57 protein-coding genes and 1 tRNA gene (2 of these 58 running past the window's edge) are annotated in these 57,671 nt (G+C 45.7%); 40 read left to right on the plus strand and 18 right to left on the minus strand.

What is annotated here, in order from left to right:
* A protein-coding gene (locus KDM90_RS09230) for an efflux RND transporter permease subunit (RefSeq protein WP_212675308.1) crosses the window boundary here: on the plus strand, nt 1-3,057 show its 3' portion. 60 nt of this gene lie to the left of the window's left edge; 3,057 of the gene's 3,117 nt are visible here — the last part of the coding sequence; its start codon lies off the left edge, out of view; its stop codon occupies nt 3,055-3,057.
* A 131-nt stretch (nt 3,058-3,188) separates the two neighbouring features.
* On the opposite strand, the gene KDM90_RS09235 is transcribed toward KDM90_RS09230, so the two are convergent.
* Nucleotides 3,189-3,542: a DUF1428 domain-containing protein gene (locus KDM90_RS09235; RefSeq protein ID WP_212675309.1), complete on the minus strand. Its 354-nt coding sequence runs from the start codon at nt 3,540-3,542 to the stop codon at nt 3,189-3,191.
* Nucleotides 3,543-4,084: 542 nt separating this feature from the next.
* Between KDM90_RS09235 and KDM90_RS09240 the strand changes: the two genes are divergently transcribed.
* Nucleotides 4,085-5,278, plus strand: a complete 1,194-nt coding sequence (locus tag KDM90_RS09240) for an amino acid aminotransferase (protein ID WP_212675310.1) — start codon at nt 4,085-4,087, stop codon at nt 5,276-5,278.
* Between the two features lie 87 nt (nt 5,279-5,365).
* On the opposite strand, the gene KDM90_RS09245 is transcribed toward KDM90_RS09240, so the two are convergent.
* The 4 genes from KDM90_RS09245 to KDM90_RS09260 form a co-directional block, all read right to left on the minus strand.
* The gene (locus KDM90_RS09245; RefSeq protein ID WP_212675311.1) at nt 5,366-5,593 is read right to left on the minus strand and encodes a hypothetical protein; all 228 of its coding nucleotides are present in this window, start codon (nt 5,591-5,593) and stop codon (nt 5,366-5,368) included.
* A gap of 443 nt (nt 5,594-6,036) precedes the next feature.
* Nucleotides 6,037-6,924, minus strand: coding sequence for a glutamate racemase (gene murI, locus KDM90_RS09250; RefSeq protein ID WP_230409705.1), 888 nt, complete (start codon nt 6,922-6,924; stop codon nt 6,037-6,039).
* Nucleotides 6,917-8,434: a fumarate hydratase gene (locus KDM90_RS09255; protein WP_212675313.1), complete on the minus strand. Its 1,518-nt coding sequence runs from the start codon at nt 8,432-8,434 to the stop codon at nt 6,917-6,919. Before KDM90_RS09255 ends, murI begins: the two co-directional genes overlap by 8 nt.
* Before the next feature lie 36 nt (nt 8,435-8,470).
* Complete coding sequence (locus KDM90_RS09260) at nt 8,471-9,109, minus strand: TIGR00645 family protein (protein ID WP_212675314.1); 639 nt, start codon at nt 9,107-9,109, stop codon at nt 8,471-8,473.
* A 392-nt stretch (nt 9,110-9,501) separates the two neighbouring features.
* Here KDM90_RS09260 and acs point away from each other — a divergent pair, with 392 nt between their 5' ends.
* From acs to KDM90_RS09400, 28 genes are all read left to right on the plus strand, one after another.
* Nucleotides 9,502-11,481, plus strand: a complete 1,980-nt coding sequence (gene acs, locus KDM90_RS09265) for an acetate--CoA ligase (protein ID WP_212675315.1) — start codon at nt 9,502-9,504, stop codon at nt 11,479-11,481.
* A 323-nt stretch (nt 11,482-11,804) separates the two neighbouring features.
* Nucleotides 11,805-12,674: a CDP-diacylglycerol--serine O-phosphatidyltransferase gene (gene pssA, locus KDM90_RS09270; RefSeq protein ID WP_212675316.1), complete on the plus strand. Its 870-nt coding sequence runs from the start codon at nt 11,805-11,807 to the stop codon at nt 12,672-12,674.
* 360 nt (nt 12,675-13,034) lie between these two features.
* Nucleotides 13,035-14,573 (plus strand): 2-isopropylmalate synthase, encoded by a 1,539-nt coding sequence (locus KDM90_RS09275; RefSeq protein ID WP_212675317.1) that lies wholly within the window; start codon nt 13,035-13,037, stop codon nt 14,571-14,573.
* Nucleotides 14,574-14,802: 229 nt separating this feature from the next.
* Nucleotides 14,803-15,072: a 30S ribosomal protein S15 gene (gene rpsO / locus KDM90_RS09280; protein WP_212675318.1), complete on the plus strand. Its 270-nt coding sequence runs from the start codon at nt 14,803-14,805 to the stop codon at nt 15,070-15,072.
* Nucleotides 15,073-15,346: 274 nt separating this feature from the next.
* Nucleotides 15,347-17,497 carry a polyribonucleotide nucleotidyltransferase gene (pnp, locus tag KDM90_RS09285; protein WP_212675319.1) on the plus strand — a complete coding sequence of 717 codons (2,151 nt, stop codon included), beginning with the start codon at nt 15,347-15,349 and terminating at the stop codon, nt 17,495-17,497.
* A gap of 198 nt (nt 17,498-17,695) precedes the next feature.
* A complete protein-coding gene (locus KDM90_RS09290) occupies nt 17,696-18,673 on the plus strand; it encodes an NAD(P)H-quinone oxidoreductase (RefSeq protein ID WP_212675320.1) in 978 nt (325 codons plus the stop codon).
* 179 nt (nt 18,674-18,852) lie between these two features.
* Nucleotides 18,853-19,599, plus strand: coding sequence for a triose-phosphate isomerase (gene tpiA / locus KDM90_RS09295; protein ID WP_212675453.1), 747 nt, complete (start codon nt 18,853-18,855; stop codon nt 19,597-19,599).
* A 99-nt stretch (nt 19,600-19,698) separates the two neighbouring features.
* Nucleotides 19,699-20,082: a preprotein translocase subunit SecG gene (secG, locus tag KDM90_RS09300; RefSeq protein WP_212675321.1), complete on the plus strand. Its 384-nt coding sequence runs from the start codon at nt 19,699-19,701 to the stop codon at nt 20,080-20,082.
* A 95-nt stretch (nt 20,083-20,177) separates the two neighbouring features.
* A tRNA-Leu gene (locus tag KDM90_RS09305) sits at nt 20,178-20,262 on the plus strand.
* 127 nt (nt 20,263-20,389) lie between these two features.
* The gene (locus tag KDM90_RS09310) at nt 20,390-20,749 is read left to right on the plus strand and encodes an NADH-quinone oxidoreductase subunit A (RefSeq protein ID WP_212675322.1); all 360 of its coding nucleotides are present in this window, start codon (nt 20,390-20,392) and stop codon (nt 20,747-20,749) included.
* 17 nt (nt 20,750-20,766) lie between these two features.
* Nucleotides 20,767-21,243, plus strand: a complete 477-nt coding sequence (locus KDM90_RS09315; protein WP_186923149.1) for a NuoB/complex I 20 kDa subunit family protein — start codon at nt 20,767-20,769, stop codon at nt 21,241-21,243.
* A 35-nt stretch (nt 21,244-21,278) separates the two neighbouring features.
* On the plus strand, nt 21,279-21,878 hold the full coding sequence (locus tag KDM90_RS09320) for an NADH-quinone oxidoreductase subunit C (protein ID WP_212675323.1): 600 nt from the start codon (nt 21,279-21,281) through the stop codon (nt 21,876-21,878).
* A gap of 9 nt (nt 21,879-21,887) precedes the next feature.
* Nucleotides 21,888-23,141, plus strand: coding sequence for an NADH-quinone oxidoreductase subunit D (locus KDM90_RS09325; protein WP_212675324.1), 1,254 nt, complete (start codon nt 21,888-21,890; stop codon nt 23,139-23,141).
* Between the two features lie 88 nt (nt 23,142-23,229).
* Nucleotides 23,230-23,727: an NADH-quinone oxidoreductase subunit NuoE gene (gene nuoE, locus KDM90_RS09330; RefSeq protein WP_212675325.1), complete on the plus strand. Its 498-nt coding sequence runs from the start codon at nt 23,230-23,232 to the stop codon at nt 23,725-23,727.
* Nucleotides 23,727-25,022 (plus strand): NADH-quinone oxidoreductase subunit NuoF, encoded by a 1,296-nt coding sequence (gene nuoF, locus KDM90_RS09335; protein WP_212675326.1) that lies wholly within the window; start codon nt 23,727-23,729, stop codon nt 25,020-25,022. The genes nuoE and nuoF overlap by 1 nt, the downstream gene beginning before the upstream one ends.
* 80 nt (nt 25,023-25,102) lie before the next feature.
* Nucleotides 25,103-27,433: an NADH-quinone oxidoreductase subunit NuoG gene (gene nuoG / locus KDM90_RS09340; RefSeq protein ID WP_212675327.1), complete on the plus strand. Its 2,331-nt coding sequence runs from the start codon at nt 25,103-25,105 to the stop codon at nt 27,431-27,433.
* The gene (gene nuoH / locus KDM90_RS09345) at nt 27,433-28,518 is read left to right on the plus strand and encodes an NADH-quinone oxidoreductase subunit NuoH (protein WP_212675328.1); all 1,086 of its coding nucleotides are present in this window, start codon (nt 27,433-27,435) and stop codon (nt 28,516-28,518) included. Before nuoG ends, nuoH begins: the two co-directional genes overlap by 1 nt.
* A gap of 28 nt (nt 28,519-28,546) precedes the next feature.
* Entirely contained in the window at nt 28,547-29,035 is a 489-nt protein-coding gene (gene nuoI / locus KDM90_RS09350; protein ID WP_186889854.1) for an NADH-quinone oxidoreductase subunit NuoI, read from the plus strand.
* 18 nt (nt 29,036-29,053) lie between these two features.
* The gene (locus tag KDM90_RS09355) at nt 29,054-29,701 is read left to right on the plus strand and encodes an NADH-quinone oxidoreductase subunit J (protein WP_212675329.1); all 648 of its coding nucleotides are present in this window, start codon (nt 29,054-29,056) and stop codon (nt 29,699-29,701) included.
* Entirely contained in the window at nt 29,702-30,010 is a 309-nt protein-coding gene (gene nuoK, locus KDM90_RS09360) for an NADH-quinone oxidoreductase subunit NuoK (RefSeq protein ID WP_212675330.1), read from the plus strand.
* A 107-nt stretch (nt 30,011-30,117) separates the two neighbouring features.
* Entirely contained in the window at nt 30,118-32,154 is a 2,037-nt protein-coding gene (nuoL, locus tag KDM90_RS09365; protein WP_212675331.1) for an NADH-quinone oxidoreductase subunit L, read from the plus strand.
* A 21-nt stretch (nt 32,155-32,175) separates the two neighbouring features.
* Nucleotides 32,176-33,669 (plus strand): NADH-quinone oxidoreductase subunit M, encoded by a 1,494-nt coding sequence (locus KDM90_RS09370; RefSeq protein ID WP_212675332.1) that lies wholly within the window; start codon nt 32,176-32,178, stop codon nt 33,667-33,669.
* Nucleotides 33,670-33,697: 28 nt separating this feature from the next.
* A complete protein-coding gene (gene nuoN / locus KDM90_RS09375; protein ID WP_230409706.1) occupies nt 33,698-35,176 on the plus strand; it encodes an NADH-quinone oxidoreductase subunit NuoN in 1,479 nt (492 codons plus the stop codon).
* Nucleotides 35,177-35,204: 28 nt separating this feature from the next.
* Nucleotides 35,205-35,510, plus strand: a complete 306-nt coding sequence (locus tag KDM90_RS09380; RefSeq protein ID WP_212675333.1) for a DUF2818 family protein — start codon at nt 35,205-35,207, stop codon at nt 35,508-35,510.
* Nucleotides 35,511-35,519: 9 nt separating this feature from the next.
* A complete protein-coding gene (locus KDM90_RS09385) occupies nt 35,520-36,101 on the plus strand; it encodes an NUDIX domain-containing protein (protein WP_212675334.1) in 582 nt (193 codons plus the stop codon).
* Between the two features lie 282 nt (nt 36,102-36,383).
* On the plus strand, nt 36,384-37,052 hold the full coding sequence (gene can / locus KDM90_RS09390; protein WP_212675335.1) for a carbonate dehydratase: 669 nt from the start codon (nt 36,384-36,386) through the stop codon (nt 37,050-37,052).
* Nucleotides 37,053-37,170: 118 nt separating this feature from the next.
* On the plus strand, nt 37,171-38,280 hold the full coding sequence (locus KDM90_RS09395) for an acyltransferase family protein (protein WP_212675336.1): 1,110 nt from the start codon (nt 37,171-37,173) through the stop codon (nt 38,278-38,280).
* Between the two features lie 105 nt (nt 38,281-38,385).
* The gene (locus KDM90_RS09400) at nt 38,386-40,008 is read left to right on the plus strand and encodes an FAD-binding domain-containing protein (RefSeq protein WP_212675337.1); all 1,623 of its coding nucleotides are present in this window, start codon (nt 38,386-38,388) and stop codon (nt 40,006-40,008) included.
* 37 nt (nt 40,009-40,045) lie between these two features.
* Here KDM90_RS09400 and KDM90_RS09405 read toward each other — a convergent pair whose 3' ends face one another.
* The 3 genes from KDM90_RS09405 to KDM90_RS09415 form a co-directional block, all read right to left on the minus strand.
* Nucleotides 40,046-40,336, minus strand: coding sequence for a TIGR03643 family protein (locus KDM90_RS09405; RefSeq protein ID WP_268977739.1), 291 nt, complete (start codon nt 40,334-40,336; stop codon nt 40,046-40,048).
* A 3-nt stretch (nt 40,337-40,339) separates the two neighbouring features.
* Nucleotides 40,340-40,651 carry a high-potential iron-sulfur protein gene (locus KDM90_RS09410; protein ID WP_212675338.1) on the minus strand — a complete coding sequence of 104 codons (312 nt, stop codon included), beginning with the start codon at nt 40,649-40,651 and terminating at the stop codon, nt 40,340-40,342.
* Nucleotides 40,652-40,714: 63 nt separating this feature from the next.
* Nucleotides 40,715-41,146 (minus strand): thiol-disulfide oxidoreductase DCC family protein, encoded by a 432-nt coding sequence (locus KDM90_RS09415; protein WP_212675339.1) that lies wholly within the window; start codon nt 41,144-41,146, stop codon nt 40,715-40,717.
* A 220-nt stretch (nt 41,147-41,366) separates the two neighbouring features.
* Between KDM90_RS09415 and KDM90_RS09420 the strand changes: the two genes are divergently transcribed.
* The 7 genes from KDM90_RS09420 (at nt 41,367) to KDM90_RS09450 (ending at nt 47,622) form a co-directional block, all read left to right on the plus strand.
* Entirely contained in the window at nt 41,367-42,410 is a 1,044-nt protein-coding gene (locus tag KDM90_RS09420) for a MerR family transcriptional regulator (protein WP_212675340.1), read from the plus strand.
* 33 nt (nt 42,411-42,443) lie between these two features.
* On the plus strand, nt 42,444-42,635 hold the full coding sequence (locus KDM90_RS09425; protein WP_369123430.1) for a DUF2256 domain-containing protein: 192 nt from the start codon (nt 42,444-42,446) through the stop codon (nt 42,633-42,635).
* A complete protein-coding gene (locus KDM90_RS09430) occupies nt 42,632-44,020 on the plus strand; it encodes a DASH family cryptochrome (RefSeq protein ID WP_212675342.1) in 1,389 nt (462 codons plus the stop codon). The genes KDM90_RS09425 and KDM90_RS09430 overlap by 4 nt, the downstream gene beginning before the upstream one ends.
* A gap of 8 nt (nt 44,021-44,028) precedes the next feature.
* Nucleotides 44,029-45,576, plus strand: coding sequence for a cryptochrome/photolyase family protein (locus KDM90_RS09435; protein WP_212675343.1), 1,548 nt, complete (start codon nt 44,029-44,031; stop codon nt 45,574-45,576).
* 79 nt (nt 45,577-45,655) lie between these two features.
* Nucleotides 45,656-45,847 carry a TIGR02450 family Trp-rich protein gene (locus KDM90_RS09440; protein ID WP_329605314.1) on the plus strand — a complete coding sequence of 64 codons (192 nt, stop codon included), beginning with the start codon at nt 45,656-45,658 and terminating at the stop codon, nt 45,845-45,847.
* A 133-nt stretch (nt 45,848-45,980) separates the two neighbouring features.
* The gene (locus tag KDM90_RS09445) at nt 45,981-46,682 is read left to right on the plus strand and encodes an SDR family NAD(P)-dependent oxidoreductase (RefSeq protein WP_212675345.1); all 702 of its coding nucleotides are present in this window, start codon (nt 45,981-45,983) and stop codon (nt 46,680-46,682) included.
* A gap of 55 nt (nt 46,683-46,737) precedes the next feature.
* Nucleotides 46,738-47,622 (plus strand): sulfotransferase, encoded by an 885-nt coding sequence (locus tag KDM90_RS09450; protein WP_212675346.1) that lies wholly within the window; start codon nt 46,738-46,740, stop codon nt 47,620-47,622.
* Here the strand turns inward: KDM90_RS09450 and KDM90_RS09455 are convergent.
* The 3 genes from KDM90_RS09455 to KDM90_RS09465 form a co-directional block, all read right to left on the minus strand.
* Entirely contained in the window at nt 47,619-48,581 is a 963-nt protein-coding gene (locus KDM90_RS09455) for a carbon-nitrogen hydrolase family protein (protein WP_212675347.1), read from the minus strand. The two genes, KDM90_RS09450 and KDM90_RS09455, sit on opposite strands and share 4 nt — an antisense overlap.
* A 61-nt stretch (nt 48,582-48,642) precedes the next feature.
* Nucleotides 48,643-48,936 (minus strand): type II toxin-antitoxin system RelE/ParE family toxin, encoded by a 294-nt coding sequence (locus KDM90_RS09460; RefSeq protein ID WP_212675348.1) that lies wholly within the window; start codon nt 48,934-48,936, stop codon nt 48,643-48,645.
* Nucleotides 48,924-49,238, minus strand: coding sequence for a hypothetical protein (locus KDM90_RS09465; protein WP_212675349.1), 315 nt, complete (start codon nt 49,236-49,238; stop codon nt 48,924-48,926). Before KDM90_RS09465 ends, KDM90_RS09460 begins: the two co-directional genes overlap by 13 nt.
* Before the next feature lie 398 nt (nt 49,239-49,636).
* Between KDM90_RS09465 and KDM90_RS09470 the strand changes: the two genes are divergently transcribed.
* Nucleotides 49,637-50,206, plus strand: a complete 570-nt coding sequence (locus KDM90_RS09470) for a hypothetical protein (protein WP_212675350.1) — start codon at nt 49,637-49,639, stop codon at nt 50,204-50,206.
* Nucleotides 50,207-50,382: 176 nt separating this feature from the next.
* The gene (locus KDM90_RS09475) at nt 50,383-50,661 is read left to right on the plus strand and encodes a hypothetical protein (RefSeq protein ID WP_212675351.1); all 279 of its coding nucleotides are present in this window, start codon (nt 50,383-50,385) and stop codon (nt 50,659-50,661) included.
* A 567-nt stretch (nt 50,662-51,228) separates the two neighbouring features.
* On the opposite strand, the gene panB is transcribed toward KDM90_RS09475, so the two are convergent.
* The 7 genes from panB to KDM90_RS09510 form a co-directional block, all read right to left on the minus strand.
* On the minus strand, nt 51,229-52,041 hold the full coding sequence (gene panB, locus KDM90_RS09480; protein ID WP_212675352.1) for a 3-methyl-2-oxobutanoate hydroxymethyltransferase: 813 nt from the start codon (nt 52,039-52,041) through the stop codon (nt 51,229-51,231).
* A 351-nt stretch (nt 52,042-52,392) separates the two neighbouring features.
* Nucleotides 52,393-52,740: a DMT family protein gene (locus tag KDM90_RS09485; RefSeq protein WP_189346574.1), complete on the minus strand. Its 348-nt coding sequence runs from the start codon at nt 52,738-52,740 to the stop codon at nt 52,393-52,395.
* 28 nt (nt 52,741-52,768) lie between these two features.
* Nucleotides 52,769-53,245 carry a 2-amino-4-hydroxy-6-hydroxymethyldihydropteridine diphosphokinase gene (folK, locus tag KDM90_RS09490; RefSeq protein WP_212675353.1) on the minus strand — a complete coding sequence of 159 codons (477 nt, stop codon included), beginning with the start codon at nt 53,243-53,245 and terminating at the stop codon, nt 52,769-52,771.
* A gap of 28 nt (nt 53,246-53,273) precedes the next feature.
* On the minus strand, nt 53,274-54,671 hold the full coding sequence (gene pcnB / locus KDM90_RS09495) for a polynucleotide adenylyltransferase PcnB (RefSeq protein ID WP_212675354.1): 1,398 nt from the start codon (nt 54,669-54,671) through the stop codon (nt 53,274-53,276).
* 24 nt (nt 54,672-54,695) lie between these two features.
* Entirely contained in the window at nt 54,696-55,376 is a 681-nt protein-coding gene (locus KDM90_RS09500; protein ID WP_212675355.1) for a histidinol-phosphatase, read from the minus strand.
* Between the two features lie 48 nt (nt 55,377-55,424).
* Complete coding sequence (gene hda / locus KDM90_RS09505; protein ID WP_212675456.1) at nt 55,425-56,102, minus strand: DnaA regulatory inactivator Hda; 678 nt, start codon at nt 56,100-56,102, stop codon at nt 55,425-55,427.
* A gap of 39 nt (nt 56,103-56,141) precedes the next feature.
* Complete coding sequence (locus KDM90_RS09510; RefSeq protein ID WP_212675356.1) at nt 56,142-57,227, minus strand: AI-2E family transporter; 1,086 nt, start codon at nt 57,225-57,227, stop codon at nt 56,142-56,144.
* Nucleotides 57,228-57,456: 229 nt separating this feature from the next.
* Between KDM90_RS09510 and purM the strand changes: the two genes are divergently transcribed.
* Nucleotides 57,457-57,671: the 5' end (the start) of a phosphoribosylformylglycinamidine cyclo-ligase gene (gene purM, locus KDM90_RS09515; protein WP_212675357.1), read on the plus strand. It continues 829 nt past the right edge of the window; 215 of the gene's 1,044 nt are visible here — the first part of the coding sequence; it begins with the start codon at nt 57,457-57,459; its stop codon lies off the right edge, out of view.

Consider the following 57,671-nt stretch of genomic DNA (forward strand, 5'->3'; position numbering starts at 1 on the left):
TTGACTTTGGCAGGTATTTTGTCGTTTCGCAGTACGATAGTGCAGGATTTTCCTGATATTGAACTTCCTTTGGTGATGGTTAACGCAAGCTTGCCGGGTGCTGCACCCGCGCAACTTGAAACAGAAGTCGCTCGCAAGATTGAAGATGCTGTAGCGAGTTTGCAAGGCGTTAAAAATGTGTACACCAAGGTGCTCGATGGAAGTGTGTCAATCACAGTTGAGTTTATTCTTGAAAAGGTTTTGTCTGATGCTGTCAACGAAGTGCGCGATGCGGTTGCGAGCGTCCGCGCGGACTTGCCAAGTGAAATGCGTGATCCCACGGTGACAAAAATGTCGACGGCGGGTCGGGTTATTTTGACTTACACGGTCGAGCCTGATCTTGCAAAATCGAGGCAACAAGTCGCTGGTGACAATACAACGCCGGATGAACAAGAGTTAAGTTGGTTTGTCGATAATACGGTTTCTAAACGATTACGTGCTGTGCCAGGTGTTGGTGCTGTGAAGCGCATGGGGGGAGTGAATCGCGAAGTTAGCATTGAATTAAATGCGGATAAGATGGCTGCATTGAAAGTATCAGCACTGGATGTTTCGAGACGCTTGAAAACTGTGCAGAAAGAAGCGCCAGGAGGACGTGGAGACGTGAGTGGAGCGGAGCAAGCGGTGCGAACGATTGCCACGGTAAAGTCTGCGGAAGAGTTAGCGCGAATGGATATTCCATTGCCAGATGGTCGGCATATTCGCTTAGATCAGGTTGCGAACGTCAAGGATACTGTTAGCGAACCGCGTGCGCGTGCCACTTATAATGGCAAATCGGTTGTGGGGTTCGAAATTTTTCGCACCAAAGGTGCATCGGAGGTTGATGTCGCCAATGGAACCCGATTGGCAATCGCTGAATTGCAGTCGAACAATCCAAAATATTTGTTTAAGCACGCGATTGATAACGCACAACCTGTTGAGGAAAACTTTAAAGGCTCGATGGAATTGTTGTATGAAGGTGCCTTACTCGCTGTGTTGGTAGTCTGGTGGTTTTTGCGTGATTGGCGCTCAACGCTCGTGGCAGCAGCTGCGTTGCCACTGTCCGTCATCCCAACCTTTTTGGGCTTAAAGTATTTTGGCTATACGCTCAATACGGTAACGCTCTTGTCGTTGGCTTTGGTTGTGGGTGTCTTGGTCGATGATGCGATCGTTGAGATTGAAAATATTGCGCGCCATTTGCAGATGGGAAAATCGCCGATGGAGGCCGCGACTGAAGCAGCGGATGAGATTGGAATGGCGGTCATTGCGACAACGTTTGCTTTGGTTGCCGTATTTTTGCCAACAGCTTTTATGGGGGGAGTCCCAGGTCTCTTCTTTAAGCAGTTTGGTTGGACCGCAGTGATTGCAATCTTGGCGTCGCTAGTGGTTGCGCGTTTGCTTACGCCCATGATGGCCGCGTATATTTTGAAAGCGCCAGAAAGGGATGCTACTGGTAATTTGCATGACAAACCAGATAGCTGGATGATGCAAAAATATATGGCAACGATGCAGTGGTGTTTACGACACCGCCTAATTACGGTTATTTCAGCAGCGCTTTTCTTTGTCGCTTCGATTGCCTTGGTGGGGTTGCTCCCGACGGGGTTTGTTCCACCATCCGATCGTGCGCAGACCCAAGTTAATATCGAACTGCCGCCTGGAAGTACTTTAAGTGAAACTAGTGAAGTAGCTGAGCAAGCACGAATTGCCGTAATGTCGGTCAAAGGGATTGTTGGTGTGTTTAGTTCAATTGGCGGTGGATCGAGTGGCGATGCATTTGCTCCGGGGGCTGCTGCAGAAGCGCGGCGTGCTGTGCTGACGGTCACGGCAGTTCACCGTGATCAAAGAAAGCAAAGCATGTCTGACCTTGATAATTTGATTCGCGAAAAAATGAATGCCATTTCCGGCGCTAAATTTTCAGTGGGCCCAGCAGATACTGGAGTCAAGTTGCAACTCGTGTTAAAGAGTGAGGATCCCTTAGCATTGATAGAAACAGCACGTCAAGTTGAGCGTGAGTTACGGGGCTTAAAAGGTATTGGCAATGTGAGCTCAAGCGCATCTTTGGTTCGACCTGAAATCATTGTTAAACCAGATATGGCAAGAGCTGCTGATCTGGGAGTCACTGCAGATAGTATTGGAGAAACTGTGCGTGTAGCGACGGCGGGCGACTATGATATGGCACTTTCAAAGATGAACCTAGCTCAACGTCAAGTTCCGATTCGAGTCAAACTTCCAGACTTTGTTCGCGCAGATTTGTCCGCGATAGAACGTCTCACAGTTCCAGGTAAAAATGGGCCGGTGATGATTGGTAGTGTTGCATCTGTGAGTATGGATTCGGGGCCTGCGCAAATTGATCGATTGAATCGCAGCCGCAATGTGACATTAGATGTTGAGTTGGGTGGGCGTCAATTAGGTGAAGTAAATGAAGAGGCGCGAGCATTGCCCGCGATGAAGAATTTGCCGCCCTCGGTTAGTATCGCTGAATTGGGCGATGCGCAAGAGATGGAAGCACTGTTTGCTAGTTTTGGAATCGCCATGCTGATTGGGGTCTTGTGCATTTATGGCGTATTGGTTTTGTTGTTCAAAGATTTTCTACAACCCGCGACAATCTTGGCCGCGTTGCCACTCAGTATAGGTGGTGCATTCGTTGCTTTATTGTTGACAGGACGAGCACTATCAATGCCATCCATGATTGGATTAATTATGCTTATGGGCATAGTCACAAAAAATTCTATCCTGTTGGTTGACTATGCGATCATCGCGCGCGGTGCAGGTATGGATAGATTTGCGGCACTAGTGGATGCGTGCCATAAACGCAGTCGGCCTATCATTATGACAACGATTGCGATGGGTGCGGGTATGATGCCTCTTGCTCTGGGATGGGGGGCGGATCCAAGTTTTCGTTCACCAATGGCGATTGCTGTGATTGGCGGTTTGATTACATCGACTTTACTGAGCTTATTGGTTGTGCCAGCGGTGTTTACCTATGTGGATGATTTTGAGCATTGGCTTCAGCGAATCTTCAAAGCAATGCGACCAGCATAAATTGTTCTTTTGTTTTACGCAGCGGAAAAAGCAGACCACAATGCAGCACTTACTTTTTCGCTGCGCGAAACGCGTAGACCTAGTTTTACTGACGAGGCAACAAAATCTTTTGATTGCCTTGCATTCGCGCCTTAAATTTCTACAATTTTTTGAAACCCACCGTAAATCATTCTTTTGCCATCGAAAGGCATGGGCATGTTTTCTGGGGAAAAGCGCGGATCTGCCATCATTTTGTCCCAAGCGTTGTCTCGTACTGTTTTGGATGGCCATGTCATCCATGAAAACACAACGGTTTCATCGTCTTGACACATGACAGCTTGTGGGAATGACGTGAGTTTTCCTAGTGGAACGTCATCACCCCAACACTCGACAATTTGAATGACACCAAATTCCTTAAAGAGCGCTGCTGATTGCTCTGAAAATTTCTGATACATCGCTTTGTTAGCGGTTGGTACCGCAATAATAAAACCATCCACATAGTTCATTTGTTTTCCCTTTTTTCTTTGCAGCTCCACCGATATTGGCTCTGGCTTGCATGGGGTGCGTTTGCCGGTTTAGTGTAGACAAGCGCGGTGGTCGTGACAAGAAAATATTGCCTGTGAATGATGAGAATCCCTTTTGAATCTGATTCCTATCACGCTTAAACGCCAAGAATTCACGCTATTTACGGCATTTTGCATCGATATTGTGTCAAAATATCGGTCTGATCCAATTTCACTATAGAAGTAGTTTCGTCTTTATTCTCGCTCTTACAATGAGTTAAAGAATTCAAGAACGATTGCTCCTGTCGAGCAATTCCGATGGTTTCAGCGTTGATCCGCTGGCTTATCGGTTGAACTTCGTCGAACAAACCGATGCTTGGTGCTCGCACGATAGTCTTAAATTTTTATTATGTGGTTGGCGTTTTTGCTTTCGATTTTTTTTGTTGCAAGGTCAACGAAAAAAGCGGGTGAACGTTTTTTAAAGTTTGCAGTTTATTTTATTTTTTTGGTTAGTCATCTCGATTTTTTACACTTGGAGTTTTAACATGTTTCAGCACGTCGAAGCCTATGCAGGCGATCCTATCCTTTCCTTGAATGAAGCGTTTGGTAAAGATACCCGCCCAAACAAGATTAATTTGTCGATTGGGATTTATTTTGACGATAACGGCAAGATTCCAATGTTGCCATCGGTTCGTGCTGCTGAATTGAAAGTGGTTGAAGCGGCTGGTGCTCGTCCTTATTTGCCAATGGAAGGCGCGGCAAATTTCCGTACAGCGGTGCAGCATTTGTTGTTTGGCGCTGATCGTCCTGCTGTCAAAGAAGGTCGTGTCGTCACTTTGCAAACAGTCGGTTCAAGTGGTGGCTTAAAAGTAGGTGCAGATTTTGTTAAGCGCTATTTCCCAAACACGACGATGTTGGTGAGTGATCCAACTTGGGATAATCATCGCGCTGTGTTTGAAGGTTCTGGATTAATAGTGAAAGCATATCCTTATTACAATCCAGAAACTGGCGGTTTGCGTTTCGACGAAATGCTGGCGAGCTTGAAACAAGCGGAAGAAAAATCCGTCGTCTTATTGCATGCTTGCTGCCATAATCCAACGGGCGTCGATTTAACAAAAGCACAGTGGGAACAATTGATCCCTGTGTTCAAAGAGCGTAACTTGATTCCTTTCCTCGATTTGGCATATCAAGGCTATGGCGATGGTATCGAAGAAGATGCATTCGCTATTCGTTTGTTGGCGGATCAAGGTTTGAGTTTCTTTGTCGCGAATTCATTCTCTAAGAGTATGAGTTTGTACGGCGAGCGTTGTGGTGCCTTGAGCGTGGTTTGTCCAGATGCAGCGCAAGCGGTGAATGTATTAGGCCAAATGAAAGCGATCATTCGTCGTAATTACTCCAATCCTCCTATGCATGGCGGGCAATTAGTAGCGACGGTGTTAACTGATCCTGAGTTGCGCCCTATGTGGGAAGCGGAAGTGGTTGCGATGCGTGATCGTATTCAAGCTATGCGTAAAGCTTTACATGACGTTTTGGTGGCGAAAGTACCTGGTCGTGATTTCAGCTATTTCTTGACGCAACGCGGTATGTTTAGTTACACCGGTTTGACAGCTGAACAATGTGATCGTCTGAAAGAAGAGTTCGGTGTATATTTAGTACGCTCTGGTCGTATGTGCGTAGCGGGTTTGAATACGCGCAATGTTGAGGCGACAGCAGCGGCAATGGCGGCAGTATTGGCATAGAGCCTTTTCAATAAAAAAAACGCCGACTTATGTCGGCGTTTTTTTTTGAGGGAATATATGTTGAGAGAGTAAAGTCTCAAATCGTCATTAATTCCATGGATCAGGCAAATTGCTTGGATCAGTATGACGATTGATTCCATAGTACCCACCGTAACGATCGACTTTGACGCAAGAGGCTTCACTGCCAGCGCGGCACTCAAGCAACCATTCATACACTGTCCCGTAAGGAGGGTATGCAAACGCGCTACCAATTGTTGCCATTAAAACGGTAACACCCAAACCTAAACTCAATAGTGCTTTTTTTAAAGCTTTCATTTTGACTCCTTGTAATTATCGATCTCAGTTTTCTCATCTATTCTGCAAAATGATGAGATGAATTGTAGTGTAAAAAAGTAGCATTAAAATATTTTCATAAAATAATTACTACAAAAAAATAGTAGCAAAATAAATTCTATGTGTATAGATAATTATGTAAAAAATGAATTATCGAAATCATACTTGTCGCATTTAAGCAGCTGGTTTTTTCTTGGTAAACTTTGTTAAGTTCAGTGAAAACAATACAAAGAAAGTTAAAGATCAGATTGATTCGTTTTTTGTGGGGATGAGCAATGCGAGCCCGTGTGTTGTGTTTTGGATTGTGTCGATTGGGCTAGACAATAAAGCGTCCTGCTCATTCGCATGGAAAAACGCTTACGTCATTAAGGCAAATTGCCAGCCGCACGCAAACCAAAATATTTCTTGGTGAATTGAGTTATCGATTAAATTATAATTTTTTGAATTTCAAAGACACAGGTTGAATTGTGGTTGAAATTTAAAGCGAGTTGCAGTGTATATACACTGCCAGTGGTGTAAGAAACAAGTGATGAGTCTTTACACTTTGAAAGCAAGTTGCTGTCGAGGAGTTGCTGCTTGAGTCGACGCGCAACGGCCTCACCCGTATCAATAATGTGAATTTGTCTCTTTGAATCTCCCGCAAAATATTCCTGTATGACTTGATCGATTTGCGGAGCGACGAACGGATAATGTGTGCAACCTAAAACGATGGTATCCACATTTTGTGCGAGAAGTGGGTGTACGTAGAGGCGAAGTAGGTCAAGGATTTTTTCCGATTTCAAATCACCCAATTCAATTTGATTGACCAAACCTACGCATGCTTGTGAAATAAATTCCGTTTGAGTTGCGAGGCTCACATGTTGGCTTAGTCGTGTGAATTTTTCACTTGCCAAGGTGCTTTTGGTCGCTAAAACACCGACAATTTTGCTGGAGCTTTGCGCTGCCGCTGGTTTGATGCCAGGTTCCATACCAATGATAATTAAGTTTGGGTAACGCGTGCGTAACACAGCGACCGCAGCTGCAGTCGCTGTATTGCAAGCAATCACCAGAGCTTTGATTTTCTGCTGCAAAAAGAATTCGGTAATCCTAATGCTGCGTTCGATCAGTTCTTCATTGGAGCGTTCGCCATAAGGTGCAAATGCCGTATCAGCGAAGTATAAAAAATCTTCGTTCGGGAGCTGTTCGCGCAAATGCCTGAGTACTGACACGCCGCCAATACCAGAATCAAACACGCCAACAGGCGCATTGCTGTCGGCGTGTTTGTGTTCAGCTTGAAGGCTTGATGTACTTAGTTTGTTTTGAGTATTAGGCAACGGGAATAATTCCAATTTTTGCTTGCCATTCTTTTGGACCCGTGTTGTGAACGGAAGTGCCATTCGAATCAACCGCAACGGTGACTGGCATATCGACCACGTCAAACTCGTAGATCGCTTCCATACCGAGATCGGCAAAACCAACCACTTTGGCAGTCTTGATGGCCTTTGACACCAAGTAAGCCGCACCACCGACCGCCATTAGGTAGGCCGACTTATGATTCTTGATCGATTCAATTGCCGCTGGACCGCGTTCCGCTTTACCGATCATGGAAATTAAACCTGTCTTTTCCAACATCATGTCGGTGAATTTATCCATACGCGTTGCAGTGGTTGGGCCAGCTGGACCAACTGCTTCATCACGTACTGGATCAACTGGGCCAACGTAGTAAATAACGCGATTGGTGAAATCAACTGGAAGTTGTTCGCCTTTCGCCAGCATGTCTTGAATACGTTTGTGTGCCGCATCGCGACCAGTCAGCATCTTACCGTTCAATAACAACGTTTGACCTGGTGTCCAAGACGCGACTTCTTCTTTGGTTAGTGTATTTAAATCAATGCGTTTGGATTTTTCAGTGTCGGCGACCCAATGCACATCGGGCCAATTCGACAATGATGGTGGTTCCATGTAGCTAGGACCAGAGCCGTCGAGTACGAAATGCGCATGACGTGTCGCTGCGCAGTTAGGAATCATGGCAACTGGTTTCGATGCCGCATGCGTTGGGTACATATTGATCTTGACGTCGAGCACTGTTGTTAAGCCGCCCAAGCCTTGTGCGCCGATACCAAGTGCATTGATTTTGTCGCACAATTCGATACGTAGTTCTTCAGTCTTATTTTGTGGCCCGCGCAATTTGAGTTCATGCATGTCGATATCTTCCATTAAGGATTCCTTCGCCATCAACATCGCTTTTTCGGCAGTGCCGCCGATACCAATACCAAGCATACCAGGGGGGCACCAGCCAGCGCCCATTGTCGGTACAGTTTTCATGACCCAATCCACCAAAGAATCAGATGGATTTAACATCACGAACTTGGTTTTGTTTTCCGAACCGCCGCCTTTTGCTGCGAGTTGTACGTCCACGGTATTCCCAGGAACCAGCTCCATATGAACTACCGCTGGTGTATTGTCTTTGGTATTTTTGCGATCAAATTGTGGATCAGCCACGATAGATGCGCGCAAGACGTTTTCCGAATAGGCATAGCCACGACGCACACCTTCATTCACGGCATCAATAATCGAACCTGAGAAACCCTCAAAGCGCACGCCCATACCAATTTTTAAGAATACATTCACAATACCAGTGTCTTGGCAAATAGGGCGCTTACCTTCTGCACACATGCGTGAATTGGTCAAAATTTGTGCAATCGCATCTTTTGCCGCAGGGCTTTGTTCTATCTCATAAGCACGCGCCAAATGCGCAATGTAATCGGCAGGATGGTAATAGCTGATGTATTGCAAAGCGGCGGCGACGGATTCAATGAGATCGTCTTGCTTAATAATGGTCATGATGGGCTCTTTTGAGTGGAATGAAAATGAATGAAATTAGTGTTTGCTCGCTTGCTGCTGAGTTTTTGTCATTAGCTGATCGCAATAGGCAATCGCCAAGGCGGACAATAAGAACACCACGTGAATCACAGTTTGTGCGATGAGGTCTTTTGCGTCATACGATTTGACATTGATAAAAGTTTTCAATAAATGAATTGAAGAAATTCCGATAATCGCCATCGCTAATTTGACCTTCAGTACGGTTGCGTTGACGTGCGATAGCCATTCGGGTTGGTCAGGGTGATTTTGCAATCCTAGACGTGAAACGAAAGTTTCATAGCCACCTACGATGACCATGATCAATAAGTTAGAGATCATGACGACATCGATCAGCCCGAGTACCACTAGCATGATTGTGGTTTCATTGAGTTTGGTTGGGCGCGGTATCGCTTCTACGCCTTCTTTTCCATGGGTGGCTGCGACGGAAACTGCATCTAACAGGTGTTGTAGTGCAACACCATCACCCATCGCCGCGCGAATTAAATCGACTAATTCTACCCAAAAATGGTAGACGTAAACGCACTGTGCCAGTATCAGGCCGAGGTATAGCGGCAGCTGTAGCCATCGACTCGCAAAGATAAATTTAGATAGACTGGATAGTTTTTGTGGTTCGTTAACTTGAGTAGTAAGGGACATGCAAAACCTTTATGGAAGAAAGATGGGTTTTCTTAAAAATTTTGGTGTGATTCAGACTGATAAAGATGAGTTCGATTGCATTTAAAAATTGCCCGCATTTTACACCGATGCACGGGCAATGTCTGCGCTGCAAGCTAATTGCAGTTTTATTGTGTTAAATCAAGTTAAACCTGTCGCAGAAGTCACAATTTGGGTGTAATACCACTCACTAAAAAATAGCTTTTTTGGACTGCTAGCCTTAGAATCGACGTCAAAACATAATAAGTGGTGAATATCAAAAAGGCTTGAAGGCGAATTGGCAAATTTTCGTCGATCGTCACATTGAACTTGTCTATACATTTACGGTGTGCAATTCGAACTTTTTTGATATTCACAACAGCATGGAGACAATTATGTCGGATCAAGAAGTAAAAACTGAATCACGTGTGTTCCCCCCACCGGCGAATTTTGTTGCAAACGCCGCGATCTCTGGCATGGATGCGTACAACGCACTCTGTGCTGAAGCCGCCAATGATTACGAAGGATTTTGGGCTAAATTAGCGCGCGAAAATCTACATTGGCATAAACCATTCACCACGACATTAGATGAATCTAATGCCCCCTTGTACAAGTGGTTCGACGATGGCTTGTTGAATGTTTCTTACAACTGCCTCGACGTCAATATTCAAAAAGGTTTGGGCGATAAGATTGCGATTATTTTTGAAGCGGATGGTGGCGAAGTCACCAAAGTCAGCTACAAAGATTTGCATGCAAAAGTCTGTCAGTTTGCCAATGGGCTGCGCTCTTTAGGCGTTAAGAAAGATGATCGCGTTGTCATCTACATGCCAATGTCAGTAGAAGGTGTCGTTGCAATGCAAGCTTGCGCACGCATTGGCGCAACGCATTCCGTTGTGTTCGGCGGCTTCTCTGCAAAATCTTTACAAGAACGAATTGTTGACGTTGGTGCGAGCATTGTCATCACTGCCGACGAGCAAGTTCGTGGTGGTAAACAACTACCACTGAAAGCGATTGTCGATGAGGCTTTAGGCTTAGGTGAGTGCGAAAAAGTCGTAAAAGTAATTGTCTATAAACGCACAGGTGGTAATGCACCTTTTAATCCGGCACGAGACTTATGGATGCATGATTTAGTTGCGAATCAAGCGACTGAGTGTGAGCCTGAGTGGGTCAATGCGGATCATCCTTTATTCATTTTGTACACTTCTGGTTCCACTGGTAAGCCAAAGGGCGTGCAGCATTCTTCGGGTGGCTACTTGTTGTGGGCAATGCTCACCATGAAGTGGACCTTTGACGTGAAGCCTAACGACATATTTTGGTGTACTGCTGATATTGGTTGGGTCACCGGGCACACGTATATCACTTACGGCCCATTAGCGATGGGCACGACTGAAATCGTATTTGAAGGTATTCCAACTTACCCAAATGCTGGTCGATTCTGGGACATGATACAAAAGCACAAGGCAACGATTTTCTACACGGCACCTACCGCCATTCGTTCTTTAATTAAAGCAGCTGATGGCGATGCAGCAATTCATCCGAATAAGTATGATTTGACATCATTGCGTTTGCTCGGTTCAGTCGGTGAACCGATTAACCCTGAAGCTTGGATGTGGTACTACCGCAATATCGGCGGTGAAAAATGTCCTATCGTCGATACCTTCTGGCAAACAGAAACTGGCGGTCACATGATCACGCCTTTGCCAGGTGCGACTCCCTTGGTACCAGGCTCTTGTACTTTGCCTTTGCCTGGGATTATGGCGGCGATTGTGGATGAAACGGGTGCGGATTTGCCAAACGGGCAGGGCGGTATTTTGGTCGTCAAACGTCCATGGCCTTCGATGATACGTAATATCTGGGGTGATACTGATCGCTTCAAGAAGAGTTATTTCCCAGAAGAATTGGGCGGTAAAACTTATCTCGCGGGTGATGGTGCTATTCGCAATAAAGAAACGGGCTATTTCACGATTACGGGTCGTATTGATGACGTGTTGAATGTATCTGGTCATCGTATGGGCACTATGGAAATCGAATCGGCTTTGGTTGCGAATCCTTTGGTGGCTGAAGCCGCCGTGGTTGGTAAGCCAGACGATACGACGGGCGAGGCAATTTGTGCGTTCGTGGTGTTAAAACGTAGTCGTCCAACCGGTGATGAAGCTAAACAAATTGCTTTGGAATTGCGTAATTGGGTGGCGAAAGAAATTGGCCCGATTGCCAAACCAAAAGAAATTCGCTTCGGTGATAATTTACCTAAAACACGTTCCGGCAAAATCATGCGTCGCTTGTTGCGTGTATTGGCCAAAGGTGAAGAAATTACCCAAGACGTATCGACTTTGGAGAATCCAGCGATTCTTGAACAATTGAAACAAGCACAGTAAATGCACGTTTAATTGGTCAATCCGCTCGCCGGAATGCAAAAAGGCTTTGTCATTGACAAAGCCTTTTTTGTTGCGCAATCTAGCTTAGTAGGACTTTAAAAGCTGTGTCAATTGCAACGAGTTTTTGTTAGGTCAGTGATTTTTAAGGCCATTTTCTGAATGCTCAACCTAATTTGAAATAGTTTTCTGATTAGACTTTCACGGTTATACTTCAGCGCATCGCGGGACGGTCTTTGCAAATAATCGAATAGAAAAACTAAGATTCCGTCACTTGCTTAAAAAATAGTCGCCTGCGTTTCTATCATTCATATCAAACATTTAGCATGAGTTCAATCAAAAATCGCAAGCCAAAAGGTAGTTTTAAGTTGTTTCCTCGCGGCGCAAGAAAAAATGGTGTCGAACAAGGACAATTGAATCTGGCGCCAAATAAGCCAGCACGAGGCATTTATTTATTGCCGAATGCGTTTACGACGGCAGCACTGTTTTGCGGTTTTTACGCGATTGTCATGGCGATGAATCAGAAATTTGAACACTCTGGCCTAGCAATTTTTATTGCAATGGTGCTCGATAGTTTAGATGGACGTGTTGCGCGTATGACCAATACGCAAAGCGAATTCGGTGCGCAATACGATAGTCTGTCGGATATGGTGTCGTTTGGAGTCGCTCCCGCTTTGATTGCCTACGAATGGGCATTAAAAGGAATGGGAAAGCTAGGTTGGTTAGCTGCGTTTGTTTATTGCGCAGGTGCCGCATTGCGACTCGCTCGTTTCAACGCAAACATTACGGTAGTCGATAAACGTTATTTCCAAGGTTTGCCAAGTCCTGCAGCCGCAGCTTTGGTTGCAGGTTTTATTTTGTTAATGGACGATTTGGCGATAGCTGGTACTGATGTGCGGTGGTTTGCCTGGGGCGTCGCATTGTTTGCCGGTTTGACGATGGTGACTAATGTTCCTTTTTACAGTTTTAAAGATTTAAACTTGAAGCGCTCCGTGCCCTTCATCGCGCCATTCTTAGTTGTTTTGGCTTATGTTGCGGTCGTGAGCGATCCACCAAAAGTTCTTTTTGGATTGTTTGTTTTGTACGCCTTGTCAGGTTATGTTCTTCTGCTTTGGCGTTGGCGTAAAGGGCGTCCCGTTAGCCTCATCCAACTCACGTCAGAAAACCATGATGAAGTTGACGACATTAAGAAATAATTGAGGTATTGCACTTGCACTTTGCTGTAATCCCGCTTATAGTCTTCTGCATGACATTCCCAACGACGACATTTTTTGCTCAAAAAGCAAACATGAAAGCAGATCGCTCTGATCTGCTTTTGTCGTTCGCATTACCAGTTGCTACTATCCTAGCATCTCTACTAGCGCTATCTTTGGCGAATCTACTAGCGCTCGCGCGCTAAATCTCTCTATCCCACAACTTGAGTAGCCTCTCACCCGTGTGTGTCTTGCAAGGGTTGGAAAAGCCTATTCAAGTCAGCGAGTTTTACTCGACAGGTTCTTAAATTTTTTTTGTTTATTCTAATTTTTCTTTTTATTGCGGTATTTTGGGAGGCAAACATGGCGGACAAGCTCATTATTTTCGATACAACTTTGCGTGATGGCGAACAATCTCCTGGCGCATCAATGACGCGCGATGAAAAAGTCAGGATTGCGCGTCAACTGGAGCGTTTGAAAGTCGATGTGATCGAAGCAGGTTTTGCTGCTGCCTCTCCTGGCGATTTTGAATCGATTAAGGCGATTGCCGCAGCGGTGCGTGAACCAATTATTTGCTCGCTTTCTCGTGCCAATGATAGAGATATTTCTCGTGCTGCCGAGGCGCTTGAAAAAGCGCAACGCAAACGTATTCACACCTTCATCGCAACCTCACCATTGCATATGGAAATGAAATTGCGTATGAGTCCAGATCAAGTGCTTGAGCAGGCAATCCAAGCCGTGCGCTTTGCGCGTCAATTTACAGATGATGTCGAATTTAGCCCGGAGGACGCGAGCCGTTCTGATTTTGATTTTCTCTGCCGCGTCATTGAAGCGGTGATTAAAGAAGGTGCAACAACGATCAACTTTGCGGATACGGTCGGCTATGGTGTGCCTGAATTGTACGGTAATACTTTGAAACGTTTGCGCGAGACTATACCGAATTCAGATAAGGCAATTTGGTCGGTCCATTGTCATAACGATTTGGGGATGGCTGTGGCCAACTCCTTAGCAGGTGTAATGATTGGTGGTGCGCGTCAGGTGGAATGTACGATTAACGGCCTTGGTGAGCGTGCGGGCAATACCGCGCTCGAAGAAATCGTGATGGCTGTACGTACGCGTAAAGATCACTTTAATCTCGATATCGGTATTGATACCACACAGATCGTGGCAACCTCAAAAATGGTGTCGCAAATCACTGGCTTTGCTGTGCAGCCGAACAAGGCGATCGTTGGTGCCAATGCATTTGCCCATGCCTCAGGTATTCATCAAGATGGTATTTTGAAGGCGCGCAATACCTATGAAATTATGCGCGCAGAAGACGTCGGTTGGAGCGCAAATAAAATCGTTCTGGGTAAACTCTCTGGCCGTAACGCATTCAAACAACGTTTGCAAGAATTAGGCATCGCATTGGAGTCTGAAACTGAGGTGAATGCAGCATTCGCAAGATTTAAAGATTTGGCAGACAAAAAAGCGGAAATCTTTGATGAAGATATTATGGCTGTGGTCGCGGAAGAGGAACATTCGCACGACGCCGATCACTATCGCTTGGTCTCGATTAGTCAGCATTCTGAAACGGGTGAGCGCTCGTCAGCAGTGGTCGTGATGACGATTGGTGATCGCGAAAAATCTTGTATTGCGCAAGGTAATGGTGCGGTAGACGCGATTGTGAATGCGATCGAATCGGAAGTGAAGAGTGAAGCGGAATTGTTGCTGTTCTCGATTAATGCGATTACAGCGGGTACGCAATCCCAAGGTGAAGTGACGATACGGCTGAGTAAAGCAGGGCGTATTGTCAATGGTGTAGGTGCCGATCCTGATATCGTAGTAGCTTCCGCCAAGGCTTATATTTCGGCCTTAAATAAATTGCATTCTAAGGTTGAGAAGTTAAATCCGCAGATTTGAAAATTATTGGTCGAATTAGGATAATTTGTTGAAACGATGGGGTGAGGTGATTTCGTACGTATACTTCGCGTAAAGGGAATCATTTCATGTCTTGCCTTGAGTTCTCCCTGTTTTTCATGCTATAGTCGCGGTCTCATCAAATTTTGATGGGATTTGTTAATGTAAATTCACGATATCGATGGTCTTGGTGTAAATCCTCACTCTTGATATCGCATGTAAAGGAAATAAGATGTCTATCGAAAAAAGTGCAAAAGCCGCCATCGTTGCGGATAATGCCCGTGGTCAAAACGACACAGGTTCTCCAGAAGTGCAAGTCGCTTTGTTGACTGCACGTATCAATGACTTGAACGGTCACTTCAAAGCTCACCTCAAGGATCATCATTCACGTCGTGGTCTGATTATGATGGTTAATCGCCGTAAGAGTTTGTTGTCTTATTTGAAAAAGAAAGACTTGAACCGTTATCGTTCATTGATCGAAAAACTCGGCTTGCGTAAGTAATCTATTCGTCAGAATATTTTGCTGAGCCTAGCAAGAAATTAAAGTGAAAAGCCTGCGTCAGTGTTGCTGTCGCAGGCTTTTTGCCTTTAAGTTGTCATAATTTGCGTAAAAAATTGTGGCATGGTTAGAAGTAAGAGCGAACATTTTGCAAAAAAATACGTTGTTGTGAGATGCTTGTGAAGTAGGGCGATGCAGTGTGGATCGCATGTGGTGAGGTGAACGACAGCGCCTGGAAATCTGTCGGCAATAGCAGTAAATAGTGAAAGGACACATTGTGTTTAATAAAGTTACAAAATCATTCCAATATGGTCAACATACAGTGACATTGGAGACAGGTGAAATCGCACGTCAAGCGTCTGGTGCGGTAATGGTATCGATTGAAGATACTGTGGTATTGGCAACCGTTGTTGCAAAAAAAGATGCAAAGCCAGGTCAAGACTTTTTCCCATTGACCGTGGATTACATGGAGAAGAGTTATGCGGCGGGTCGCATTCCTGGTGGCTTCTTCAAGCGTGAAGGTCGTCCTTCAGAAAAAGAAACTTTGACTTCACGTTTGATTGATCGTCCGATCCGTCCATTGTTCCCAGAGGGATATTTGAACGAAGTGCAGGTGATTGTGCACGTCTTGTCAGTCAATCCTGAAATTGATCCAGATATCGCGTCGATGATTGGTGCATCTGCGGCGATCTGCTTGTCAGGTATTCCATTTAACGGCCCAGTTGGTGCGGCACGTGTGGGTTATATCGATGGACAATATGTATTGAACCCAACTGCGACACAATTGAAATCCTCCGCGATGGATTTGGTGGTGGCTGGTACAGAATCAGCAGTGTTGATGGTGGAATCAGAAGCGCAACAATTGTCTGAAGAAGTGATGTTGGGTGCGGTCGTGTATGGTCATACACAGATGAAGGCCGTGATTGATGCGATTCATGATTTGGTGAGTGAAGGTGGTAAGCCTGAAGTTGAATGGGCGCCAGCGCCAAAGAACGAGCCTTTGATTGCTGCTGTGACTGCAGTTGCTGAGCCTTTGCTGCGTTCTGCTTATCAAATTAAAGAAAAACAAGCGCGTACTGAGCAATTGAAAGCAGCAAGTGCAGCAGTCTCCGCTGCTTTGGCTGAGCAAGCCGCTGCAGCTGGCGTTGATGCGCCTGATTCCGCTGAAGTTGGCAATATCATGTTTGACTTGGAATCTAAAATTGTACGTTCTCAAATTTTGGATGGCGAGCCACGTATCGATGGTCGTGATACGCGCACTGTACGTCCAATCACGATTCGCACTGGCGTATTGCCACGTACCCACGGTACTGCATTGTTCACTCGCGGTGAAACACAAGCCTTGGTAATCGCAACTTTAGGTACTTCGCGTGACGAGCAAAAGATTGATGCTTTGATGGGTGAATACTCTGATCGCTTCATGTTGCATTACAACATGCCTCCGTTTGCAACTGGTGAAACTGGTCGTGTTGGTACACCTAAGCGTCGTGAAATTGGTCATGGCCGTTTAGCGAAACGTGCGTTGCAGGCAGCATTGCCAGCGCCAGAAGATTTTAGTTACTCAGTGCGTTTGGTTTCTGAAATTACTGAGTCAAATGGCTCATCTTCGATGGCGTCTGTTTGCGGTGGTTGCTTGGCGTTGATGGATGCGGGTGTGCCGATGAAATCGCATGTAGCAGGTATTGCGATGGGCTTGATTAAAGAAGGTAATAAGTTTGCTGTCTTGACTGATATCTTGGGTGATGAAGATCATCTTGGCGATATGGACTTTAAAGTCGCTGGTACTGCAGAGGGTATCACTGCATTGCAGATGGATATCAAAATTCAAGGTATTACCAAAGAAATCATGCAAGTCGCTTTGGCGCAAGCCAAAGAAGGTCGCGATCATATTCTCGGTGAAATGCAAAAAGCAGTTCCAGTTGGTAAGGTGGAATTGTCTGACTTCGCACCACGCCTGATTACAATTAAGATCAATCCAGAAAAAATCCGTGATGTGATCGGTAAGGGTGGTGCCGTTATTCGTGCATTAACGGAAGAAACTGGTACACAAATCGATATTAGCGATGAAGGTGTGGTAACGATCGCTTCAGTTGATGCGGCAGCGGGTCAAGAAGCGAAGCGTCGTATCGAAGAATTGACGGCAGAGGTTGAAGTCGGCAAGATCTATGAAGGTACTGTATTGAAGTTGTTGGACTTCGGTGCGATCGTACAAATCATGCCGGGTAAAGACGGTTTATTGCACATCAGTCAAATTGCGAATGAGCGCGTGAATGCGGTTGCTGACTACCTTAAAGAGGGTCAGCAAGTTCGCGTTAAGGTTTTGGAAACCGATGATCGTGGTCGCTTTAAACTGTCAATGAAAGCCGCAGCGGAACCAGTTGCACCTGCAGTTGAGTCTGCTAGCACAGATGCGACACCTGAGGCTTGATTTGTAGTTTTGTTAAGTTAATAGCTTGAGATCGCTGTTGCTTAAAGGGTGTTTATGATCCAGTAAGCAATAAGATAAGCCGCTCGTAGTCACCTGCGAGCGGCTTTTTTTGTCTCAAGTGCGGTCACATGGTCAGGATTTGTGATTTGTTTTGTTGATGATTGGTTTGATTTTTTTTGATAAATGGATCTTGAAAATATGCGAGCAATCGAAATTACGAGCTACGGTGGGCCAGAGGTCTTGCATGAATGCACGCGCGACATTCCTATTGCGGGCGTGGGAGAGGTCCTGATCCGTGTTGCTGCTGCTGGAGTTAATCGCCCTGACGTATTGCAACGTATGGGTCATTATCCTGTCCCTAAAGGGGCATCTGATTTGCCAGGACTTGAAATTGCAGGTGAGATTGTTGGTGGTGACTTAACAGGTGGTCAGCATAGGTTGGGTGACTATGTGTGCGCATTGGTGCAGGGAGGTGGCTACGCTGAATATTGTGTTGCACCCGTCGGACAATGCTTGCCGGTACCAAAAGGATTGAGTTTGATTGAGGCCGCGTCATTACCTGAAACCTATTTTACCGTCTGGTCGAATATTTTCGAGCGAGGTGGATTGCGTCCGGGTGAAACTTTGCTGGTTCATGGTGGTGCATCTGGGATAGGAGTTGCTGCGATTCAAATGGCAAATGCATTTGGTGCAAAGGTATTTGCGACCGTCGGTTCGGACGAAAAGCGACGTGCGGTCGAAGCTTTCGGGGCTAAACGAGGGGTCAATTATCAAAATGAAGAATTTCAAGACGTAATTATGGTGGAAACCCAATCTCGAGGTGTCGATCTTATACTTGATATGGTTGCAGGTAAATATTTGACCCGCAATCTTAGCGTGCTCGCGGATGATGGTAGATTGGTAATTATTGGGCTGATGGGTGGAGCGAAAGCTGAACTGGATATGGGGCAGGTCCTGAGGCGTCGTTTGCACATTACCGGTTCGACATTGAGGGCTCGTGATGTGGAATTTAAAGCTCAGATCGTTCATGCATTGCGCGAGAAGATTTGGCCCCTATTGGAGAATGCCACAATTAGACCTGTGATCCATCATGTCTTTCCTTTGCATGAGGCTGCACGGGCGCACGCTGAGATGGAGGCGGGGCACCACATTGGAAAGTTGGTTCTGGAAATTTGATAATCCTGCTCGTTAAATTGAAAATCGTCGCGAGTTGAGATATGAAGAGTTTTTAAACTTACTGGAGTTTTAAGCGGTATCTGTCGTAATCGGGCTGAAACATTGTCTTGAAAATTGACCCCCTACGCTCTGGCACGATACAATAGAGAGTTAATAAAATTTTGAACCTTATGGCAAACCTGCGACGAACATTAATAGCCGGAAATTGGAAAATGAACGGTAATCTAGCGGCAAATTCCAGCTTGCTCAGTGAATTATTGGCTGCGCCAATTGATTCTGAGAATGAGGTGTTGGTTTGCGTGCCGTCATTGTATATTTCGCAATGCGCCTCTGTACTGGCAAAGACATCAATCGGTTATGGTGCTCAAGATGTATCTGCGCATCAGTCGGGTGCGTACACTGGTGAAGTTTCTTCGGCAATGTTGGCTGATTTTTCATGTCAATATGTAATCGTCGGTCATTCAGAGCGGCGTGCGTATCATCACGAATCGAACGATTTGGTCGCGCAAAAGGCATTGCAAGCTTTGCGTTCGAATATTTGTCCGATCGTGTGTGTGGGGGAGACTCTTGAGCAGCGTGAGGCTGGAAAAACGAATGAGGTTGTCATTACACAGTTGCGTGCAGTGATGGATGTCTTGGATGATGGCGCGTTGGCACGGATTGTCGTTGCTTATGAGCCAGTTTGGGCAATTGGGACAGGAAAGACAGCGACTCCTGCAATGGCGCAAGAGGTTCATGCTGTTTTGCGTTTAACACTCGCTGAGCGCAGTGTGTTTGCATCTGACAAGGTTAGGATTTTATATGGCGGTAGTATGAAGCCAGATAATGCGAAAGAGTTACTCGCGATGCCGGATATTGATGGAGGTCTAATTGGTGGCGCCTCTTTGAAGTCGGGAGATTTTTTGGCAATTATTAACGCGGCCTAATTTGCGATCTCGGTAGGGGGTCGGGATGTGAGTGATGGAAAGTGGTTAATTGCTTTTGAAGTGATTTTGTAAAAGTTAATTTTTGATTGGATGTGTTAAATGAATAGCTCTTTGTCTACAGTGGTAATGATAGTGCAGGTAATTTCGGCTCTAGTGATCGTGGGATTGGTGTTGTTGCAGCATGGTAAAGGCGCGGATATGGGAGCTTCTTTTGGGTCTGGTGCGTCGGGTAGCTTGTTTGGTGCGACAGGATCTTCAAATTTTTTATCAAAGTCGACAGCGGTTGCGGTTGCGGTGTTTTTTGTTGCGACGTTGATTTTGACTTCTTTCGGCGCGAATAAGGCTCCTTCAGTGGGTGTGATGGATAATTTGCCTGCTAAGGCGGTGCAGTCAAGTTCTGCAGCTGCATCGACTGCAACTTCTGCTGCGGTAGTAGGCTCGGCATCGAGTGCAGCAAGCCAAACAAGTGAAATCCCTAAATAAATTAATCTAGATTAAGAAGTTCGGCAAAAAAATCTTGAATTACTGCAATTGTGCGTTGAACAATTGAGCTGAAACGAGTACAATGCTGGGCTTATGCCGACGTGGTGAAATTGGTAGACACGCTATCTTGAGGGGGTAGTGGCGAAAGCTGTACGAGTTCGAGTCTCGTCGTCGGCACCAAAGAATAAGTCAAGCTGTTCTGCTTGATTTGATCGAGGAAGTGGTTGCGAAAAAAAGTTTGAATTGAGCAATCACTCAAGCATGCAATTAACATCTCAATGTTGCGTTTTTATACGGATAAGCTAACGTGAACCTCGAAAACTATTTCCCAGTTCTTCTCTTTATTTTGGTTGGTATTGCGGTTGGGGTTGTGCCGCAAGTTTTGGGGCGTATCCTTGCGCCGCATCGGCCTGATAGTCAAAAAATCTCTGCTTACGAATGTGGTTTTGAAGCCTTCGAGGATGCGCGTATGAAGTTTGACGTGCGCTATTACCTCGTTGCGATTTTATTTATTTTGTTCGACCTCGAAACTGCTTTCTTCTTTCCATGGGCTGTGTCTATGAAGGAGTTGGGGTGGACTGGTTTCTTGGTGATGTTGGGATTCATCTTGGAATTTGCGGTCGGTTTTTGGTATATCTGGAAAAAGGGCGCACTCGATTGGGAGTGACCTCATAGGAAAAGCTTATGTCAATTGAAGGCGTATTAAGCGAAGGCTTTGTTACCACTAGTTTGGACAAGCTAATCAACTGGACACAAACCGGTTCGATGTGGCCAATGACGTTTGGTTTGGCTTGTTGTGCGGTTGAGATGATGCATGCTGGTTGTTCTCGCTATGATCTGGATCGTTTTGGGGTGGTATTTCGTCCATCTCCACGTCAGTCTGATGTCATGATTGTTGCTGGTACTTTGTGCAATAAGATGGCGCCAGCGCTACGCAAAGTTTATGACCAAATGGCAGAGCCGCGCTGGGTTGTTTCTATGGGTTCCTGTGCGAATGGCGGCGGTTATTATCATTATTCTTATTCTGTTGTGCGAGGTTGTGATCGCATTGTTCCAGTCGATATTTATGTCCCAGGGTGTCCTCCTACCGCTGAGGCGCTGATTTACGGAATTATTCAGTTGCAAAATAAGATCAAACGTACGAATACCATCGCTCGTTAATCGCCTCGATTGAGAAATCTACAAAATTAAGCAAAATGACTACCAAACTAGAAAAACTTGAGTCTGCAGTAAAAGGTGTCATCGGCGAGCGACTAGTGCAGTCGCAATTGGCGCTTGGTGAGCTGACTGTGGTGGTTGCCGCAAAAGATTATTTGCAAGTGATGTGTGATTTGCGTGATAGCGCTGCGACAGCATTTGAACAATTGATCGATCTTTGCGGTGTTGATTATTCAACGTATGGTGATGGAGCTTGGGAAGGTCGCCGTTTTGCTGTGGTGTCGCATCTGACCTCCGTAACGCATAACTGGCGTCTCCGTGTGCGTGTTTTTGCGGACGATGACGAATTTCCGATATTGCCATCATTGGTGGATGTTTGGAGTACAGTCAACTGGTATGAGCGCGAAGCTTTTGACTTTTTTGGTATTTTATTTGATGGTCATAACGACCTTCGTCGAATTTTGACGGATTATGGTTTTATTGGTCACCCTTTCCGTAAAGATTTCCCTGTTTCGGGTTTTGTTGAAATGCGCTATGACGCAGATCAAAAACGTGTGATTTATCAACCTGTCACGATAGAGCCGCGCGAAAATACACCGCGCATTATTCGTGAAGAAAATTACGGGATTAAAGGGTAAGGACGTAACATGGCTGATATTAAAAATTACACCCTGAACTTTGGTCCGCAACATCCAGCTGCGCACGGCGTGTTGCGCTTGGTGTTGGAGTTGGATGGTGAAGTGATTCAACGTGCGGATCCGCACATCGGCTTGTTGCATCGTGCAACGGAGAAGTTGGCCGAACAAAAAACCTTTCTGCAATCGGTTCCTTACATGGATCGTCTGGATTATGTGTCCATGATGTCCAATGAGCACGCCTATGTAATGGCGATTGAAAAGATGCTTGGTTTGGAAGTGCCATTGCGCGCGCAATATATTCGCGTCATGTTTGACGAAATTACGCGCATCTTGAATCACTTGTTGTGGATCGGTGCGCATGGTCTCGACGTTGGTGCGATGGCAGTGATGTTGTACGCATTCCGTGAACGTGAAGATTTAATGGATTGCTATGAGGCTGTTTCTGGTGCTCGTATGCACGCTGCTTACTACCGTCCTGGTGGTGTTTATCGTGACTTGCCAGATGAAATGCCTAAGCATAAGGCATCGATTTTGAAAAACGAAAAAGCGATTCGTTTGTTGAATGAGAATCGTCAAGGTTCTTTGCTTGATTTCATTGAGGATTTCACAAATCGCTTTCCAAAATATGTCGATGAATACGAAACGCTATTGACCGATAACCGTATTTGGAAGCAACGCTTGGTTGGTATTGGCGTTGTATCTCCTGAGCGTGCATTGGCGATGGGGTTTACTGGTCCTATGCTGCGCGGTTCTGGTATTGAATGGGATTTGCGTAAGAAGCAACCATACGAAGTTTATGATTTGTTGGATTTTGACATTCCAGTTGGTGTAAATGGCGATAGTTATGATCGTTATCTGGTGCGTGTCGAAGAGATGCGTCAATCAAATCGCATCATCAAGCAGTGCGTAGAATGGTTGCGTAATAACCCAGGTCCGGTGATGTCAACTAACCATAAAGTAGCGCCACCAAGTCGTGTGAATATGAAGTCGAACATGGAAGAATTAATCCATCACTTCAAATTATTTACCGAAGGGTTTCATGTTCCTGCTGGTGAAGTCTATTCCGCTGTTGAACATCCAAAAGGTGAATTTGGTATCTATTTGATGTCAGACGGCGCGAATAAGCCTTATCGAATGAAGATCCGTGCGCCAGGCTTTGCGCATTTGCAAGGATTGGATGAGATGGCGAAAGGTCATATGATTGCCGATGCGGTGACGATTATCGGCACACAAGATATCGTTTTCGGTGAAATTGATCGTTAATTCACTCCAGACAACATTAGTGATTTGTAAAATTCAATATTGATAGATGATTAGCTCTTTGTAAGGGCTGATATTTGAGGCAAAAGCGATGGTCTTATCAGAGCAAGCATTAAAGAAAATTGATCGCGAGTTAGCGAAGTTCCCCGCGGATCAACGCCAATCTGCAGTGATGGCGGCACTGGCGATTGCCCAAGATGAAACAAACTGGTTGTCTCCAGAAGTGATGCAGTTTGTTGCCGATTACATCGGTATGCCAGCTGTTGCTGTGCAGGAAGTTGCGACTTTCTACAATATGTACAACACAAAGCCAGTTGGTAAGCACAAGATCACAGTTTGCACTAACTTGCCTTGTGCCTTGTCAGGTGGTGAACGTGCTGCACATCATTTAAAACAGAAATTGGGTTTGGATTACAAAGAAACTAGTGCAGATGGCCAGTTTACCTTGATGGAAGGTGAGTGCATGGGAGCGTGTGGTGATGCACCTGTGTTGTTGGTGAACAATAAGCGTATGTGCAGCTTTATGTCGAATGACAAAATTGATGCTTTGGTGACGGAACTTTCACAAACAACTGAGGCGGGTAAATAATGACGAGTCTACACAATCGCCATATCAAGCCATTGATACTCGCCGGATTAGACGGTAAAAACTGGCACTTACAAGACTATGTCGCGCGTGGCGGCTATCAGTCTTTAAAACGTATCCTTGACGAAAAAATCCCTCCAGAGCAAGTCATTGCCGAGTTAAAGGCTTCTTCTTTGCGTGGCCGTGGTGGTGCGGGTTTTCCTACTGGTTTGAAGTGGAGCTTCATGCCTCGCCAGTTTCCTGGACAAAAATATCTGGTTTGTAATACAGACGAAGGTGAGCCAGGTACATTCAAAGATCGCGATATTATTCGCTATAACCCGCATGCCTTGATCGAAGGTATGGCGATTGGCGCCTACGCCATGGGAATCACGGTTGGTTACAACTATATTCACGGTGAAATTTTTGCCGATTACGACCGATTTGAAGAGGCTTTGGAAGAAGCACGTGCAGCGAATATGCTGGGTGATCGTATTCATGGTTCGGACTTCTCATTTCAGTTGCATGCATTTCACGGTTATGGTGCTTACATCTGCGGTGAAGAAACTGCGTTGTTGGAATCTCTCGAAGGCAAAAAAGGCCAACCACGCTTTAAGCCACCGTTCCCTGCGAGCTTTGGTTTGTACGGCAAGCCAACGACGATCAATAATACTGAGACGTTTGCCGCTGTACCTTTTGTGTTGGCGATGGGTGGCGAAGCCTATGCAGCGCTCGGTAAGCCAAATAATGGCGGCACTAAGATTTTCTCGATGTCTGGTGACGTCGCCAAGCCTGGTAACTATGAAGTTCCCCTCGGAACACCGTTCGCTACGCTGTTAGAGTTGGCAGGCGGTATGCGTGACGGTAAAAAAATCAAAGCCGTCATCCCAGGTGGATCATCGATGCCGGTGTTGACGGGTGACGTGATGATGGCGACCGATATGGACTACGATTCGATTGCGAAAGCAGGTTCGATGTTAGGTTCTGGCGCTGTGATCGTGATGGATGAAACACGTTGTATGGTGAAATCATTGTTGCGCCTATCTTACTTCTATTTTGAAGAATCTTGCGGTCAATGTACTCCATGCCGCGAAGGTACGGGTTGGTTATATCGTATGGTACATCGCATTGAAAATGGCCAAGGTCGTCCAGAAGATTTGGATATGCTCAATGCTGTTGCGGATGGTATCCAAGGGCGTACTATTTGTGCCTTGGGTGATGCTGCTGCGATGCCAGTGCGCGCATTTATTAAGAATTTCCGTGAAGAGTTTGAATACCATATCGAGCATAAGCATTGCTTGGTTCCGACTTATTTATAAACAAAAGCTTTCGTTTGTTCTTGAATTGAGATTGCATTCAAGTCTGACTATTTATTCGCTTAGCGTATCCAGAGCACACCATGGTTGAAATTGAAATAGACGGCAAAAAAGTAGAAGTCCCTGCGGGAAGCATGGTCATGGAAGCTGCCAACAAACTTGGCACTTACATTCCTCACTTTTGCTATCACAAGAAATTGTCGATTGCAGCGAACTGCCGCATGTGTTTAGTGGAAGTTGAGAAAGCACCTAAGCCATTGCCAGCCTGCGCGACTCCGGTTACGCAAGGTATGATCGTTCGCTCAAACAGCGATAAAGCGACCAAGGCACAAAAAGATGTGATGGAATTTTTGCTGATCAACCATCCTTTAGATTGCCCAATTTGCGATCAAGGCGGTGAATGTCAATTGCAAGATCTGGCAGTTGGTTACGGTAAAACCAGTTCACGTTATCAAGAAGAAAAACGCGTTGTCTTCCATAAAAATGTTGGTCCTTTGATCTCGATGGAAGAGATGAGTCGTTGTATCCACTGCACCCGTTGCGTGCGCTTCGGTCAGGAAGTCGCTGGCGTAATGGAGCTAGGCATGTTGGGTCGTGGTGAACATTCTGAGATCACGTCTTTCGTCGGTAAAACAGTCGATTCAGAATTGTCCGGCAATATGATCGATCTGTGCCCAGTGGGTGCCTTGACTTCTAAGCCATTCCGTTACTCTGCACGCACTTGGGAGTTGTCGCGTCGTAAATCTGTTAGCGCACATGATGGCCTTGGTTCCAATTTGATCGTCCAAGTCAAAAACAATAAAGTTATGCGCGTCGTTCCATTGGAAAATGATGCGGTGAACGAATGTTGGATTTCCGATAAAGATCGTTTTGCTTATGAAGGCCTCAATAGTGCAGATCGTTTGACGAAGCCTATGTTGAAGCAGGGTGGTCAATGGCAAGAAACAGATTGGCAAACAGCCTTGGAATATGTGGCACATGGTTTGAAAAATGTGAAACATGAGCATGGTGCAAATTCTATAGCTGGTTTGGCGACTGCAAATTCAACTTTAGAAGAAATGAGTTTGCTGTCACGAGTAGTACGTGGTTTGGGTTCTGAAAATATCGAAACGCGCCTACGTCAATCTGACTTCGCATTAACGTCAAAAATTAAGCCATGGTTGGGCATGTCAATTGCCACATTTGCGCAATTAAAAAATGTATTTGTGATCGGCTCCTTCCTACGTAAGGATCATCCACTGCTGGCAGCACGTTTGCGTCAAGCAGTGAAAGCTGGTGCAAAGTTGAGTGTTTTGCACGCGACTGATGATGAATTGTTGATGAAAGTTGCGAATAAAGCAGTGTTGGCACCTTCAGCATGGTTGTCGTTCTTGGCGGAAATTGCTACGGCAGTCGCGAATTCAAAACAAGTTGCGAAGCCAGCAGGCTTGGCAGATGTTGCGGTCAGTGATGTGGCGCAAACAATTGCAACTAATTTGTTGTCTGGTGCGGAAACTGCCTCTTCTGGTGTTTTCCTTGGTAATACAGCGGCGCAACATCCTGATGCATCTAAAATTCATGCTTTGGCTCAATGGATTGCTCAAAACACGGGTGCAGGTTTTGGTTATTTGACTGAAGCAGCGAACACGGTAGGCGCTTATTTGTCGGATGCGGTGCCAGCGAGTCCTGATGTTGCAACGAATCTGCTGACAAATGCGCGTAAAGCAGTTGTTTTATTCAATGCTGAGCCTGAATTTGATTTCGCGAATACGAATCAAGCGCAAGCGGTATTGGCGCAAGCGGATATGGTAGTTGTGATGTCACCATTTAAGCATGGCATGGATTACGCAGACGTGATGTTGCCAGTTTCTCCTTACACAGAAACCGCGGGTACTTTCGTTAATTGCGAAGGTCGTGCGCAAAGTTTCCACGGTGTCGTGAAACCATTGGGTGATACTCGCCCTGGATGGAAAGTCTTACGTGTTCTGGGTAACTTGTTGGGCTTAGAGAATTTTGAGTTTGAAACAGCTGAAGCAGTACGCGATGCCGTGTTGGGACAAGGTCAAACAGACTTGTCAGCAAAGTTGAATAATTTTGCAGATATGGCGGTCACGAATGCAAGTTCAGTAGCTGGCTTGGAACGTGTCTCGGATGTGCCTATCTATAGCACGGATGCAATCGTTCGCCGTGCAGAATCTTTGCAACGTACCGCTGACGCAAAAGCACCGACCGTTAGTTTGAGTGCTGCTGAGTTCGCACGCCTCGCAATTGCTGACGGTGATTTTGTGAAGTTAACGCAAGCGGGTACTTCAGTACTGGTTTCTGCGAAATTAGATAAAACATTGCCAGCGACGGTAGTGCGCGTGGCAGCCGGTGTTTTGGCAACGCATCAACTGGGTGCGATGTTTGGCCCAATTAATGTGGAGCGTGCATAATGAATTTACTTGATACGGTTCAATCTTATGGAGTGCAATACCTAGGTGGTTTGTGGCCTCTAGTATGGACCCTGGTTAAGATTGTTTGCATCACTTTGCCTGTGATGGGATGTGTCGCTTACCTGACCTTGTGGGAACGCAAAATGATTGGTTGGATGCATGTGCGTCTAGGCCCTAATCGTGTTGGTCCTGCAGGTTTGCTGCAACCAATTGCAGATGCATTGAAGCTGTTATTGAAGGAAATTATTATTCCTGCGAAAGCGAATAAGGTTTTATTTGTGATCGCACCGATTATGACGATCATGCCAGCGTTGGCAGCTTGGTCCGTCGTGCCATTTGGTCCTGAAGTCGTATTGGCAAATGTGAATGCTGGCCTGTTGTTAATCATGGCGATCACTTCCATGGAAGTGTACGGCATCATCATCGCGGGTTGGGCCTCTAACTCTAAATATGCCTTCTTGGGTGCGATGCGTGCTTCAGCACAAATGATTTCCTACGAAATCGCGATGGGTTTCGTATTAGTCATTGTGTTGATGGTCTCTGGCAGTTTGAATTTGACAGATGTTGTCAATGGTCAATCCAAAGGTTATTTTGCTGAACACGGTTGGAATTTTCTCTCTTGGAACTGGCTGCCTTTGTTGCCGATGTTTGTGGTTTACGTGATCTCTGGTATTGCAGAAACCAATCGTCACCCATTCGACGTCGTGGAAGGTGAGTCTGAGATTGTCGCTGGTCACATGGTTGAATATTCGGGTATGTCTTTCGCGATGTTCTTCCTCGCCGAGTACGCAAATATGATTTTGATTTCCGCATTGGCTTCCTTGATGTTCCTTGGTGGTTGGAATTCGCCGATTGGACATGCAGTTCCAGTGTTGGGATTGCTGACTTACTTGCCAGGCTGGATTTGGTTGGGCGTGAAGACTTTCTTCGTGGTCTCCTTATTTATCTGGGCACGTGCTTCTTTCCCACGTTATCGATACGACCAAATCATGCGTTTGGGCTGGAAAGTATTTATTCCGCTGACCTTAGCATATTTGGTCATCGTCGCCGGGTGGATGCAAACCTCATGGAATATTTGGAAGTAAATCAGCTAAAGAATAATGGATGCAAATAATGGAAGCAATTAAGGATTTCTTTGGCAGCCTGATGCTGCGCGAGTTGATCAAAGGTTTAGCTTTGACAGGTCGCTATATGTTTGCACGCAAAATCACGGTGCAATTCCCTGAGGAAAAGACACCGCAATCACCGCGTTTCCGTGGCTTGCACGCATTACGTCGCTATCCGAATGGTGAAGAGCGCTGCATTGCTTGTAAATTGTGCGAAGCGGTTTGTCCTGCGATGGCGATTACGATTGAGTCGGATCAACGTGAAGATGGTTCACGTCGCACAACACGTTACGATATCGATCTGACGAAATGTATTTTCTGTGGTTTTTGTGAAGAGTCTTGCCCAGTTGATTCCATCGTAGAAACGCACGTATTGGAATATCACGGTGAAAAACGTGGTGACTTGTATTTCACCAAAGAGATGTTACTCGCTGTGGGTGATCGTTACGAACCAGAAATCGCGGCAGCGCGTCAAGCTGACGCTAAATACCGCTAAGACTGGAAGAGCTGAATTATGGATTTTGTTACTGCATTATTTTATGCGTTCTCAGCGATCTTAATAATCGCTGCCACTCAAGTGATTACTGCACGTAATCCTGTGCATGCCGCCTTATTTTTGGTGCTCTCATTTTTCACCGCAGCAGGAATTTGGTTGTTATTGAAAGCGGAATTTTTAGCCATTGTTCTGGTGTTGGTATATGTTGGCGCAGTGATGGTTTTGTTCTTGTTCGTTGTGATGATGTTGGATATTGATCTAGATAAATTACGCGAAGGATTTTGGGGGCGTTTGCCTTTAGCAGCCATCGTCGGTGTGGTGGTTGCTTTAGAAATGTCGGCAGTTTTGTTAAAAGGCTTTTTGCGTCCTGATAACAATGTACCTGCTGCGGCTTCACACATCGGTGGCACGAAGGCTTTGGGCTTAGAAATTTTTACGAATTATGTATTCGCGTTTGAAGTTGCCGCAGCAATTTTATTGTTAGCTATTGTTGCAGCGGTAGCGTTGACATTGCGCCGTCGTAAAGACAGTAAGTATTTTGATCCAGCCGCTGCGGTTAAAGTTAAACGTGCTGATCGTATCCGTATTGTGAGTATGAAGGCAGAATCTGATCGTGCAAATGCGGGAGCAGAAACCCAAACTACTGCAGAAAAAACAGGTGCCTAAATGACTTTAACACTTACCCATTTTTTGATACTCGGTGCGATTTTATTTGCAATCTCGGTAGTCGGGATTTTCATGAATCGCAAAAACATCATTGTATTGCTGATGGCGATTGAACTAATGTTGTTGGCGGTGAATATCAATTTCATCGCTTTCTCTCATTACTTAGGTGATGCAGCTGGACAGATTTTCGTGTTCTTCATTTTGACTGTGGCAGCAGCGGAATCTGCGATTGGTTTGGCGATTTTAGTGGTGATGTTCCGTAATCTGGATACGATTAATGTGGAAGACTTAGGCTCATTGAAGGGCTAAAAAGACAGAAACCTCTTGGAAGTTGACAGTGCGTTGACTTCTGAGCATCTTTCAAGTTGATAAGCAGTTTGAGAATTTAAAAGAATTAAGATAATCAAAGGGTCATTATGGCGGGGCAACTTAACCCACATTTACTGCTAGCAGTACCATTGGCGCCACTCGCTGGATCAGCCATTGCGGGTCTGTTAGGCACGAAATTTTTTGGTAATTTGGTTGGACGCAAGATCTCGCATAGCGCGACGATACTTGGGGTTTTAATCGCATTTATTCTATCTTGCATGACTTTGTCGCAAGTGATGGATGGTGCGAAATACAATGCCACTTTATATCATTGGATGACTGTTGGTAGCTTGAAGCTGGAAGTTGGTTTCTTAGTGGACAGCCTTACCGCAATGATGATGTGCGTTGTCACCTTCGTGTCTTTGATGGTGCATATTTACACTGTCGGTTATATGGCTGAAGACGAAGGCTACAACCGTTTCTTTGCCTATATTTCCTTGTTCACCTTCTCGATGTTGATGCTGGTTATGAGCAACAACTTCTTGCAATTGTTCTTTGGTTGGGAAGCCGTTGGTTTAGTTTCCTACCTCTTGATTGGCTTTTGGTACACGAAGCCAACGGCAATTTATGCGAACATGAAGGCCTTCTTAGTGAATCGTGTAGGTGACTTTGGCTTTATCTTGGGTATTGGTTTATTAGTCGCTTATGCAGGTTCCATGGACTATGCAGAGGTTTTTGCGAAGAAAGCCGAGCTTGCCCCATTGATGTTGCCAGGTACAGATTGGATGTTGATTACCGTTGCATGTATTTGTTTGTTCATCGGAGCGATGGGTAAATCTGCACAATTCCCTCTGCATGTATGGTTGCCAGATTCTATGGAAGGTCCAACGCCAATTTCTGCTTTGATTCACGCTGCAACAATGGTCACCGCAGGTATTTTCATGGTGGCACGTATGTCACCACTGTTTGAAATGTCTGATACTGCCCTGAATTTCATCATGGTGATCGGTTCCATTACTGCACTGTTCATGGGTTTCCTTGGCATCATTCAAAACGATATCAAACGCGTTGTTGCTTACTCTACCTTGTCGCAGTTGGGTTATATGACTGTAGCGCTTGGAGCATCCGCGTATTCGGTAGCGGTATTCCATTTAATGACGCACGCATTCTTTAAGGCTCTATTGTTCTTGGCGGCTGGTTCGGTGATTATCGGTATGCATCATGATCAAGACATTCGCAATATGGGTGGCTTACGTAAATACATGAAGGTGACGTGGATTACTTCATTACTGGGCTCTTTAGCTTTAATCGGTACACCTTTCTTCTCTGGATTCTATTCCAAAGATTCGATTATTGAAGCAGTCATGTTGTCTCATTTGCCAGGTGCTGGATTTGCAAAATTTGCGGTGTTGGCAGGGGTGTTTGTAACAGCCTTCTATTCTTTCCGTATGTACTTCTTGGTATTCCACGGTAAAGAAAACTTCGGTCATGCACATGATGCACATGGTCATGACGATCATCACGATGATCATCATCATGGTTTAGCGCCAGGTCAAAAGCCGCATGAGTCTCCAGCTGTGGTGTGGGTACCATTGGCGCTGTTGGCGATTCCTTCTGTGTTCATCGGTTTGTATGCGATCGAACCTATGTTGTACGGTGATTTCTTTAAAGACGTGATTTTCATCGATCACCATGCGCATCATGCAATGGGTGAATTGAAAGAAGAATTCCACGGTTGGCAAGCAATGGGCATTCATGCACTGACGACGCTACCATTCTGGTTGGCATTAGCAGGTGTTGCTTTGTCTTACTTCTTCTATATGGTCAAACCAGCTATTCCTGCAATGATCAAACAGAAATTTAGTGCAATTTTCACGCTATTGGACAATAAGTACTACATGGATAGATTTAACGAAATCGTGTTCGCTGGTGGTGCTCGTTTATTGGGTGGCGGCTTGTGGAATATCGGTGACAAGGGCTTAATCGACGGTTTGGTGGTGAATGGTAGTGCGAAATTGGTAGGCTTATTCTCCAAAATTGTTCGTTTGTTCCAAACTGGTTTCATCTACCACTATGCGCTGGTAATGATTTTGGGTGTGTTGGGCTTCTTGATTTATTTCATGCCGCTCCCGTTTGCTAAATAAAGTGACCACAATAAGATAATTATGATGCTGTCAAATTCTCCAATATTAAGCCTGTCGATCTGGTTGCCAATCGCTTTCGGTGTGGCCGTGTTAGCACTTGGTCGAGATAAAAACCCCGGGTTGGTTCGTCTCATTTCTTTAGTGGGTTCTCTTTTTAGTTTTGCAGTCACTATTCCACTTGTTCAGGGGTTTAATAATGCGGCCCATGGCATGCAGTTTGTTGAACGATTGACTTGGATTGAGCGTTTCAATGCATTTTATGCTTTGGGAGTCGATGGTATTTCCATGTGGTTGGTACCTTTAACCGCATTTATTACTGTTATCGTCGTCATCGCAGCGTGGGAAGTCATTGAGAAAAATGTGGCCCAGTATATGGGAGCTTTTCTCATTCTTTCAGGTCTCATGATAGGCGTTTTCTGCGCGACAGATGGCTTGTTATTTTATGTGTTCTTCGAAGCGACTCTGATCCCAATGTACATCATCGTTGGTATTTGGGGTGGGCCAAATAGGGTGTACGCTGCATTTAAATTCTTCTTGTACACCTTACTTGGATCTCTGCTGACCTTGGTTGCGATTATTTACCTGTACTTCAAGTCTAACGGATCTTTTGATATTCAAGTGTGGCATCAATTGCCGCTGTCTTTGCATGCGCAAATCCTGCTTTTCGTGGCCTTCTTGATGGCTTTTGCGGTTAAAGTGCCGATGTGGCCAGTTCATACTTGGTTGCCTGATGCTCACGTTGAGGCTCCGACTGGAGGTTCGGTCGTATTGGCTGCAATCATGTTGAAACTTGGAGCGTATGGATTTTTGCGATTCTCATTACCTATCGCACCTGATGCAAGTCATTATTTGGCGAGCATGATGATTACCTTGTCACTGATTGCTGTGATTTATATCGGTCTCGTTGCGTTGGTGCAAAAGGATATGAAAAAGCTAGTCGCATATTCATCGATTGCACACATGGGTTTTGTGACCTTAGGCTTTTTTATGTTTAACGAACTCGCCGTGCAAGGCGCGATTGTTCAGATGATTTCTCATGGCTTTATATCCGCGGCAATGTTTTTGTGCATTGGCGTGTTGTATGACCGAGTTCATTCACGAGAAATCGCTGATTATGGTGGCGTAGTTAATACCATGCCGAAATTTGCCGCCTTGTTTGTCTTGTTCTCGATGGCCAACTGCGGCCTACCAGCGACCTCTGGTTTTGTTGGTGAGTTCATGGTGATTATTGGGGCAGTGAAGTTCAATTTTTGGATTGGCATGTTAGCTGCTACGGCACTGATTTTTGGTGCTGCCTATTCCTTGTGGATGGTGAAACGGGTGGTATTTGGCGCAATTACGCATGATCACGTAGCAAAATTAGTGGACTTGAATAAGCGTGAGTTTTTCATGTTGGGTGTGTTGGCGATTGCTGTCATCGCGATGGGCTTGTATCCAGCGCCTTTCACAGACGCGATGCAAGTATCGGTCGCTGATTTATTGAAGCATGTAGCAACGACAAAAATCGCTCCATAGTAGTCATTAGAATTTAGAAATCGATAATATGAACCTGATTCCACCATCACTTTATCCAGAAGTATTTTTACTGCTATCGATCTGTGCGATCTTGCTGATCGACATGTTTCTTAGTGACGACAAGCGGAATGTAACCTATGCGTTGAGCTTATTGTCGCTTGGTGTATGTGGCGTTTTGACGATGAATGCGACAAGTGGCACCTCGGTGTATTTGAGCAACAACATGTTTGTCTCAGATGCCATGTCGAATCTGTTGAAAATGTTCAGTTATATTGCCGTGGGTGTGACGTTTATTTACGGGCGTCAATACGCCACTGATCGTGGTATGACAAAAGGGATGCTGGGTGGCGAGTTTTACACACTTGCTTTGTTTGCCCTTTTGGGACAAATGATCATGATTTCTGGAAATAATCTGTTGATCATTTATCTCGGTCTTGAGTTAATGTCTTTGGCGTTGTACGCCTTGGTCGCATTGCGTCGCGATCACACAGAGTCGACTGAAGCGGCGATGAAGTACTTTGTATTGGGTGCTTTGGCATCGGGCTTTTTGTTGTATGGAATTTCCATGCTTTACGGTGCTACCGGCACATTGAATTTAAATGAAATGGCAAGAATTGCCGCGTTAGCTACTGCAAATAAAACGATCTTAGTATTTGGTATCGTATTCTTAGTCGCTGGCCTTGCATTCAAATTAGGGGTTGTTCCATTTCATATGTGGGTACCTGACGTATATCAAGGTTCACCAACGGTCGTTACTTTGCTATTGGGTGGTGCACCAAAGTTGGCGGCTTTCGCAATTACGTTCCGCTTGTTGGTGGAAGGTTTGTTTCCGCAGGTATTGGATTGGCAGCAAATGCTGATGGTGTTGGCGGTAATGTCGATGGCGATCGGCAATATTACCGCAATCGCTCAAACAAACCTGAAGCGTATGTTGGCCTACTCGACGATTTCACAGATGGGCTTCATGTTGCTTGGTTTTATCTCTGGCGTTTCGAACGGCAACGTAAATTTGGCTGGCGAAGCGTATAGTGCGTCGATGTTTTACGCGATTACTTATGTGATGACCACACTTGGGTCTTTTGGTGTGATCCTGTTGTTATCGCGCGCCGGCTTTGAAGCCGAGAATATTGCCGATTTGAAGGGATTGAACAAACGTAGTAAGTGGTTTGCATTCATCATGTTGTTGTTGATGTTCTCATTGGCAGGTATTCCACCATTGATGGGCTTTTATGCCAAATTATCAGTATTGACGTCGGTAGTTGCGACGGGTCAAGTTTGGCTAGCAGTTGCCGCTGTTTTGTTCTCTTTAATTGGCGCGTTCTACTATTTGCGTATTGTTAAGGTGATGTATTTTGATGAGCCAGTAGACAGTTCGCCGATTGTGGCGCATGCCGACCTAAAATTAGTCCTCAGTGTCAATGGTTTAGCGGTTCTTGTGCTAGGTATCGTTCCAGATACATTGCTGCAGAGTTGCATAGCGGCGATCAGAAGTACGATAGCGTCTTGATCCAGGCATTTCAACAGAAAGAAGTGTTTTGAATACATCACTTTTAAGTTGGTTCGTGATTGTCATAGCGCTTTTGGCCGCTAGCCTTCCATTCTTTACTGAACGCCTTTTCGGTTTGATCACCATAAAATTCAGAAAGACAGTATGGCTACGGCTGTTTGAACTAGTTGTCTTATATTTTTTGGTTGGTTTACTAGGAACGTTTCTTGAGGCTCAAGCTGGAAATCGTTTTGAGCAGCGTTGGGAATTTTTTGCAATTACAGCATGTCTTTTTGTTGTGTTTGCCTTTCCCGGATTTGTTTATTGTTATCTGCGCAAGCAAAGTTTTGAATAGCCTTAGTCTATGAACATCCTTGATCTCAGTCCAGATCAAAACCCCCAATTGGCAGAGATAAAGGTGGATAGCCATCGGGCTTATCACGGCAGTTTTTTACAGGTTGAAAAAGATACAGTCAAACTACCTGATGGTAATTTGGTGACGCGCGAATATATAAAACATCCTGGCGCGGTGGTCATCCTTCCCTTATTTGATGATGGATCGGTATTGATGGAGCGTCAGTTTCGCTATCCATTAAACCAAGTATTTCTTGAGTTTCCAGCTGGCAAAATAGACCCAAATGAAGATTCACTAGTTTGTGCGAAACGTGAGCTAAAAGAGGAAACTGGCTATACAGCTGACCATTGGGAATTCGTTTGCACAATTCATAACGCTATTGCGTATGCAGATGAGCATTTAGATATTTACCTAGCACGTGGTCTCGTTGCTGGTGATGCGAAACTGGATGACGAAGAATTTTTGGAAACTTTTACAGCGCCGGTTTCAGATGTGTTGGCATGGGTAAGGGCGGGCAAGATTACCGACGTCAAGACTGTGATAGGCGCATTTTGGCTGGACAAGATTCTTAAACAAGAATGGCAGCTTTAGTCGCTTAATTCAGTTTAGTTGCTAAGGCGCCTGAGCTTTGCAAAATAGTCGTTTTTCTTCCTAGTACTCCCTTTTCTCCTTGGATTTTTCTCGAGTGTCGATTCGGCCTTAAGTGGCATCATATCAGTCGCAACATCGGCGATTTTCTCATTGAGTGTTTGTTCTTCATTTTTTTCTGCGCTTGTTTTTTCGTTGGCTCAGGTTCCCCGCTTATGCCTGATATATTCGAAAGTGTCCTCTAAAAAAGGTAAAATGGTGGCGGTAAATATTTGAGGGAGCATTATGAGAGAAGTAATACGTGGGAGTGTGACACCTGACCAGTTATTCGAAAATAATCGTAGCTGGGCTGCGGAAATACTCAGCCGCGATGCGCAATTTTTTGAGAAATTGGCAGTACAACAAAGTCCCGAATATTTGTGGATTGGATGTGCGGATAGTCGAGTGCCAGCAAATGAGTTACTTGGATTGTTGCCCGGCGAATTATTCGTTCATCGCAACATCGCTAATTTGGTTGTGCATTCCGATCTGAATTGCCTTTCTGTACTTCAATTCGCAGTCGATGTGCTCAAAGTTAAGCATGTGATTGTGTGCGGTCATTATGGGTGTGGTGGCGTGCATGCCGCATTGACCGGACGACGAGTTGGATTGGCGGATAATTGGCTGCGTCACGTACAAGATGTGCATCAAAAGCATGAAAAGTATTTAGGTGATGTTTTACCTGAAAGAGAGCGTGTGGATCGCCTTTGCGAGTTGAATGTAATCGAACAGGTTGTGAATGTCTGTCAAACCACGATCATCCAAGATGCGTGGGAACGCGGGCAATCAGTTGAGATCCATGGTTGGGTATATGGAATTCAGGATGGACTGCTCAACGAATTAGGGATGTCGATTAATTCTCCTGAGAAGTTGGCTCCGCATTTGGAGCGGAGTTTAGCGCGATATAGAGACTGAAGCATTTGCGCATTCTGTAATTGTAAAATCCTTTTACTTTTCAAAAAAAATTGAAGACGGCATGGCGGATGTGCGATGCCGTTTTTTTTCGATCCTAATTCCGATATAAACGATAAAAATGGATTCAAAAGTTCGTCTGAATGGTCTCGATACTCTGCGCTCATGCGCAATTCTGTTGGTCCTTATGTATCACTACATGGTATTTGTCAGCCATGAGCCTAGCTTTGGTTTTCTGAGTGAAATCGGTTGGGTTGGGGTCGATTTGTTTTTTGTCTTGAGTGGCTATTTGATCGGTAATCAAATATTTGCAGGTCTAAAAAGTGAGCAGGGGTTTTCGCTTAAAACCTTTTATATCCGCCGTGCATTGCGAACTTTGCCGAATTTCTATGTGGTGCTGGCGATCTATTTTCTGTTTCCGGTCGAAGCAGGAGGTAACGCAGTAACGCCACTGTGGAAGTTTCTCACCTTCACACAAAATTTTGATTTAAAACCCGGCTCGGCATTTTCGCATGCGTGGTCGCTGAGTATCGAAGAGCAGTTTTATGTCGCCTTGCCTTTAATCGCGATCGCTACGATTGCGACCTTAAAATCGGTTCGTGCTATGTGGGTAGTGTTGTTGTTAGCGATGGCCGCGGCTGCAGGCATGCGTTATTGGATGTGGCAGCAAGTTGGTGACGACTATATCCAGTACTACGTCCACATTTACTATTCAACTTGGTGTCGTTTTGATGAGTTGCTACCCGGCGTGGCATTGGCTTTGTTGAAGAATTTTCATTCGCCGATTTGGACCCGCTCACTCAAGTACGGTCACCATAGTTTCATCGCGGGCGTGGTAACGACTGCGCTGGCGATGGTGTTGTTCACTAACTTTAGTTTTGTCGAAGGGCAGGGCTTTTTGTGGTTCACCACGACCTTTGGCTATAGCATTTTAGCTTGTGGATTTGCTCTACTGACTTTGGCGGGTTTAAGTCCCAATTCTTATCTATATCGTTTACGCATCCCCGGCGCATCTGTTTTAGCGCTGTGGTCGTATGCACTGTATCTGGTGCATAAACCGCTAATGAATGCTTTGCTACGTCCATTTCAAGCTTGGGATATTTCGGTGAAATCAGCGCTGGGAATTGCTGCGATGTTTGCACTGAGTTTGTTAGCAGCGTATGTATTGTATCGATTGGTCGAGACACCGTTCATGCGCTTACGAGATCGTTATTTTCCGTATAAGGGATAAAAAATTGTCCGGTATGAGTACTAGTGCAGCTTGACCCGCATTTCTTAAGGCGACCCTGATAGCGATCTGGAATACTAGGAGCTTCAATTTCCTTCCGCTCTAACTATGTCTTACAGCGTTGTTTGGTTCAAACGCGATTTGCGCTTGCATGATCATGCTGCTTTGTCTGAGGCGGCATCACGTGGCCCGATTCTTTGCTTATATGTTGTCGAGCCAGCGTTGTGGCAGCAAGCGGATGCAGCACGCCAGCATTTTGAGTTCATCCTAGAGAGTTTGCGTGATCTCTATGTGGAATTGAAACAGCACGGCGGTCGTTTGCATGTCGTCACTGGCGATATGCTGGAAGTGTTACAGGCTTTGCATGAGCGCGCGCCTTTTCACAGTTTATATGCGCATGAAGAAACGGGTAATGCTTGGACTTATCAACGTGATTTGGCGGTTGGACGCTGGTGTCGTACCCAACAAATTAATTGGTTAGAATTCCGACAATTTGGCGTGGTGCGGCGTTTGGCTGATCGTGATCATTGGAAGGCGAGTTGGGACGCTCACGTTGAGCAAAATTGCTTGCCTGTACCGGCACAATTGCAGTTCGTGGATATGCCGTGGCAAGATGCGTTGCCGCCTTCTGCTGATCGACTTCATTTGCACCAAGCTGATACGCCACGTCGGCAGCGCGGTGGGCGTCAAGTTGGTCTTGCTGTATTGTCGTCTTTCTTACTTGAACGCTGTGCCTATTATCGTGGTGGAATTTCTTCCCCCTTATCAGCGCCAGATGCTTGTTCTAGGCTTTCACCTTATTTGACGTTTGGCTGTTTAAGCTTGCGCGAAGTCGTGCATGCGACGGTACAGCGTATGGAACAACCGCATGAGGATGCGGTCATGTCGCAGCATCCATCCGCGGGACGGATGAAGCAGGGCTTAAATGCTTTTATCAGTCGGCTGTACTGGCATTGCCACTTCATTCAAAAATTGGAATCAGAACCCGAGATTGAATATCAAAATATGCATCGCGGTTACGATGGCTTGCGTGAGCAGGATTGGAATGAGGTCCATTTTCAGGCATTGATACAAGGTCGTACAGGCTGGCCTATGGTGGATGCCTGTATCGCCATGTTGCGTGAGACTGGCTGGATTAATTTTCGTATGCGCGCCATGTTGGTCTCCGTCGCATCCTATCCGTTGTGGTTAGATTGGCGGCGCGTTGGTACTTGGTTGGCGACGCAATTTATCGACTATGAGCCGGGTATACATTGGAGCCAAATGCAAATGCAAGCGGGTACTACAGGCATCAATGTGCCACGCGTATATAACCCAATTAAACAAGCGCATGATCATGATCCGAAAGGCATCTTTGTGCGACGTTGGTTGCCGGCGATGCGTAAAGTACCTGATTTGTTTTTGTTTGAACCTTGGACCATGCCAGCAGATGTGCAAGCGGCCTATGGCGTAGAAGTAGGGCACGATATTCCAGTTCCTGTTGTCGATCTTGAAGTCGCCACACGTGAAGCGAAGGCAAAACTATTTGCTGTGCGAGGTCAAGCAGAAGTGAAGGCAGCGAAGTCAGCGGTAGTCAAGAAACACGGATCACGTAATACACGTAGTGCACCTAAGTCACGCAGTACAGGCAGTACAAAGCGCGTAGGAAAATCGACTAAGCGAGTGAAGCAGCAAGACGCCAGTTCGACCAGCAATATCGAGCAAGCGCCGCAGATGGGCTTTGATTTCTAAATTTTCATGTTGAAAATCGGGTTCCAAGAAATTTGGTTCAAAAATCCCGATTCTTCTGATCACGCGATTTAAATCGCATTACCTCGTCGCTGCGCAAAGCTTGGTGTTTTGTTTTACGACCAGTCACCCGGCTACGCCACATTTTGAAGCTCGATGCTTTCATCGACTGACGCATTAGTCGAATCACTGCACTTTCGTTCAAGCCGAATTGACGTTGGATGGCGTCGAAAGTAGTGCGATCTTCCCACGCCATTTGTATCACTCTATCGATGGTAGCTTGATCGACGGTAGCGTTATTCATAGCCGCTTGATCAATTGTTGGCATCATGGTTTAGGCTTTCTTTGCCCATGCCATGCACCAGCCTTTTGCTGAGACTTGCTTGTTACCTAAGGCGGCACAATTTGCCCATGCGTCTGTTGCTTTGCCTTGATACAGCATGCAGTTGACGCAGTTCTTTCCAGCGGCATACGCAGGAAATTTTTTCGTGTCCACTTTGCTTGCGTCATGTTTGTAGCCAAGAGCAACTGAACCGGGCGCTGCTTCATCGACGCGATTTGCTTGAGCATTGACCTTGAGTGCGGCTCCCAAACCTAAGGCAGCAGGAACTGCTTGAATTAAAAATTGACGACGTGATTTCATCATGAATTCCTTTATAGATAATGTCATTAATTGATTTGATTCTCGGTACTGCTTAGTTGATCAAACTTAGCGATCAAATTTTTCGCCAACTGGCTTGCGCCAAAGCGGTCGAAACTTTAGAAAGACGTGGTACAAATTATCTAACAAAGTAATTACCCAACGCCTTTCGAGTAAGGGCGTGATCCAGCCTAGGGTAGGTAATTGTCGCCACATCACAATAAATGCAGCCGCTCCTGATACAAGTTGTCCCGTTTCATCACGTGCGTGCAACTTGTTGAGTGCTTGTTGTCGATTGAGTTGTGTTCCTAGCTCGATTTCTTCGCAGCGGCTTGCATCTATCCATTCAATTTTGTCAGCGCCTCGCCATGTTTGGTAGGTGGCGATTTCTTTCGCACACAAGGGACATGCACCATCGAAATAAACGGTGCAAATTGGTTTTGCTGCTTGTTTTTCGTGGTGCGTATTCATTTGTGTTGGCGCGTTTTTCATTGCTGTCATTGTTGTCGCTGCTACGTTGCGTGAGATTTTTAATAATGAATTATTGGCTCATCCTGTTTGGTATAGAGTAGTCCAAAACGTAAATGGTGTCCAATAAGTGAACCGTTAAAACTTGTGTTATGATGGTTTTATTCGGTTCAATATCGGTTCTTTTCCGGTATTTTGTCATTTTCTTGAAATACTTCTTTTACGATCAATTTGCTAAAAAAGTGGGTGAACTATGAATAATCAAACAGTAAAGTCGGCCGCCAATGAGGCGAATGCCACTTATCGCAGTGGTGCTGCGGCACGTTTATCAGGTGTTCCTGTGGAGACCTTGCGGGTGTGGGAGCGGCGCTATGGCGTGACAGACCCAAGTCGCTCAGAACGTGGTCAACGGCAGTATTCATTTGAGGATGTGCGGCGTTTGGGTCTGATCAAGCAATTGGTTGATGCCGGCAATTCGATTGGTGCGGTGGCGCATCTTGATTTGCAACAGTTACTGGCGATGTTAAGCGCGGTGGCAAATTTGCCTGCGGCACAGTCGCAAGTTCAACTCAGTAATGGCATGTTGAGAATTGCGTTGGTCGGCGTGATGTTGCGCCAATCTTTGATTAATCTAGATCCAGAACAAAGTAAATTGAGCTTAGTACAAACTGCCTTCAATCTGAAGCAGGCACCGATGCAGTTGAAGGATGTCAAAGTCGATGTGATGGTGGTTGAGCAAGGTGAGTTGACCGCACCAGAAGAACAAATTCCACTCTTAGGATTGGCTCAACAAACTTGTCAGGCGACAGCGGTACTTATTCTGTATCGATTTGCATCGAGCGACGCAATTCGTCAATTACGACTTGCGGGTTTTCATGTTGCCCGCATTCCTTCAGATATGCTGGAAATAGATCATCTATGCCGCGTCGCGATGGCGCGCGCACTCACGCTTGTGGAGCAGCAAGGGCGTATGGGACGCGTGAAGAAAAATGGTGCTCGACCTGCCGATGCAGCGCGAAATAAGAAAAGCAATGTAATTCCAGCACGTTTGCTCGATGATGAACATCTAACGCACATCGCCAAATTTGCTACAAGTATTCATTGCGAATGTCCACGTCATTTAGTCGATTTGCTGCAAATGCTGACCAGTTTTGAACGCTACAGCGCGCAATGTGAGAACCGTAATGAAGACGACGCTAGCCTACACCGTGACTTGCATTACACCGCGGCGCATGCTCGTTCTGCACTGGAGCAAGCCTTAGTGCGTGTAGCGCAGGCAGAAGGTATTCAGTATTGAAATTGAATATTCTCGAGAAAGCGCCCCATGAAAATGCGTAAAAAATCGGATTTGCCAAGCAAGCTATGTGAAGTCTGTGGTTTATCTTTTGCTTGGCGTAAGAAGTGGGAGAAAGACTGGGCTTCAGTCAAATATTGTTCTGAGCGTTGTCGTCGAGCACGGTCTAGCGCATCGGTGAAAAATTCGATGGTTGTTCTCGCAATTGGCTCGGTAAAGCACATATGAAAAAACTAGTTGTTTATTGGTTTCGAAATGATCTTCGGGTTGAGGATAATCCGGCGTTGAATGCTGCTTGTGCATACGCGCAGCACACTGGAGCACAATTGCTTCCGCTGTTTTGTCACACCTCTGCGCAAGGCACTTTGCATGTCGAACAAACGCAGTGGGGTTTTGCGCGTTTATCGGCTCATCGTCGATATTTTTTGCGCGATAGTTTGTTAGATTTACGCGAGCAGTTGCAGCAGTTTGGATTTGAATTAATTGAATTCGATGGTGAGCTGAGTAAGCAATCTGTATTTTGGGCGGCGCTAGCGCAAACCTATACGCTTCAGACCATCTTTTGCGAAGATATCGCGGCACCAGAAGAGCGTGCGCAGGTAGATGCTGTGCGGGCATTGCAGATCGATGTGCGAGCGGTATGGCAATCGACGATGTACGATCCGACATCGTTCGATTTCGACATAGCGCAGATGCCAGATCAGTTCACGACATTTCGACACAAGATAGAACACGCGGCATATCCGATACGTCAAGTAGTGTCATGTGCACTCTCTGCATCGTTCGCATTGCGTGACGCCACATTAGAAAAGTTTTCTGTGCATTTGAGTAAGCAAAGCCAGTGCGAGCTTGACGCCCTTGATGATGTTGATACTCAAGTTATGCGCGATATTGACGATGTGCGCAGTTCGTTCCCCTATTGCTTGCCCGAGTTTCGCGGCGGCAGTCGTGCTGCACATGCGCATCTAAAAAACTACTTCTCTTCTGAGTTGCCACATTCTTATAAACAAACACGTAATCAACTACAGGGTACGCGCTTTTCGACCAAGTTCTCGCCATGGCTGGCGAGTGGCGCGCTTTCGGCACCGCAAGTGATGGCTGCATTGCGCGAGTTTGAGGCGGAAAAAGGACAAAGCGACAGCAGTTACTGGATTTGGTTTGAATTACTGTGGCGTGATTATTTTCGCTTTTTACATTGCAAGTACGGCGTGCGGCTGTATCGTGCCAGCGGTTTATCAAAACTCCCGGTCGATTTGCCTGCTTTTGATGTGCAAAAATTTCAAGCGTGGACGCAATCGACGACGGGTGAGTCTTTGATTGATGCCGCGATGCGTGAGCTGATCAGTACTGGATATTTATCGAATCGCCTGCGTCAGCAAGTGATCAGTTATTGGCTACATGAGTTAGGTGGTGATTGGCGCGTAGCTGCTGCTTGGCTTGAATCGCAATTGCTTGATTACGATGTGTACAGCAACCAAGGAAATTGCTTGTACTTGGCGGGTTTAGGAACCGATCCTCGTGGCTATTTAGGCGGACGTTGGTTTGATCCACAGAAGCAAGCAAAACAGCATGATGCGGATGGAAGCTATCGCGCACTTTGGAACACACGGTAAACAAAACCATGAACAACAATCAGCAACCCGCGCACACCTTGCGCCTGATCTTAGGCGATCAGTTAAATTCACAACATAGTTGGTTTTCGCATCAGCAAGACGATGTGTTGTACGTGATGATGGAGGTGCGCCAAGAGACAGATTATGTGCTGCATCATGCGCAAAAAATCATCGCGATCTTTGCTGGCATGCGCGAGTTTGCGCGCCGTTTGCAGTTGGCAGGACATCGTGTGCATTACTTGACTATAGATGATCCAGACAATCTACATGCGATTACTGCCAATATTGAGAAACTGGCACAAATGGTGCAAGCGCAAGAATTTCAATATCAAGCACCTGATGAATATCGCTTAGATCAGCAATTACAAGTATTTGCGCAAACCACGGCCTTGCGTTGCTATATGTTTGATAGCGAACATTTTCTAACGCAAAGAGAAGAGGCGGGCAAGATTTTTGAAGGCCGCAAGAAATGGTTGATGGAACATTTCTATCGACAAATGCGCGTCAAATATCAAGTGCTGATGACGGGGCAAGATCCTATCGGTGGTGCTTGGAATTTTGATCACGATAATCGTAAAGCATGGCCAGGATTGCCGTGGGAGCCAGAAGATTTTCGGCCTCGCCACGATCACAGTACCTTGTGGGCGACGATACAAAATGCAGGTGTGAAAAGTTTTGGTGAGCCGAACGCCAGCGAATTTGCATGGCCTTTACACCGCGACGAAGCCTTGACGCAATTGCAGGCTTTCGTGCGCTTGGCATTGCCGCATTTTGGTGATTTTCAAGATGCAATGAGTAGCAAGGCATGGCGTTTATTTCACTCGCTGTTGTCGTTCGCATTAAACGTCAAGATGCTAAGCCCGCGCGAGGTGATTGCTGCGGTAGAAGCCGCGTACTCACGTGGCGAAGTATCGATTGCCGCTGCCGAGGGATACATTCGACAAATTCTCGGTTGGCGTGAATATGTGCGTGGCGTGTATTGGCATTTTATGCCCGATTATGCGCAAGAAAATGTGTTTGATCATCAAGCGGAATTGCCGACGTGGTTTTGGACTGGCAAGACCAAGATGCGCTGTCTATCGCTTGCGATTGGACAATCTTTGCAACAAGCGCATGCACATCATATTCAACGCTTAATGGTGATTGGCAATTTTTCGCTGTTAGCTGGTTTGCATCCACAGCGTGTTCACGAATGGTATCTCGGTGTGTATATCGATGCGTTTGAATGGGTGGAACTGCCGAATACTTTGGGCATGAGTCAATACGCTGATGGCGGTGTGTTAGCGACTAAGCCTTATGTGTCGAGCGCTGCTTATATTGATCGCATGAGCGATTATTGCAAGGGTTGTCAGTACGATAAAAAGCAGCGCACCACCGAAAATGCTTGTCCGTTCAATGCGCTGTATTGGGACTTCTTTGCGCGGAATGAGGAAAAGTTATCCTCCAATCCTCGGATTGGTATGGTCTATCCACAATTAAGAAAGATGCAGCCTGACATTCGAATAGAGCTTGCACAAAGAGCGCAATTTTTACGCGCCAATCTAGATAAGTTGTGAGTCACGTATGAAAGTGTCGGGGAAGCAAGGGACTTCAAAGCCAAGTCAATCAAATCGAGTCCATCCAAAGAAACTTCTTTTGAGTAAATGGACAGCAGTAGAGATTCATGCAAAGCAGAAGCATTTTTTTGTGTGCCGAGTGATACAGCCAGAGGATGTCAGTGAACCGATTACGGAGGTTGAAATTGAAGCGGTTTATTCAGGCTTTAAAAAGGTAATTTTATGGCGTGAATTGCAGGATATCTCGCTTTGGAAACAAGGTTGGAATTGAAAACGTCATTGATCAACTGAAGTGAAGAGCATGTGAGGTGATATTTTTATGCCTACAAAATTGTGGACAGTTCGATCAATGTGTATAAAACAGTTTAGTTTAAATCAGTTCAATATTGGAGTAGGTGCAGCTCATGGATTTATTATCTTTCCCGGACGATTTCCGCGTTTGTGTTATCGGAGCTAGCGGCGCAATTGGCAATGCTTTCGTCGAAGCATTCCAACAAAATCCTCGCTGTGCAAAGATTGTTGCCTTACATAGAAATTCCGTCCCAGCAATTGAACTGTGTGATGAACGCAGTATCGAACTAGCCGCAGAACAAATTCAATCGCTAGGTCCTTTTCATCTGATCATTCATGCAGCAGGGATGCTGCATCAGTCGGATAGGATGCCCGAAAAGAAATTAGGGGACATTAATATGGAGCAACTGCACAAGACCTTCATGGTGAATACATTTGGACCGGCGATCGTCATACGTCATTTTTCTAAAATGCTGGACCGGGAGCGAGGAGTATTTGCGTTGATGTCTGCGAAGGTTGGGAGTATTGAAGATAATCGCTTAGGTGGATGGTATAGTTATCGTGCTTCCAAAGCGGCTTTGAATATGCTCATCAAGACTGCTGCAATAGAAATTCAACGCAAGCAGGGGAATGCGGTAATGGTTGCCATGCATCCGGGGACTGTTTGTTCAGCACTTTCGCAACCCTTTCGGGGCGCTGAAATCGGACGACCAGCGAGACAAGCGGTAACAGAAATGTTGGGGGTGATCGATCGCCTAAAGAATCAAGATAGTGGCTGTTTTTTTAGTTATGATGGCCAACAATTACCATGGTGAGCTAGTAAGAATTTGAAAAAATGTTTTGAAATTTTAAAGAGAATAAAGGTTGGACATGACCGTCGACTCAGAGCATGGTGCGCCGCGTAAGAGTTTCTTATTAGGCATAGGCGCGCAAAAGGCTGGCACTTCTTGGCTGCATCGGTACTTGAACAGTCATCCGCAAGTAAATATGGGATTCGTGAAGGAATATCATATTTTTGACGCGTTGACGATTGATGAAGCTTACTTGAAAGAGCGATATTTGGTCGCTCGCTTGCGTCAAGGTGAACAAGTCAGTGCGACACCGATCGATAAAACGATTGCATTGTTCTTGACCAATACGCAGCATTATTTTGATTACTTTAGTCATCTCCTCAACTCAAATAAAACTTGTTTGCTAACTGGCGACATTACACCTTCGTATTCAGGATTGTCTGCTTCGACGATGGCGAAGATTCGCGCTGAGATATTAGCGAGAGGCTTAGATATGAAGGTCGTTTTCATCATGCGTGATCCCGTCGAACGTTGTATTTCTGCGATGCGGATGGGGTTGCGGAATCGAGGCCTACATCCAAGTCTCGAGCAGGAAGAACACGCTTTACGAAATTTGTACGCAAGTCGTCCCTATCTTATGCGTACAAATTATCATGCGACGATCGCTAACTTGGAAGAAGTCTTCCCGCCAAACGAGATCCACTATGCGTTCTATGAACATTTATTTAATGACCAAAGTATGCAAAAGTTGACGCAATTTTTAGGCATCAACGACGAACCCGCCGATTTCGAAAAGACATTCAATGTATCAAGAACCAGCAATCAAATAGGTACCCATCTCCAACGCGAGGTTGCGCTACACTATACGGACGTCTACCACTCTCTTGCTTCGCGTTTTGGCGAACAAAACTTACCGATGAATTGGCAGCGGCAGATGTCGACGCTTAGAACAGGCGTGGATTAGTCTTCAAAATTTGCTAACTGTTGACGCTGGCGATTCACCACCAAACGTGTGACATCCGGCCGAGAATAATGTCCAGCGACATCAAAATTCTGCCGCTCGCGTCGTACTTGATTTCTATCCAAAGTCGCAATCAATAAACACTCTTGATCAATCACGGGTTCGACAACCCAGCTACCATCCGGCGCAGCAATACACGAACCACCATTCGCCAAGATCTCAGGGCAACGCGCCAAAATCAGATCCAGATGCGGAGTATCCGCCGGAAAATCCTGCTTGCGCATCAAGCCAGATACGGCAATGCTAAAACTACGGCCTTCCTTCGCAATAAAGCGCGTCAAGTCTTCGGTATTGCGCAAATTGCCAGGCCAAATCCCCACATGCAAATCTTCCCCTTGTGCATACAAAGCGGCACGCGATAGAGGCATCCAGTTTTCCCAACAATTCAAACCACCTATAGTAAAACCATCTAGCGCATGGGTACGCAAACCATGTCCATCACCCGCCGCCCACGTCAGACGCTCTTCGTAAGTCGGCATCAATTTTCTATGCACCGAACCAATCACACCATCAGCGCCGATATACACGCAAGAGCAATACACGCTGTAACCTGTGCGATCTTTCGGACGCTCCAAACAACCGAGCATGATCGCGATCTGATACTGTTTCGCCGCAGCACAAAATGCATCAAGATCACCCGCCTCAATATCCACACCTTGCTGCACATAATGCGCATGCAAATCCTTTTGCACCTCATCATTAAAACGCGCACCATCGGTCAGATCTAACCAAAACGGATAACCGGGTAATAAAGTCTCACCAAAACAAACCAAGCGCGCCCCTTGCTGCGCGGCTTGCTGCACGTAATCAAGCATCTTCGCGGTGGTGGCGATGCGATTCAACCAAACGGGGGCGATTTGGGCTAGGGCGACGGTGATTTTGTCTTGGTGATTGGTGATCATGAGAATGTTTGTGAGATAGCGTGGAAGGAGAATGTTGAATAGTGAAAATCTAAGTTTTAATTTAATCTTGATAGCCAGCTTCGCGGTGATGTCGAATTGCCAGAACAAGAATCACATCATCGATTTCTTCAAAACTGTATAGCCCAACATAGCCAGTATTGCCGCGTGAAATAACTAACTCGCGTAATTCATTTTTGACAGGGCGACCAATCAGCGGATGATGTTCAAGTAGCGAAATAGCTTCTTGAATTAAATCGACGGTTTGTAAAGCGACGTTCGGATCATCGTCGAATAAAAAATCGACAAGTCGTTCGAGATCATCAAGCGCCCGTTGTGAGTAAATTATACGCGCCATGGTCTGGCAGTGAGTTTTGTAGGTGCGACAGTTTTTTTCTCACTCGCTGCGTCCATTTTTGCCCTAATGCGGTCACGCAAGTGCTGATGCACCTCATCCGCCGCATAGCCCAATCCTGACTTCAAAGTTGCTGCACGTGCGGCCTCTGCATCATTGATCAATGCAGCTTGTTTTTCTGCCGCGAGCGTCGCTTTACGAATCGCTTCCACCATAAAGGCATGTGGCGTGACACCCAAATCCATCGCAGCAGCACTCGCTTTCTGCTTGAGTTCGTCGGGTAGTTTGAGTGATGTCGTGGACATAGCAAGCCTCGGTGCTTTGAAAAATAGTAGGTAACACTAAAGTAGCACCTTTTGTTTTTCTGTGCAATATAAAAGGCTGCTAGTGGGTATTGTTTTTTTAAAATTATTAGATGTTGGTATATAGTCGCGTCTAACTCAGCTCGATCATGATGACATCGCCAATTTTTGCGGCCGTTAATTTGCAGCTCGAGTACATGTACTAATGAACTAGATCAAATAATTGAAGATTTTACGTTGAACTGTGAAGTGATAATTTTGTCGATTTAGATATACTAATCGCTCGTTTATTACAAGCAAATCAAGTTTGATTTCATGCTCATTTAAAGAAGTCTTGAAAACTGTTTTTTCTCGATAAGTTAATATCTATTTTTCTTAAATTAAGGTCAGGTATTTGTAAAATGCATGCACAAAAATGGCCCCAAATTCGAATCGCTTGCGTTTGGCTTATCTTTCCAATACTCGTATTTTTATTGATATGCACCACATGTGGATCTACATCACAAAAAGAAGATGACCCGGTTGATTACATTTCATTCTCAAATATGACAATGAGTTTTGAGAATATCGATTGGTTGATGCCCGATGGAACTTTGTATCACCAACGAGCGAATTATATTGGACCCAGCAAAAAATTAGGCTTAGTTACATCATGTAAGCTCGGCGAAAATGTGAGGCAAAAAATTATTAAGCTCATTAACAATTCCAGCTTAATTGATGCAAAGTCTGATGAGCAATATCAGAACCAACCAGATCTAGCTGCCTATTACCTATTTATGCATAGAAAATCAGGAAAATCAAAGGGAAGATATATATATGCCTCGACAGAAAATATACCCTTTAATTTATTGATGGATGAAATAAACAAAATTTCGTGCGATCAAAACATAGTCTTAAAGGGCGAGATTCCACTCCACTGGAAACCAAAATTATTTCCCGCCTATAAAGTTTATGCTGAGGAAAATTCATAAAATCCTGAGCCCATCTGCCAGTTTAAAAGAACGCCCCAATAGTGTGAAGCGCCGCACGATTAGCGTTCTATTCAACTAAAAATTCTATAAGTACTCTTCTCTCTGTGTTGAGTTCTATGGCGTTGTTGGGATGTACAGAGCAAGCAACTACCAATACTCCTATTTCGTCTAATGCTATGTCCGATCCTATTAACGACTTGCTGAGACCTAACGATCCACGTTTGTCCGTCGAAGAGCGATTTATTGTTGGGAGCGTGTATACCTACCTTGAGAAGGATGTACAGAAGTTGATCGACGCACGCGACAGAGTTCAGCAGACGAGGGGAGGCTTTGAAGTATTTGCCGTTCTTATTCGTGGCTACTCAAATGGGCACCCTGTAACTTCACCCGGCGATCACCTTACAGTGATTTTGGATTCAGATGGCAATGTAGTTCGTTACATACCAGGAGAGTGAGACGATGATCGAATTTAACATTGCATTCAAGAAGGAAGCTATGAAATTGTTTTGATTTTGAATTCATTGATCATTCGATCAAAACTAAGGTGATGACGAGTTTTTGATTTGATGACGTGTTGTGAGGAAGGGGCTACTCTAGACCAATCAAAATTTCTTTGATGACGTTCTCTTTACCTCTAAAACATTCACCAGTATGAATACAAGTGAAGTTCTGCTTCTCAAAAAAGACGAGGCGTACGTGATCAACGCCGGTCGCTACTAAAGCGCCTTTTGCATCGGTCTCGATTTCGGCGATTTCTTTAGCGTTGATAATTTCGTAGAACTGAAGTTCTGGGTAGTGTCCAGCTCGAATCTAGAAGGCTTTCCCAGAGTGGGTTTTGTCGACTTCACTTCTTTGCTCGAAGCGACCGTATTTGTTACTGATATTGCTTGCGATCGCATTGGCTTTTGTTAGGTCGTCAGCGCTTGGCACGTTGAAGTCACAAGCGCATATTGAACACAGCGCAAGCAGTACTAGCGTTGAGAGTAAAGTGCGACGCATTATTTTTGCATCCAATTTAGGTTTTAAAAACAATGCTCAGGCGCAGGAAAACTCTTATCCTTCACCGCCGCCACATACGCCTTAATTGCTGCATCAATATTGGTTTGGCCTTCCATAAAATTCTTCACAAAACGCGCTTTGCGACCTGGGAATACGCCGAGTAAATCGTGCATGACTAAAACTTGGCCTGAGCAATCGGGGCCTGCGCCTATGCCTATGGTGGGGATGTGCAGGAGATCGGTGACTTCTTTTGCCAGACCTGCGGGGATAGCTTCTAAGACTAATAAGCTCGCTCCGGCTTCTTGTAATAATTGCGCTTCGGCTTTGAGTAGATCTGCTGCTGCCGTGGTTTTGCCTTGGACTTTGTAGCCGCCTAGTTGGTGTACCGATTGTGGCGTTAAGCCTAGGTGGGCGCAGACAGGGATGGCGCGTTCGGTCAGGAATTTGATGATGGGGGCGATCCATGTGCCGCCTTCGACTTTGACCATTTGTGCGCCAGCTTGTATGAGCTGCACGGCATTATTAAATGCCGATTCGGGCGTGGCGTAGGTGCCGAATGGCATGTCGGCGATGATGAAGGCTTTGTCGTTGCCGCGCGCGACGGCGGCGGTGTGGTATGCGACGTCGTTGTTGGTGACGGGTAGGGTGGAGCTATGGCCTTGGCACACCATGCCAAGTGAATCACCGATCAATAAAATCTCTACCCCGCATCGATCCATCATCGCAGCAAAGCTGGCGTCGTAGCAGGTCAACATAGTGATTTTTTCGCCTTGCTCGCGCAGGGTGTTAAGTGTCGTGATGGTGACCGCTTTGCGGTCTTGTAAGTATTCAGCCACGATGTTTCCTTTGGTTTGTGAAGTTCACATGTTACTTATGAAGCGACATGATTTCGCTAATTTTGGCTAATTCAGGAAGCTTGAAAAATTGTCCTAGCTAGGCGTAGCTTCACAAACAGTACCTTGAGTACGGCAAGAAGCTACAACAGCGCTGGGGCAGTTTTTTCAACCCAGATTTCCCATTAGGATTTGTGATGATGACGGATGCACTTTTTGAGGCAGTTTTGTTGCGAATGAGGCGTCAATAGCGAGCTATTGACAACGAAGAGCAGCAAAAATGGCCAAAAATGCACCGTCAGCACACAAATAGCACCGCAGGTGCGCCTAATGGAAAATCTGGGTTCAAGCATCCTAACTTCTAAAAATAAAATACACAGCGCCCACTAAGCATAATCCCGCCCACACATAGTCTAACTTAAACGGCTGATTCATATAGATCATCGAAAAAGGAACAAAGACTAAGAGCGTTAAGACTTCTTGCAGAATTTTGAGTTGCGCCAAACTGTACTGAGTGTAACCGATACGATTCGCGGGGACTTGGAGTAAGTATTCAAAAAGGGCGATGCCCCAGCTGACAAATGCCGCAATATACCAAGCTTTGCTATTGAGATTCTTAAGGTGGCCATACCATGCAAAAGTCATAAAGACATTCGACAGGATTAGGAGACCAGTAGTTTGAATGATGACAGGAATTTGCATGGGCTGAGTTCGCTTAGGCTAATGAACGCTAGAGTTTTCGTATGCCTTGATCTGCGACTGCGGGCGCAAATTGATGGGCGGCGCCTTTGCCAGGGATCTGAACGAATGGATCGAGTTGTAGCAGTGGAATTAATACGAAAGCGCGTTCTGTCATGCGTGGATGGGGCACGTTTAAGTGCGGCACGTCGATGATTTGTTGACCATAGAGCAGCAAGTCGAGATCTAAGGTGCGTGGCGCGTTGCGATACGGACGTTCACGCCCACACGACAATTCTAGGGCTTGTAAATGTTCAAGCAGGGCGAGTGCCTCTAATTCGGTTTTGATCGCAACCACGGCATTGATATAGTCATCGCCACTGGAGTCGATGGGAGCTGTGATAAACAGTGACGAGGCTTGCTCGAATTGTGTTTGCGGCAAACTACGGAGTTTTTCGATTGCGTATTCAACCATCGCGCGTGCATCGCTGAGGTTGGCACCGATCCCGATGTAGGCAGTGATGGTCATACTGTTATTCTGTAATTTATTCCGTAGTTTATTCTGTCGGCGCTGCTTTAGGTTTGCCACTGGATTGACGATGCGGGCTGCGACGTGGGCGGCGTTTTTTTGCAGGCGCGCTCTCTGCTGATTTTGCTTTTGGTTTGATACTTAATAGGCGCACACGCTCTTGTTCGTCGCCGTTGATGAAGTCAGTCCACCATTCGCCAAGCTCGGCATCGATTTCGCCAGATGCACAACGCAGTAACAAGAAATCATAGCCAGCGCGCAGCCGATTATTCTCTAATAATTTGTAAGGCGCTTTGCCTACGCGTTTTTCAAAGCGCGGTTGCATCGCCCAGATGTCGCGCATATCGGTGCCGATCTTACGTTGCAGAGCGAGTGCGTCGGTTTGGGTGTTCAAGACATCGTCCGCCGCCAAGTGCAATGCGGGGATAGGGAGTTCGCCAGAGACTTTGTAGGCTTCCCATTTTTCGAGAACTTGATGCCAGAGTAATGAGGCGAATAAAAATCCTGGTGAAACGGTTTTTCCTTGCTGTACGCGTTCGTCGGTATTCGCAAGCGCCAAAGTAACGAAGCGTTCACCTAATGGCTGCTCCAACACAACATCGAGCAATGGCATTAAACCGTGGTGTAAGCCTTCTTTGCGTAATTGCTGCAAACAAGCCATTGCATGACCGCTCATTAAGAGTTTGAGCATTTCATCAAAGACGCGCGCACTTGGCACATTGTTGATGAGTGGCGCCATTACTTTGATCGGCGCACGTGTATCGTCGTCAATTGTGAACTTGAGTTTGGCAGCGAAACGCACCACGCGCAGCATGCGCACTGGATCTTCACGATAACGTAATTCTGGTACGCCGATGATGCGTAAGGTTTTTTTACGAATATCGGCAATGCCGCCGTGGTAATCCAATACCGTTTGGCTGGCGGGGTCGTAATACATGGCGTTGATGGTGAAATCGCGTCTTACCGCATCTTCGTGTTGTTCACCAAAAGTATTGTCACGCAACACGCGGCCGTGTTCGTCTTTAGGCGCTTCATGCTTGGCAGCGCCGCGGAAAGTGGTGACTTCAATCAGATCTTGTCCAAACATCACATGTACAATTTGAAAGCGACGACCAATGATGAAAGCACGGCGGAACAGGCGTTTAACTTGCTCGGGAGTTGCGTTGGTCGCTACGTCAAAATCTTTTGGTTTGACGCCAAGCAAGAGATCACGCACCGCGCCGCCGACGATAAAGGCTTTGTATCCGTTGTCTTGCAAAGTCTGCGTGATGCGTATCGCGTTGTTCGATACCAAGGCAGGGTCGATGCCATGTTCTTTCGCACTCAAGACTTTTGGCTTGTTTTTCTTCGCGCTGGCTTTGCCTTGATCGAGGGTGTCGTCAGGATTCTTAACGCCTAAGATTTTGCGGATAAATTTCTTAATCATGCTTCGTGCTTGTTGTCGTTACTGTTAATGTTGTTGCGCAAATAATTGCAGCGTCGGCCAGCCATTGGCTTGCGCATGGGCTAGTAAGAGTTGATTCGGATTGGTCGCGATCGGGTGCGTCACGATAGAGAGCAAAGGAATATCATTTTGAGAATCGCTGTAAAAATAACTCTTAGTAAAGTCGCTCAGTTGCTTGCCTTGCTGCGCCAGCCAAGCGTGTAAATGCGTGACTTTGCCGGGGCCAGAGGTCGGCACACCGCGCAGTTTACCAGTCAAATTGCCTTGTTCATCGAAATGTGGTTCTGCCGCCAATAAATGTTCAACGCCCAGCGCTTGCGCGATGGGTTGGGTAACAAAGCGATTGGTCGCGGTGATGATGGCGATTAAGTCGTTTTGCTCTTGATGTTGTTTGAGCAAATCAAACGCCGCTGGCAGTAGGGCAGGGTTGATGACTTCTTGCATAAACTGCGCATGATAATCATTCAGTTGTTGACGTGAAAATTGCGCCAAGGTACCTAGTGCAAATTCCAAATACTCGACTGGATCTAAAGTGCCAGCTTGGTATTGTGCAAAGAATTCTGCATTGCGACGACCGAATTTATCCGTATCAATAGCACCGATGCGGCATAAAAATTGTCCCCATTCGTAATCAGAGTCGATGGGTAATAAGGTGTGGTCTAAATCAAAAAGGGCAATGTTTTGCATAGATAGTTTTACTCATAAGCATTGGTCATGGGCGGATTGCTTAAATTGTTATTCCGCATGATCTCTTTGTAATAATTCACGTAATAGAGGCAGCGTAATCGGGCGCTTGGTTTCTAGCGAGTAGTGATCTAGTTCGCCTAACATCGATGTTAATGAGCGCATATCGCGGCGATAGTGCGTAATCAGATAGGGTAACACGCCATGCGCCAATCCTATGCCTTTTGCTTGCGCCGCACGCTCTAAGGCATCAATTTTGTCTTCATCTGATAAGCCTATGACTTGATAGATCAAGCCCCAGCCCAAGCGAGTACGTAAGTCATCACGCACATTTAAAATCATTGGTGGATGATTGCCTGCCGCGACGAAAAAAGCGCCATTGGCACGCACCTCATTGAAAAGTGCGAAAGCGTCGATTTGTGCCGCGCCTGACAATTGATCACAATCGTCGAGCAAATAGAGATCAATTTCGGGGCTATACCAAAATTGCTCTTCTGGCGCGTCGGCGCTGATATAGCGTGTGTGCGGATCTTGTGCAATTGCATGCAGTAAATGGGTTTTGCCCGCACCCGGTTCACCCCATAAATACACGGAGCGTTCGCCATATTGACTGGCGGTACGCTCGGAGAACAAGCACAGTATTTGCGCTAATTCTGCATTTTGCCCAACCACAAACGTATCTAAAGACGGAAGGCTTTCCGCATCTAGATCAAGTAAAAGCTGTCTCATTGTCATGAAAATCGTCAAAAAAACCTGTTATTGCATCATTTAAGATTGACGATAAAAGGAACTATTTAAGTAAGAAAGTCGCAAGTTTTTAGCTGCAACTGAAATAACGGCAGAAGCTGGTAATGCGACCAGAATACCGATAAAGCCAAATAATTGACCGAATGCCATTAAGGCAAAAATCACTGTCAGTGGATGTAGACCTATCCGTTCTCCCACTAATTTTGGCGTCAAAATAAAGGATTCTAAGGCTTGGCCAACACCATACACGATACCAACCGCGACTAAGCCATGCAAGTCATTAAATTGTAAAACTGCGCTAACCAAGGCCAAAAATAAGCCTAAACCATAACCGAGGTAGGGGATAAACACCAATAATCCCGTCAAAATTCCAACTGGCAATGCCAAATCAAAACCTGCGATTGCTAATCCCAAGGAATAGTAAATCGCCAAAATCACCATCACCATGATTTGTCCACGCAAGTATTGTGCGAGCAATTCATCGACTTCTTTAAACCAAGTTTGCGTTTGTTTTAACCAGCGACGTGGGATGAAATTGCGCAGCCGTCCAATTAAGGCGTGCCAATCTACTAAAAGGTAAAACAAAACGATAGGGATCAAAATAAAGTTGGCCAGCATGCCCAAAACCGCGGTACCGCCAACGCGAATCGAAGACAGCACGGCTTTACCGATCACGTCGCCACTGCTTGCCAAATGATCGCTGATAATCGCTTTGATACCTTCGCTATCGATAGTGGCTTGTATCCCGAAGTCATGCAAAATCGGACCAACTAAAGTGTTAAAGCGATTTAGAAATTGAGGAATTTGATTATGTAACAGTGGAATTTGCTTTTGTAAAATCGGCACCATGATCAAGACGATAGCCAAAATACAAGCCACCACCAACAAAATCATCAGAGTCGCCGCAATCGGGCGAGGTAGGTGAACTCCTTTGATTTTGACTTTGCAGAGTTTATCGAGCCAAGGGTTGAGCACATAAGCCAAGATCGCCGCAACGATAAATGGCATCAAAATCGGGCCAAGTAAAGATAACAAAAGAATAAAGGCGAGCGCGACACTCAGCCATGTAATAGTTTGCTTTTGATTGCTGGTCAGATTAAAGGGCATAGTCTTTTCTTGGCCTATCAAATGTTGAAACCACTAGTTGAAACCGCTAGTTTGCCTAAAAACTAGGTAAAACCTAGGTCAATTTGTTAAAATAGCGGTTTTGGATGTGCTGAAAATCGTTTTTTCTTAAAATTAAGTGAGAAATTACGTTTAATTAAAGAAGTTGAACATCCGAGTTTCTGGCAATTCCGCTATTTTACCGCCTCAAGCCCCTACTGACGAATATCCTATGAGCACAAATACTCCTGTTTCTCTTTCTTATGCCGACGCTGGTGTCGATATGGTTGCTGGCGACGCGCTGGTCGATGCGATTAAACCGTTTGCAAAACGCACTATGCGTGAAGGCGTCATGGCTGGCATCGGTGGTTTTGGCGCGATGTTTGAAGTCAGCAAAAAGTACAAAGAGCCCGTGTTGGTTTCTGGTACGGATGGTGTTGGTACTAA

Origin of the sequence: Affinundibacterium fentianense, assembly GCF_018139545.1 — a bacterium.
GTDB lineage: Bacteria > Pseudomonadota > Gammaproteobacteria > Burkholderiales > Burkholderiaceae_D > Undibacterium > Undibacterium fentianense.

What these genes read in the sequence shown, in the direction of transcription:
- KDM90_RS09235 (WP_212675309.1), bottom strand. Translation starts at nt 3,542, where the DNA reads ATGAACTATGTGGATGGTTTTATTATTGCGGTACCAACCGCTAACAAA.
- KDM90_RS09240 (WP_212675310.1), top strand. Translation starts at nt 4,085, where the DNA reads ATGTTTCAGCACGTCGAAGCCTATGCAGGCGATCCTATCCTTTCCTTG.
- KDM90_RS09245 (WP_212675311.1), bottom strand. Translation starts at nt 5,593, where the DNA reads ATGAAAGCTTTAAAAAAAGCACTATTGAGTTTAGGTTTGGGTGTTACC.
- KDM90_RS09255 (WP_212675313.1), bottom strand. Translation starts at nt 8,434, where the DNA reads ATGACCATTATTAAGCAAGACGATCTCATTGAATCCGTCGCCGCCGCT.
- KDM90_RS09260 (WP_212675314.1), bottom strand. Translation starts at nt 9,109, where the DNA reads ATGTCCCTTACTACTCAAGTTAACGAACCACAAAAACTATCCAGTCTA.
- acs (WP_212675315.1), top strand. Translation starts at nt 9,502, where the DNA reads ATGTCGGATCAAGAAGTAAAAACTGAATCACGTGTGTTCCCCCCACCG.
- pssA (WP_212675316.1), top strand. Translation starts at nt 11,805, where the DNA reads ATGAGTTCAATCAAAAATCGCAAGCCAAAAGGTAGTTTTAAGTTGTTT.
- KDM90_RS09275 (WP_212675317.1), top strand. Translation starts at nt 13,035, where the DNA reads ATGGCGGACAAGCTCATTATTTTCGATACAACTTTGCGTGATGGCGAA.
- rpsO (WP_212675318.1), top strand. Translation starts at nt 14,803, where the DNA reads ATGTCTATCGAAAAAAGTGCAAAAGCCGCCATCGTTGCGGATAATGCC.
- KDM90_RS09290 (WP_212675320.1), top strand. Translation starts at nt 17,696, where the DNA reads ATGCGAGCAATCGAAATTACGAGCTACGGTGGGCCAGAGGTCTTGCAT.
- secG (WP_212675321.1), top strand. Translation starts at nt 19,699, where the DNA reads ATGAATAGCTCTTTGTCTACAGTGGTAATGATAGTGCAGGTAATTTCG.
- KDM90_RS09315 (WP_186923149.1), top strand. Translation starts at nt 20,767, where the DNA reads ATGTCAATTGAAGGCGTATTAAGCGAAGGCTTTGTTACCACTAGTTTG.
- KDM90_RS09320 (WP_212675323.1), top strand. Translation starts at nt 21,279, where the DNA reads ATGACTACCAAACTAGAAAAACTTGAGTCTGCAGTAAAAGGTGTCATC.
- KDM90_RS09325 (WP_212675324.1), top strand. Translation starts at nt 21,888, where the DNA reads ATGGCTGATATTAAAAATTACACCCTGAACTTTGGTCCGCAACATCCA.
- nuoE (WP_212675325.1), top strand. Translation starts at nt 23,230, where the DNA reads ATGGTCTTATCAGAGCAAGCATTAAAGAAAATTGATCGCGAGTTAGCG.
- nuoF (WP_212675326.1), top strand. Translation starts at nt 23,727, where the DNA reads ATGACGAGTCTACACAATCGCCATATCAAGCCATTGATACTCGCCGGA.
- nuoG (WP_212675327.1), top strand. Translation starts at nt 25,103, where the DNA reads ATGGTTGAAATTGAAATAGACGGCAAAAAAGTAGAAGTCCCTGCGGGA.
- nuoH (WP_212675328.1), top strand. Translation starts at nt 27,433, where the DNA reads ATGAATTTACTTGATACGGTTCAATCTTATGGAGTGCAATACCTAGGT.
- nuoI (WP_186889854.1), top strand. Translation starts at nt 28,547, where the DNA reads ATGGAAGCAATTAAGGATTTCTTTGGCAGCCTGATGCTGCGCGAGTTG.
- KDM90_RS09355 (WP_212675329.1), top strand. Translation starts at nt 29,054, where the DNA reads ATGGATTTTGTTACTGCATTATTTTATGCGTTCTCAGCGATCTTAATA.
- nuoK (WP_212675330.1), top strand. Translation starts at nt 29,702, where the DNA reads ATGACTTTAACACTTACCCATTTTTTGATACTCGGTGCGATTTTATTT.
- nuoL (WP_212675331.1), top strand. Translation starts at nt 30,118, where the DNA reads ATGGCGGGGCAACTTAACCCACATTTACTGCTAGCAGTACCATTGGCG.
- KDM90_RS09370 (WP_212675332.1), top strand. Translation starts at nt 32,176, where the DNA reads ATGATGCTGTCAAATTCTCCAATATTAAGCCTGTCGATCTGGTTGCCA.
- nuoN (WP_230409706.1), top strand. Translation starts at nt 33,698, where the DNA reads ATGAACCTGATTCCACCATCACTTTATCCAGAAGTATTTTTACTGCTA.
- KDM90_RS09385 (WP_212675334.1), top strand. Translation starts at nt 35,520, where the DNA reads ATGAACATCCTTGATCTCAGTCCAGATCAAAACCCCCAATTGGCAGAG.
- can (WP_212675335.1), top strand. Translation starts at nt 36,384, where the DNA reads ATGAGAGAAGTAATACGTGGGAGTGTGACACCTGACCAGTTATTCGAA.
- KDM90_RS09395 (WP_212675336.1), top strand. Translation starts at nt 37,171, where the DNA reads ATGGATTCAAAAGTTCGTCTGAATGGTCTCGATACTCTGCGCTCATGC.
- KDM90_RS09400 (WP_212675337.1), top strand. Translation starts at nt 38,386, where the DNA reads ATGTCTTACAGCGTTGTTTGGTTCAAACGCGATTTGCGCTTGCATGAT.
- KDM90_RS09405 (WP_268977739.1), bottom strand. Translation starts at nt 40,336, where the DNA reads ATGATGCCAACAATTGATCAAGCGGCTATGAATAACGCTACCGTCGAT.
- KDM90_RS09410 (WP_212675338.1), bottom strand. Translation starts at nt 40,651, where the DNA reads ATGATGAAATCACGTCGTCAATTTTTAATTCAAGCAGTTCCTGCTGCC.
- KDM90_RS09415 (WP_212675339.1), bottom strand. Translation starts at nt 41,146, where the DNA reads ATGACAGCAATGAAAAACGCGCCAACACAAATGAATACGCACCACGAA.
- KDM90_RS09420 (WP_212675340.1), top strand. Translation starts at nt 41,367, where the DNA reads ATGAATAATCAAACAGTAAAGTCGGCCGCCAATGAGGCGAATGCCACT.
- KDM90_RS09425 (WP_369123430.1), top strand. Translation starts at nt 42,444, where the DNA reads ATGCGTAAAAAATCGGATTTGCCAAGCAAGCTATGTGAAGTCTGTGGT.
- KDM90_RS09430 (WP_212675342.1), top strand. Translation starts at nt 42,632, where the DNA reads ATGAAAAAACTAGTTGTTTATTGGTTTCGAAATGATCTTCGGGTTGAG.
- KDM90_RS09435 (WP_212675343.1), top strand. Translation starts at nt 44,029, where the DNA reads ATGAACAACAATCAGCAACCCGCGCACACCTTGCGCCTGATCTTAGGC.
- KDM90_RS09445 (WP_212675345.1), top strand. Translation starts at nt 45,981, where the DNA reads ATGGATTTATTATCTTTCCCGGACGATTTCCGCGTTTGTGTTATCGGA.
- KDM90_RS09450 (WP_212675346.1), top strand. Translation starts at nt 46,738, where the DNA reads ATGACCGTCGACTCAGAGCATGGTGCGCCGCGTAAGAGTTTCTTATTA.
- KDM90_RS09455 (WP_212675347.1), bottom strand. Translation starts at nt 48,581, where the DNA reads ATGATCACCAATCACCAAGACAAAATCACCGTCGCCCTAGCCCAAATC.
- KDM90_RS09460 (WP_212675348.1), bottom strand. Translation starts at nt 48,936, where the DNA reads ATGGCGCGTATAATTTACTCACAACGGGCGCTTGATGATCTCGAACGA.
- KDM90_RS09465 (WP_212675349.1), bottom strand. Translation starts at nt 49,238, where the DNA reads ATGTCCACGACATCACTCAAACTACCCGACGAACTCAAGCAGAAAGCG.
- KDM90_RS09470 (WP_212675350.1), top strand. Translation starts at nt 49,637, where the DNA reads ATGCATGCACAAAAATGGCCCCAAATTCGAATCGCTTGCGTTTGGCTT.
- KDM90_RS09475 (WP_212675351.1), top strand. Translation starts at nt 50,383, where the DNA reads ATGTCCGATCCTATTAACGACTTGCTGAGACCTAACGATCCACGTTTG.
- KDM90_RS09485 (WP_189346574.1), bottom strand. Translation starts at nt 52,740, where the DNA reads ATGCAAATTCCTGTCATCATTCAAACTACTGGTCTCCTAATCCTGTCG.
- folK (WP_212675353.1), bottom strand. Translation starts at nt 53,245, where the DNA reads ATGACCATCACTGCCTACATCGGGATCGGTGCCAACCTCAGCGATGCA.
- pcnB (WP_212675354.1), bottom strand. Translation starts at nt 54,671, where the DNA reads ATGATTAAGAAATTTATCCGCAAAATCTTAGGCGTTAAGAATCCTGAC.
- KDM90_RS09500 (WP_212675355.1), bottom strand. Translation starts at nt 55,376, where the DNA reads ATGCAAAACATTGCCCTTTTTGATTTAGACCACACCTTATTACCCATC.
- hda (WP_212675456.1), bottom strand. Translation starts at nt 56,102, where the DNA reads ATGAGACAGCTTTTACTTGATCTAGATGCGGAAAGCCTTCCGTCTTTA.
- KDM90_RS09510 (WP_212675356.1), bottom strand. Translation starts at nt 57,227, where the DNA reads ATGCCCTTTAATCTGACCAGCAATCAAAAGCAAACTATTACATGGCTG.